The 52,167-nt window shown below is 61.0% G+C and carries 46 protein-coding genes (1 of these 46 cut by a window edge); 27 read left to right on the top strand and 19 right to left on the bottom strand.

Going from position 1 to position 52,167, the window contains the following annotated elements:
* On the top strand, positions 1–831 hold the 3' portion of the coding sequence (locus tag AC3WMV_RS02170) for an NAD(P)-dependent oxidoreductase (protein WP_178085263.1). It extends 66 nt beyond the left edge of the window; only the last 831 of its 897 coding nucleotides appear in the window; its start codon lies off the left edge, out of view; it ends in the stop codon at positions 829–831.
* On the opposite strand, the gene AC3WMV_RS02175 is transcribed toward AC3WMV_RS02170, so the two are convergent.
* A complete protein-coding gene (locus AC3WMV_RS02175) occupies positions 722–3,004 on the bottom strand; it encodes a putative bifunctional diguanylate cyclase/phosphodiesterase (protein ID WP_103369034.1) in 2,283 nt (760 codons plus the stop codon). The two genes, AC3WMV_RS02170 and AC3WMV_RS02175, sit on opposite strands and share 110 nt — an antisense overlap.
* Positions 3,005–3,152: 148 nt before the next feature.
* Complete coding sequence (locus AC3WMV_RS02180; protein WP_027614387.1) at positions 3,153–3,521, bottom strand: YkgJ family cysteine cluster protein; 369 nt, start codon at positions 3,519–3,521, stop codon at positions 3,153–3,155.
* A 301-nt stretch (positions 3,522–3,822) separates the two neighbouring features.
* Here AC3WMV_RS02180 and AC3WMV_RS02185 point away from each other — a divergent pair, with 301 nt between their 5' ends.
* Positions 3,823–5,172, top strand: a complete 1,350-nt coding sequence (locus AC3WMV_RS02185; RefSeq protein WP_103369033.1) for a spinster family MFS transporter — start codon at positions 3,823–3,825, stop codon at positions 5,170–5,172.
* Between the two features lie 171 nt (positions 5,173–5,343).
* On the opposite strand, the gene rapA is transcribed toward AC3WMV_RS02185, so the two are convergent.
* Entirely contained in the window at positions 5,344–8,190 is a 2,847-nt protein-coding gene (gene rapA, locus AC3WMV_RS02190) for an RNA polymerase-associated protein RapA (RefSeq protein WP_103369032.1), read from the bottom strand.
* Between the two features lie 253 nt (positions 8,191–8,443).
* Between rapA and AC3WMV_RS02195 the strand changes: the two genes are divergently transcribed.
* The 3 genes from AC3WMV_RS02195 (at position 8,444) to ccoM (ending at position 9,321) form a co-directional block, all read left to right on the top strand.
* A complete protein-coding gene (locus AC3WMV_RS02195) occupies positions 8,444–8,785 on the top strand; it encodes a hypothetical protein (protein WP_003222394.1) in 342 nt (113 codons plus the stop codon).
* Positions 8,786–8,897: 112 nt separating this feature from the next.
* Positions 8,898–9,059: a hypothetical protein gene (locus AC3WMV_RS02200; RefSeq protein ID WP_096797040.1), complete on the top strand. Its 162-nt coding sequence runs from the start codon at positions 8,898–8,900 to the stop codon at positions 9,057–9,059.
* A 148-nt stretch (positions 9,060–9,207) separates the two neighbouring features.
* Positions 9,208–9,321: a cytochrome c oxidase subunit CcoM gene (gene ccoM / locus AC3WMV_RS02205; protein WP_003222396.1), complete on the top strand. Its 114-nt coding sequence runs from the start codon at positions 9,208–9,210 to the stop codon at positions 9,319–9,321.
* Positions 9,322–10,360: 1,039 nt separating this feature from the next.
* Here ccoM and AC3WMV_RS02210 read toward each other — a convergent pair.
* Both AC3WMV_RS02210 and AC3WMV_RS02215 read right to left on the bottom strand, forming a co-directional pair.
* Complete coding sequence (locus AC3WMV_RS02210) at positions 10,361–11,836, bottom strand: inorganic phosphate transporter (RefSeq protein ID WP_003222397.1); 1,476 nt, start codon at positions 11,834–11,836, stop codon at positions 10,361–10,363.
* Positions 11,837–12,212: 376 nt separating this feature from the next.
* The gene (locus AC3WMV_RS02215) at positions 12,213–12,413 is read right to left on the bottom strand and encodes a hypothetical protein (RefSeq protein ID WP_003222398.1); all 201 of its coding nucleotides are present in this window, start codon (positions 12,411–12,413) and stop codon (positions 12,213–12,215) included.
* A 653-nt stretch (positions 12,414–13,066) separates the two neighbouring features.
* Between AC3WMV_RS02215 and pcaR the strand changes: the two genes are divergently transcribed.
* The 11 genes from pcaR (at position 13,067) to pcaC (ending at position 24,079) form a co-directional block, all read left to right on the top strand.
* Complete coding sequence (pcaR, locus tag AC3WMV_RS02220; protein WP_007963153.1) at positions 13,067–13,909, top strand: pca regulon transcriptional regulator PcaR; 843 nt, start codon at positions 13,067–13,069, stop codon at positions 13,907–13,909.
* A gap of 294 nt (positions 13,910–14,203) precedes the next feature.
* Positions 14,204–15,550: a 4-hydroxybenzoate transporter PcaK gene (gene pcaK, locus AC3WMV_RS02225; protein ID WP_047601129.1), complete on the top strand. Its 1,347-nt coding sequence runs from the start codon at positions 14,204–14,206 to the stop codon at positions 15,548–15,550.
* Positions 15,551–15,823: 273 nt separating this feature from the next.
* On the top strand, positions 15,824–16,681 hold the full coding sequence (locus AC3WMV_RS02230) for a CoA transferase subunit A (protein ID WP_003222404.1): 858 nt from the start codon (positions 15,824–15,826) through the stop codon (positions 16,679–16,681).
* Positions 16,681–17,460 carry a CoA-transferase subunit beta gene (locus AC3WMV_RS02235; protein WP_027614392.1) on the top strand — a complete coding sequence of 260 codons (780 nt, stop codon included), beginning with the start codon at positions 16,681–16,683 and terminating at the stop codon, positions 17,458–17,460. Before AC3WMV_RS02230 ends, AC3WMV_RS02235 begins: the two co-directional genes overlap by 1 nt.
* A complete protein-coding gene (gene pcaF / locus AC3WMV_RS02240; protein ID WP_178085262.1) occupies positions 17,457–18,662 on the top strand; it encodes a 3-oxoadipyl-CoA thiolase in 1,206 nt (401 codons plus the stop codon). Before AC3WMV_RS02235 ends, pcaF begins: the two co-directional genes overlap by 4 nt.
* 37 nt (positions 18,663–18,699) lie before the next feature.
* On the top strand, positions 18,700–19,404 hold the full coding sequence (gene pcaH / locus AC3WMV_RS02245; RefSeq protein ID WP_027614394.1) for a protocatechuate 3,4-dioxygenase subunit beta: 705 nt from the start codon (positions 18,700–18,702) through the stop codon (positions 19,402–19,404).
* Between the two features lies 1 nt (position 19,405).
* Entirely contained in the window at positions 19,406–19,972 is a 567-nt protein-coding gene (pcaG, locus tag AC3WMV_RS02250) for a protocatechuate 3,4-dioxygenase subunit alpha (protein ID WP_003222412.1), read from the top strand.
* Between the two features lie 193 nt (positions 19,973–20,165).
* Positions 20,166–21,461, top strand: a complete 1,296-nt coding sequence (locus AC3WMV_RS02255; protein ID WP_041070509.1) for an MFS family transporter — start codon at positions 20,166–20,168, stop codon at positions 21,459–21,461.
* A 46-nt stretch (positions 21,462–21,507) separates the two neighbouring features.
* Entirely contained in the window at positions 21,508–22,872 is a 1,365-nt protein-coding gene (locus tag AC3WMV_RS02260; RefSeq protein WP_103369030.1) for a 3-carboxy-cis,cis-muconate cycloisomerase, read from the top strand.
* A gap of 12 nt (positions 22,873–22,884) precedes the next feature.
* Entirely contained in the window at positions 22,885–23,676 is a 792-nt protein-coding gene (gene pcaD, locus AC3WMV_RS02265; RefSeq protein WP_103369029.1) for a 3-oxoadipate enol-lactonase, read from the top strand.
* A gap of 10 nt (positions 23,677–23,686) precedes the next feature.
* Entirely contained in the window at positions 23,687–24,079 is a 393-nt protein-coding gene (gene pcaC / locus AC3WMV_RS02270; RefSeq protein WP_103369028.1) for a 4-carboxymuconolactone decarboxylase, read from the top strand.
* Positions 24,080–24,430: 351 nt separating this feature from the next.
* Here pcaC and AC3WMV_RS02275 read toward each other — a convergent pair whose 3' ends face one another.
* From AC3WMV_RS02275 to emhA, 7 genes are all read right to left on the bottom strand, one after another.
* A complete protein-coding gene (locus AC3WMV_RS02275) occupies positions 24,431–25,249 on the bottom strand; it encodes a methyltransferase domain-containing protein (RefSeq protein ID WP_103369027.1) in 819 nt (272 codons plus the stop codon).
* A 22-nt stretch (positions 25,250–25,271) separates the two neighbouring features.
* Complete coding sequence (locus AC3WMV_RS02280; protein WP_103369026.1) at positions 25,272–25,628, bottom strand: DUF1641 domain-containing protein; 357 nt, start codon at positions 25,626–25,628, stop codon at positions 25,272–25,274.
* A gap of 26 nt (positions 25,629–25,654) precedes the next feature.
* On the bottom strand, positions 25,655–26,845 hold the full coding sequence (locus AC3WMV_RS02285; RefSeq protein ID WP_103369025.1) for an NAD(P)/FAD-dependent oxidoreductase: 1,191 nt from the start codon (positions 26,843–26,845) through the stop codon (positions 25,655–25,657).
* A 188-nt stretch (positions 26,846–27,033) separates the two neighbouring features.
* A complete protein-coding gene (locus AC3WMV_RS02290; protein WP_103369024.1) occupies positions 27,034–28,293 on the bottom strand; it encodes an OprD family porin in 1,260 nt (419 codons plus the stop codon).
* A 414-nt stretch (positions 28,294–28,707) separates the two neighbouring features.
* A complete protein-coding gene (gene emhC / locus AC3WMV_RS02295) occupies positions 28,708–30,168 on the bottom strand; it encodes an efflux RND transporter outer membrane subunit EmhC (protein ID WP_027614404.1) in 1,461 nt (486 codons plus the stop codon).
* Positions 30,165–33,314, bottom strand: coding sequence for an efflux RND transporter permease subunit EmhB (gene emhB, locus AC3WMV_RS02300; RefSeq protein WP_103369022.1), 3,150 nt, complete (start codon positions 33,312–33,314; stop codon positions 30,165–30,167). The genes emhC and emhB overlap by 4 nt, the downstream gene beginning before the upstream one ends.
* Positions 33,315–33,317: 3 nt before the next feature.
* Positions 33,318–34,472: an efflux RND transporter periplasmic adaptor subunit EmhA gene (gene emhA, locus AC3WMV_RS02305; protein ID WP_027614406.1), complete on the bottom strand. Its 1,155-nt coding sequence runs from the start codon at positions 34,470–34,472 to the stop codon at positions 33,318–33,320.
* A 267-nt stretch (positions 34,473–34,739) separates the two neighbouring features.
* Here emhA and emhR point away from each other — a divergent pair, with 267 nt between their 5' ends.
* Positions 34,740–35,372 carry an efflux system transcriptional repressor EmhR gene (gene emhR / locus AC3WMV_RS02310; protein WP_027614407.1) on the top strand — a complete coding sequence of 211 codons (633 nt, stop codon included), beginning with the start codon at positions 34,740–34,742 and terminating at the stop codon, positions 35,370–35,372.
* Between the two features lie 365 nt (positions 35,373–35,737).
* Here the strand turns inward: emhR and AC3WMV_RS02315 are convergent, their stop codons facing one another.
* The 4 genes from AC3WMV_RS02315 to AC3WMV_RS02330 all read right to left on the bottom strand — a co-directional run bounded on the left by AC3WMV_RS02315 (position 35,738) and on the right by AC3WMV_RS02330 (position 38,921).
* The gene (locus AC3WMV_RS02315) at positions 35,738–36,187 is read right to left on the bottom strand and encodes a hypothetical protein (protein ID WP_103369021.1); all 450 of its coding nucleotides are present in this window, start codon (positions 36,185–36,187) and stop codon (positions 35,738–35,740) included.
* A gap of 161 nt (positions 36,188–36,348) precedes the next feature.
* Positions 36,349–37,398: an alkene reductase gene (locus tag AC3WMV_RS02320; RefSeq protein ID WP_103369020.1), complete on the bottom strand. Its 1,050-nt coding sequence runs from the start codon at positions 37,396–37,398 to the stop codon at positions 36,349–36,351.
* A gap of 30 nt (positions 37,399–37,428) precedes the next feature.
* Entirely contained in the window at positions 37,429–38,595 is a 1,167-nt protein-coding gene (locus AC3WMV_RS02325) for an MFS transporter (RefSeq protein ID WP_003222434.1), read from the bottom strand.
* A 5-nt stretch (positions 38,596–38,600) separates the two neighbouring features.
* Positions 38,601–38,921 carry an ArsR/SmtB family transcription factor gene (locus AC3WMV_RS02330; protein WP_003222436.1) on the bottom strand — a complete coding sequence of 107 codons (321 nt, stop codon included), beginning with the start codon at positions 38,919–38,921 and terminating at the stop codon, positions 38,601–38,603.
* Positions 38,922–39,090: 169 nt separating this feature from the next.
* On the opposite strand from AC3WMV_RS02330, the gene AC3WMV_RS02335 reads away from it, so the two are divergent.
* The gene (locus AC3WMV_RS02335) at positions 39,091–39,675 is read left to right on the top strand and encodes an acyl carrier protein phosphodiesterase (protein ID WP_103369019.1); all 585 of its coding nucleotides are present in this window, start codon (positions 39,091–39,093) and stop codon (positions 39,673–39,675) included.
* A gap of 110 nt (positions 39,676–39,785) precedes the next feature.
* On the opposite strand, the gene AC3WMV_RS02340 is transcribed toward AC3WMV_RS02335, so the two are convergent.
* Entirely contained in the window at positions 39,786–40,580 is a 795-nt protein-coding gene (locus tag AC3WMV_RS02340) for a lysophospholipid acyltransferase family protein (protein WP_103369018.1), read from the bottom strand.
* Positions 40,580–41,335, bottom strand: coding sequence for an L-ornithine N(alpha)-acyltransferase (gene olsB / locus AC3WMV_RS02345; RefSeq protein WP_007963187.1), 756 nt, complete (start codon positions 41,333–41,335; stop codon positions 40,580–40,582). Before olsB ends, AC3WMV_RS02340 begins: the two co-directional genes overlap by 1 nt.
* Before the next feature lie 153 nt (positions 41,336–41,488).
* Between olsB and AC3WMV_RS02350 the strand changes: the two genes are divergently transcribed.
* From AC3WMV_RS02350 to AC3WMV_RS02370, 5 genes are all read left to right on the top strand, one after another.
* Positions 41,489–42,367 carry an acyl-CoA dehydrogenase family protein gene (locus tag AC3WMV_RS02350; protein WP_027614413.1) on the top strand — a complete coding sequence of 293 codons (879 nt, stop codon included), beginning with the start codon at positions 41,489–41,491 and terminating at the stop codon, positions 42,365–42,367.
* A gap of 149 nt (positions 42,368–42,516) precedes the next feature.
* Entirely contained in the window at positions 42,517–43,596 is a 1,080-nt protein-coding gene (locus AC3WMV_RS02355; RefSeq protein ID WP_103369017.1) for a serine hydrolase domain-containing protein, read from the top strand.
* The gene (locus AC3WMV_RS02360; RefSeq protein WP_103369016.1) at positions 43,593–43,910 is read left to right on the top strand and encodes an amidase; all 318 of its coding nucleotides are present in this window, start codon (positions 43,593–43,595) and stop codon (positions 43,908–43,910) included. The genes AC3WMV_RS02355 and AC3WMV_RS02360 overlap by 4 nt, the downstream gene beginning before the upstream one ends.
* A gap of 190 nt (positions 43,911–44,100) precedes the next feature.
* A complete protein-coding gene (locus AC3WMV_RS02365; protein ID WP_096797056.1) occupies positions 44,101–44,691 on the top strand; it encodes a YceI family protein in 591 nt (196 codons plus the stop codon).
* Between the two features lies 1 nt (position 44,692).
* Positions 44,693–45,850 carry a phospholipase D-like domain-containing protein gene (locus tag AC3WMV_RS02370; protein ID WP_103369828.1) on the top strand — a complete coding sequence of 386 codons (1,158 nt, stop codon included), beginning with the start codon at positions 44,693–44,695 and terminating at the stop codon, positions 45,848–45,850.
* A 134-nt stretch (positions 45,851–45,984) separates the two neighbouring features.
* On the opposite strand, the gene bglX is transcribed toward AC3WMV_RS02370, so the two are convergent.
* Positions 45,985–48,276, bottom strand: coding sequence for a beta-glucosidase BglX (gene bglX / locus AC3WMV_RS02375; RefSeq protein WP_103369829.1), 2,292 nt, complete (start codon positions 48,274–48,276; stop codon positions 45,985–45,987).
* 258 nt (positions 48,277–48,534) lie between these two features.
* Here bglX and AC3WMV_RS02380 point away from each other — a divergent pair, with 258 nt between their 5' ends.
* The 4 genes from AC3WMV_RS02380 (at position 48,535) to AC3WMV_RS02395 (ending at position 52,067) form a co-directional block, all read left to right on the top strand.
* A complete protein-coding gene (locus AC3WMV_RS02380; RefSeq protein WP_007963199.1) occupies positions 48,535–49,143 on the top strand; it encodes a LemA family protein in 609 nt (202 codons plus the stop codon).
* Positions 49,144–49,156: 13 nt separating this feature from the next.
* Positions 49,157–49,909: a TPM domain-containing protein gene (locus AC3WMV_RS02385; protein ID WP_492561383.1), complete on the top strand. Its 753-nt coding sequence runs from the start codon at positions 49,157–49,159 to the stop codon at positions 49,907–49,909.
* Positions 49,910–49,942: 33 nt separating this feature from the next.
* Complete coding sequence (locus tag AC3WMV_RS02390; protein ID WP_095138499.1) at positions 49,943–50,560, top strand: TPM domain-containing protein; 618 nt, start codon at positions 49,943–49,945, stop codon at positions 50,558–50,560.
* Positions 50,561–50,840: 280 nt separating this feature from the next.
* Positions 50,841–52,067 (top strand): class I SAM-dependent methyltransferase, encoded by a 1,227-nt coding sequence (locus AC3WMV_RS02395; protein WP_103369840.1) that lies wholly within the window; start codon positions 50,841–50,843, stop codon positions 52,065–52,067.
* The last annotated feature ends 100 nt before the right edge of the window (positions 52,068–52,167 follow it).

Consider the following 52,167-nt stretch of genomic DNA (forward strand, 5'->3'; position numbering starts at 1 on the left):
CGTTTGCTGGCTGCCGGCTACCCGTTGACCGTGTGGAATCGCAACCCGGCCAAGTGCGCGCCACTGGTCGAAGCCGGCGCCCGGCAGGTGGCAAGCCCCGCTGAACTGTGCGAACACGCGGACGTGGTGATGCTCTGTCTGGCCGACACGGCGGTGGTGCGCGAGGTGGTGTTTGGCGCCGGGGGTGTCGCTGAAGGTGCGAAAAGCGGCCAGTTGCTGGTGGACTTTTCCAGCCTCGAACCGACCGCTACCCGCGAAATGGCCACCGAGTTGGCCGACAAGACCGGGATGAGCTGGCTCGACTCACCGGTGTCCGGCGGCGTGGTGGGTGCCGAGGCCGGCAGTCTGGCGATCATGGTCGGCGGCGCGGTGGCGGATCTGGAGCGGGTGCGCCCGGTGCTGCTCAGCCTTGGTCAACGGGTCACGCACATGGGTGGCATCGGCGCCGGGCAGGTCACCAAGGCTTGCAACCAGATGATCGTCGCCTGTAATGCGCTGGTGATCGCCGAAGTAGTGGCGCTGGCCGAACAGGCCGGGGTCGATGCGAGCCTGATTGCCGAAGCGCTGGCCGGTGGTTTTGCCGATTCGAAACCGTTGCAGATCCTCGCCCCGCAAATGGCCGAGAGCCGTTTTGAACCGGTGAAATGGCACGTGCGCACGCTGCTCAAGGACCTCGATACCGCAGTGAAATTCTCCCGCGAACAAGGCTCGGCCACGCCGATCAGCGGATTGGCCGCACAATTGATGCGCCTGCATGGGGCGCAGGGCTTTTTGCAGAAGGATCCAGCGACACTGGTACAAATGTACCGCGCGCCAGACTCAACGGATTGACTGCATGCGAGTGTTTGCGCTGATTGATTTCTTCCAGCACCGGGCGTAACTCGTCCAGCGGCACCGGGCGGCTGAGCAGGTAGCCCTGAATGAAATCGCAGCCTGAGCGCTCGAGGAATTCGTACTGTTCCAGGCTCTCCACGCCTTCGGTCACCACCTGCAAATGCAGGGTGTGGGCCATGACGATGATCGCCTGGACGATCTCCATGTCGGCGGTCGCCGTGGGAATGTCGAGGATGAACGAGCGGTCGATTTTCAGCGTATTGAGCGGCAGGCGCTTGAGGTAGGCCAGCGACGAATAGCCAGTGCCGAAGTCGTCGATCGACAGCGAGACGCCGAGAGCGCGGATCTGCCGCAGTAGCACCAGGGTGTTGGCGATGTTGCCCATCAGCGCGTTTTCGGTGACTTCCAGTTCCAGCCGTTCCGGCGCAACGCCAGCGCTGCGCAGTGCGCTTTCGATCTCATCGGCCAGCTCTTCCCGGGCAAGGTTGAGCGGCGAGCAGTTCCAGGCGATTTTCAGGTCGTTGCAGCCATGCCGCGTCAGTTCGCCAAGGTCAGTGCAGGCCCGGCGCAACACCCAGTTATCCAGTTCGGCGATCAGGCCATTGGTTTCGGCGATCGCGATGAAGCGATCCGGGGCCAGCAAGCCATGCACCGGATGCTGCCAGCGGATCAGCGCTTCGAGTTTGGTCACTCGACCGGTTTTCAGTTCGAAGATCGGTTGGTAATACAGCGTCAGCCCGTTTTCTTCGCGCAGGGCCTGGCGCAGTTCTTCTTCCAGTTGCAGTTCGAGGCTGGCGCGGGTCTTCATGTTGGCACTGAAAAAATGCAGGCCGTTACGCCCGGCGCCCTTGGATTGATACAGCGCCAGATCCGCGTGCTTGAGCAGTTCTTCGCAGGTGGTGCCGTCGTCGGGGAACAGGCTGATGCCAATGCTGGTGGTCATCACCATACGGCGGCCGGCCAGTTCGATCGGCTCCTTCATTTTCAGCATGATCCGTTGCGCCATGTTGCGCGCTTCCTCACGTTCACGCAGGCTGATCAGGATGCAGAACTCGTCACCGCCGAAGCGGGCGACCACGTCTTCATGGCTGCGCACCGAGCCTTTGATGTGATTGGCGATGACTTTGAGCAGGGCGTCGCCGGCGTCATGGCCGAGGCTGTCGTTGATTCGCTTGAAGTGGTCGATGTCGAGAAACATCACCGCGAGCATGCCGCCTTCGCTGGTTTTCTGGTTGAGTTTCTCGGCGAAAAGCTGGTTGAAACCGCGGCGGTTGATCAGGTTGGTCAGCGCGTCGTAATTGGCCACTTGCTGCAATGACATCCGCGCCTGATCGAGCTGGCCGAGCAGGGCGTTGACCCGGCGCAGATCCTGCTCCTTGTTCTGCAGTTTCTTGTCGGCGAGTGCCGCGCTGATCGCGCTGCCGAGAATCAGCAGGATGATCAATGCGACGGTCAGGCCCAGTTGCAGGTAATTGGTTTCGCCGCTCAGGGTCGGTGCTGCGCCCTCGGGCACCACCAGATGCAACGCGGCCATGCCGGTGAAGTGCATGCTGATGATGCCGGCGCCGAGGATCACTGCGGCGGTGTATTTGAGCAACTGATGAAAACGGCCGCTGCCTTCACGCAGATAACCGGCGACCCACAGCGCGGCGAAGCTGGCGCCGATGGCAATCACGATCGACAGGCAGAACAGCAGCGGCTGGTAATACGCAGTGGCCACCGAGTGCATCGCCGCCATGCCGACGTAATGCATGCCGGCGATGCCCAGGCCAATAACGATGGCGGTTTTCAGGTATTGCATCAGCGAGGGTTGAGGCACGCTCAGGGTGTGCATCGCCAGCCATGAGGCGAGCAGGGCGATCACCAGGGAAAACAGAGTGGTGGCCAGTTCGTAATGGATTTCCAGCGGCGCCTGGAATGCCAGCATGGCGATGAAGTGCATGGCCCAAATGCCGCCAGCCAGGCAGGTGGCGCCGATCCAGCGCCAGACCCGCTGCGAACCCGGATCTTCGGCGTGGCCAACCCGCTCGGCCATGTCGAGGGTGGCAAAACTCGCGGCGCAGGCGACCAGATAGGCCACCAGCACCAGCAAGGGATTGTGTGTGCAATCGAGAATGACCTGCCCGCTCTGCGGCAGCTCGGTAACAAACTGCAAACCAAGCCACTCCATAGCATCCCCGTCTGTGAAGTCGTCCCTGCTGCGTCAGCAACGCAGGCGAATGAGAGGAGTATAGAGGCGGTTTTTGCCATGCAAGCGGTAGTGGCACATTGGCGCCAACCATTTCGGCATGAGCCTTATAGCGATTGGCGCTAAACCATCAGGCGGTTTGGTCGTAAGGGATCTGATTCCATTCCGGTTCGAGCGGCGGCAAGCCGAAGCGGGCGCGCGCCTTGTCGCAATCGACATTCTGTTCGCCGTATTCCCAGGAAGCATCGAATTCGCGGCAGGGACTGGAGCGTTGCTCGTAAATCGAGCACTGCACGTTACTGCCCACTTCACCGATCAACGCCGTACACCGCGGCGATTTGCAGTCGGTGCCGTTCATCGCTACCCGACTGGGACTGATCTGCGTCACCAGTTCATCGGGCACCGTACCGCCGGAGGAGGCGCATTCACCCCAGAAAAAAGACACGCGAAAATGGGAACAGCAGGCACCGCAATTCAGACACGGACTGACTTCGGACATGGGGAGGGTATCAAAGGGGTTGATCGGCGAATCCGGACGGATCCGGCGGCTATTCTAGGCTTCGCCATGAACTTGGGAAGGGGGGCGCGAAAGTATTTTTTTGTAGCCGGGTTTTGCCGCGAAACCCCCGGTTTATGGGGGATTTCAGTGTTATCAAGGGCTTACGTTTCGTTACAGTGCCATGGCCCGTTATCAGGCTGACGAATGATCACAGACAGCCCCGGCAGGCCTGTCTAGATTGCAGGTTCCGGGCTCGGATGCGTCGGCAGTGAAGCCCACATAACAATAAAGAGACGGACCCATGCAGAACTCGACCCAAGCGGCGAATGCCTGGCGCATTCTGTTCCTGTTGTTCCTTGCCAACCTGTTCAATTTCTTCGACCGCACCATTCCGGCGATCATCATCGAGCCGATCCGCATGGAATGGCACCTCAGCGATTTTCAACTGGGAATCGTCGGCACCGCGTTCACCCTGGTTTATGCGATCGCCGGCCTGCCGCTGGGGCGCATGGCCGATACCGGTTCGCGCAGCAAACTGATGGGCTGGGGCCTGGCGACCTGGAGCGCGCTGACGGCGGTCAACGGGCTGGTCGGCAGTTTCTGGAGTTTTCTGCTGGTGCGCATGGGCATCGGCATTGGCGAGGCCAGTTATGCGCCGGCCGCCAACTCGCTGATCGGTGACCTGTTCCCGGCGCACCGTCGGGCGCGGGCCATGGGTATTTTCATGCTCGGCCTGCCGTTGGGCCTGTTGCTGGCATTCTTCACCATCGGCGCGATGGTCAAGGCATTCGACAGCTGGCGCGCGCCGTTCTTTATCGCGGCGGTGCCGGGGCTGATCCTCGCGGTGTTCATGTTCTTCATCAAGGAACCCAAACGCGGCGCGGCGGAAACCGTGCAGGTGTCCCAAGAGAGAGTCGACAAGCCTATCCGCCGGGTGCTGGCGGTGCCGACATTCCTGTGGCTGGTGATGGCCGGTTTGTGCTTCAACTTCGCCACCTATGCCTGCAACTCGTTTCTGGTGCCGATGCTGCAGCGCTACTTCCTGATGCCGTTGCAGGAGGCGGCGGTGGCGACCGGCGTGATCGTCGGCGTCACCGGGTTGATCGGTCTGACCCTCGGCGGCTGGATCGCTGACAAGATTCATCAACGAGTCGCCAACGGCCGGCTGCTGTTTGCCGGCTTCAGCCTGATCATCTCGACCCTGTGCACCGCGTGGGCGCTGCATGCCGGACGGGTCGAGATCGGCGTGTTCGTCGCGGTGTTCAGTGTCGGCTGGCTGTTTGCCTATAACTTCTACACCTGCGTGTACACGGCGATTCAGGACGTGGTCGAACCACGCCTGCGGGCCACGGCGATGGCGCTGTTCTTTGCCGGGCTGTACCTGCTCGGCGGCGGCTTGGGGCCAGTGGTGGTGGGGGCCTTGTCCGACCATTTCGCCAAATCGGCGATGATTTCGGCAGGCGCCGAACAGATGACTGAGGCGTTCAAGGCTGTGGGGCTGCATGACGCGATGTACCTGATTCCGGTGGCGCTGTTCTTGACCATGGTGTTTCTGTTTCTGGCGGCGCGCTGTTTTGTGCGCGATGCGCAGCGGATGAAGGAGGGGTTGGTGGCAGTGGTTGAGCCTGATGTTTCTGTGGCGACTGCATAACCGCCTTCGCGAGCAGGCTCGCTCCCACATTGGATCTCCAGCGTGAACACAATCCCTGTGGGAGCGAGCCTGCTCGCGAAAGGGCCAGTAGCATCACCGGATAAATAACAGACAAACAAAAAGGCCCGCATCGCTGCGGGCCTCTTCATTTATAGCGGTAGAGCAGGGGACTTAACCCGCCACCAGCACCCGGATCGCTTCCAGGCGCAATGCCGCTTTATCCAGCATCGCCAGACCCAGTTCACGCTGCTTGCGCAACGCATCCAGTTCGCTGTCACGTACAGTCGGGTTGACCGCTTGCAACGCGGTCAGGCGCGCCAGTTCTTCCTCGGTGTCCGCCGCCAGACGACGACGGGCCTCGGCCACGCGCTCGGCGTGACGCGGGGTGATCTTGTCTTCACCGGCGTTGATCCGTGGCGTCAGCTGATCGCGCTGGGCCTGGATGAACTTGTTGGCGCTGGCGCGTGGCACGCTTTCCAGTTGATCGTTCAAGGTTTCGAACGAGACGCGGGCCGACAGATCGTTGCCGTTGGCGTCGAGCAGGCAGCGCAGGGCGGCCGGTGGCAGGTAGCGACCCAGTTGCAGCGAACGCGGTGCAACCACTTCGCTGACGTAGAGCAGTTCCAGCAGCACGGTGCCCGGTTTCAGCGCCTTGTTCTTGATCAGCGCGACGGCGGTGTTGCCCATCGAGCCGGACAGCACCAGGTCCATGCCGCCCTGCACCATCGGGTGTTCCCAGGTGATGAACTGCATGTCTTCGCGCGACAGCGCCTGGTTGCGGTCGTAAGTGATGGTCACGCCTTCGTCATCGCCCAGCGGGAAGCTGGCGTCGAGCATCTTCTCGCTCGGCTTGAGGATCAGGGCGTTTTCCGAATGGTCTTCGCTGTCGATGCCGAACGCGTCGAACAGGGTTTCCATATAGATCGGCAGGGCGAACTGATCGTCTTGCTCAAGGATGTCCTCGACCAACTGATCGCCTTCGCCCGAACCGCCGGAGTTGAGCTCCAGCAGACGGTCGCGGCCGGTGTGCAGCTCGGCTTCCAGACGCTCACGCTCGGTGCGCGCCTCGTCGATCAGCGCTTGCCACTCACCGTCGTCGGCTTCTTCAAGCAGCGGCAGCAGGCGCGGGCCGAACTGATGCTGCAAGGCGTTGCCGGTCGGGCAGGTGTTGAGGAACGCGTTCAGCGCTTCGTGGTACCACTGGAACAGGCGCTCTTGCGGGCTGGTTTCCAGGTACGGCACGTGCAGTTCGATGATGTGCTTCTGGCCGATCCGGTCGAGACGACCGATACGCTGTTCAAGCAGATCCGGGTGCGACGGCAGATCGAACAGCACCAGGTGGTGAGCGAACTGGAAGTTGCGACCTTCACTGCCGATTTCCGAGCAGATCAGCACTTGCGCGCCGAACTCTTCGTCGGCGAAGTAGGCGGCTGCGCGGTCACGCTCAAGGATGTTCATGCCTTCGTGGAACACCGTGGCCGGGATGCCGGAGCGCACGCGCAGCGCGTCTTCCAGGTCCATCGCGGTTTCGGCGTGGGCGCAGATCACCAGCACTTTGGTGCGCTTGAGCATTTTCAGCTGATCGATCAGCCACTCGACGCGCGGGTCGAATTTCCACCAGCGCTCTTCTTCGCTGGCGTCCGGCTGGGCCTGGAAGCTGACTTCCGGGTACAGCTCGGCGTGATCACCCAGCGGCAGTTCGAGGTATTCGTCCGGGCATGGCAGCGGGTACGGGTGCAGTTTGCGCTCGGGGAAACCCTGCACCGCGGCGCGGGTGTTACGGAACAGCACGCGGCCGGTGCCGTGGCGGTCGAGCAGCTCGCGCACCAGACGCGCGCTGGCTTCGCTATCGCCATCGTTGACCGCGGTCAGCAGGGCTTCGCCTTCGTTGCCGAGGAAACCGTGGATGGTCTTGTGCGCTTCCGGCGACAGGCGCCCTTTGTCGAGCAGTTCCTGAACGGCTTCGGCCACCGGGCGATAGTTCTCGCTCTCGGCGCGGAACGCGGCCAGGTCATGGAAACGGTTCGGGTCGAGCAGGCGCAGACGGGCGAAGTGGCTGTCCTGACCGAGTTGTTCCGGGGTCGCGGTGAGCAGCAGCACGCCGGGAATCACTTCAGCCAATTGTTCGACCAGCGAGTACTCGGGGCTGGCCTTGTCTTCGTGCCACACCAGGTGGTGGGCTTCGTCGACCACCATCAGATCCCAGCCGGCGGCGAACAAGGCGTCCTGCGCCTTCTCGTCTTCGACCAGCCACTCCAAGGCAACCAATGCCAGCTGGGTGTCTTCGAACGGGTTGGTGGCATCGCTTTCGATGAAGCGTTCTTCGTCGAACAGCGCGACCTGCAGGTTGAAGCGGCGGCGCATTTCCACCAGCCACTGGTGCTGCAGGTTTTCCGGCACCAGGATCAGCACACGGTTGGCGCGGCCCGAGAGCAGTTGGCGATGGATCACCAGACCGGCTTCGATGGTTTTCCCCAGACCCACTTCGTCCGCCAGCAGAACCCGCGGCGCGATACGGTCGGCGACTTCACGGGCGATGTGCAGTTGGTGCGCGATCGGTTGCGCACGCACGCCGCCCAGGCCCCAGAGCGAAGACTGCAACTGGCGGCTGGTGTGTTCCAGGGTGTTGTAGCGCAGGGAGAACCACGACAGCGGGTCGATCTGCCCGGCGAACAGACGGTCGCTGGCCAGACGGAACTGAATGAAGTTCGACAGCTGGGTTTCCGGCAGGGTGACGGCTTCGTTCTGCCCGTTGAGGCCGTGATAGACCATCAGCCCGTCGACGTCGTCGACTTCGCGCACGGTCATCTTCCAGCCTTCGAAGTGAGTAATGGTGTCACCCGGCGAGAACCGCACGCGGGTGAGGGGCGCATTCCGTAGCGCGTACTGGCGGGTTTCGCCAGTGGCCGGGTAAAGCACGGTCAACAAGCGGCCGTCCTGTGCCAGAACGGTGCCTAAACCAAGCTCTGCTTCGCTGTCACTGATCCAGCGTTGCCCCGGTTGATACTGCTGCGCCATGCTGCCTGACTCCCACCTTGAAAAAGCGGGCTATCTTAACGGAATGCAGGCTTCAGGGCCAAAGATTACTGGGCAGAAGCTGCCGCAGACAGCGATCTTCTGATCTTTGGAAACACTTGAGTTTTGTGATGTCCGATTAAAAGATCGCAGCCTGCGGCAGCTCCTACAGGTGCCAAATGCGTCACAGATTTGCGACGGATGGCTCAAGGCGCCTTTGCCGCAGCCGATAGCCTGCTGACAGGAGACCCTTTATATGCTGCCACCGATGCTCCCCCTGAGCGCTGTGCCGATCACTTCCCAGCAGGATCCGATTCGCCAGCGGCCGGACATTCCTCCGGTGGTGCCGGTGCAGGAGAGCTCCAACGAAAGCACGATCGATCTGCAAAAGCGCGATCCGGAAGAGGATCGACTGCTGGCGCGCGAGGAACAGCGCCGTCAGCAGGAGCGTGATCGTCGCCGTCGCGAAGCCGACGAAGACCCGGAAGAGCATCTGGCCGTGCCGGGCACCGAGCTGAATGCCGACAACACCGTGCCGGTGGTGCCGCTGATGGAAGATCAGCCGCGTCAGGGCTTGTGGGTCGATATCGAGATCTGAGTCTGCTTATTTACATCAATTGTTGTCGAGCGCTGGCGTCAGGCTGCATGATTGGCGCAGTCCTGCCTCTGATGCGGCAGTTGTGTTTTCTTCAAGTGATGCGCTGAACGTCATGAGCCAAGATGAAAAACTGATCGACCTCGGCACCGAGCGCGCCAAGCGTGTGCATGATCTCAACGAAAAGCGGCTGAACGAAGTGCGCAAGGCCTTCGAGCAAGCCATGCCGTTGGGAAAAGCCCAGAAAAAGCCGAAAAAGAAACCGAAAAAGCGTTGATCTTCCCCTGCATCCTTTGATGCAGGTCAGTTATTTTCCCGCCTTTACCTTCTGTGTTGACCGGACTTGATCCTGGTCAATTTCTGCGCCTGCGCGATTGGTTAACTTAGCTCCATCGCAGCAAAGCAGGGGCCAGGAGGCCACAGTCATGTTTTTCGATAACGTGGTGTTTGCCGGGGTTCTGACCGTGGGGCTCATGGTTCTGTTTTTTGCCGGGTTTGGATTTTTTATCTGGAAGGATGCGAATAAGCGCAAGAAGTAGGTCTTTCCGGGTTTGATGAGCACGCAAGGCATTTTGGGCGACTTCGGTTGCCCTTTTTTTTGTGTCTTGGCGGCCTTTGGGCCGACCAGACTTTGGGTGTGCTTTGTGAATATCCGTTGCTGCGGTAACGGCGGCTTAGGGTTCCGCCCTTACGGCGGGTCACCTTTTCCAAACGCCGAAAAGGTAACCCAAAAGGCTTTACCCTGACGTTCGGCCCTCGCTTAGGCTCGGGTTCCTTCGCTGCGGGATTCATCCGGGGGGCAGCGCCTACGGTTTGCTTCGCTGCACCTCCTCTCGCTGTGTTTGGCTGCGCCAAACGGTCGCTGCGCTCCCACCCCCGGATAAACCCCTCCACTCAGCCTGCCGACGGGCCCTCAGATCAAAAGCTTTACTCGAGCTAACGCTCATCGTGTTGAGTGGTGGAAAAGCGTGCGCTCGGCTTTTGCTTTTTTGTAGGAGCCAGCCTGCTGGCGATGGCGGCCTACGAGCCGACCGATCTCTGACTGAATGCACTCATCCAACTGTGGGAGCGAGCTTGCTCGCGAAGGCGGCCTGACAGCCGACCAAATCTCAAAACTGAATACACCCAATCCCCTGTAGGAACTGCCGAAGGCTGTGATCTTTTGATCTGCTTTGGCTTTGGCTTTGGCTTTGGCTTTGGCTCTTGCTCTTGATGTGGCTTTTGATCTTCAGCCCCTTCGGCAGGCCGAGCGTAGGTGTCCATCAGGGGGTTAGGCGCGCAGCGCCATGCGGCGAAGCCGCATACATCGAGAGGAGGTGCAGCGAAGCAAACCGGAGGCGATGCCCCCGGATGGACACCGTAGCGAGGGAACACTGAGCCTAAGCGAAGTGCCGTACGCCGGGGCAAGACTTTTTGGTTACTTTTGAGGCGTTTGTCAAAAGTGACTCGCTGTAAGAGCGAAACCGCCAGCGGCAGCACCCGAAGCAACGGATATGCCCCCAATCCAACTCTCAACCAAAACAAAACAAAAAAGGCGCGATCCTCACGAATCACGCCTTTCTCATGTGCTGCGGTCTATCAGCTACCCAACGCTTTGGACGCCAACCAGAACAACCCAGCCGACAGCGCCACAGTCGCCGGCAAGGTCAAAACCCACGCCAGCAGGATAGTGCGAACAGTCCCGCCCTGCAGGCCGCTCTTGTTGGCGACCATGGTGCCGGCCACGCCCGAGGACAGCACGTGAGTGGTCGATACCGGCAGACTGAAGATGTTGGCCATACCGATCAAACTGGCGGTAGTGATCTGCGCCGACATGCCCTGGGAATAGGTCATGCCCTGCTTGCCGATCTTCTCGCCGATGGTCAGTACCACGCGTTTCCAGCCGACCATGGTACCCAGGCCGAGGGCCAGGGCGACCGCGAGAATCACCCAGAACGGGGCGTATTCAGTGGTGGTGGTCAGGTCTTTGCGCAGTTTGTCCAGGTCAGCCTTCTCACGCGCTTCCAAGCCTGGCAGCTTGCCGACTTTCTTCGCGGTGTCGTCCAGGCACAGCAAGTAGCGACGGACTTCGATGCGGCTTTCCGAGGACAGCGAATGGTAGTCCGCTACACCTTTAAGGGTGCCAAGCAGGGCGTTGATGGTCGGTTCGGTCTGCTGCGGGTTGCAGCGGAATTTCTCCGGCAGGTCGCCTTCAACGCTTTTGCCCAGGGCCAGGAATTCGCCCAGGGAATCGGCATTGCGCTTGTAGAACTGGCTCAGGTGCAGGGTCGCGTCGCGGGTGCGCTCGATCTGGTAGGTGGTGCTGCTCAGGTCGAGGACGAACTGCGCAGGCACGATACCGATCAGTACCAGCATGATCAGGCCGATGCCTTTCTGGCCATCGTTGGAACCGTGCACGAAGCTCACGGCCATGGCCGAAATCACCAGAACCAGACGGTTCCAGAACGGCGGGTGCTTCTTGTCGTCGATCTTGCGGCGCTGTTCCGGGGTCTTGTGCATCTTCGACAGCGGGCGCCACCACTTCAGGCCGATCAGGATCAGCGCGGCAATCAGGAAGCCAGCCATTGGCGAAAACACCAGCGAGGCGCCGATGTCGATCGCTTTCTGCCAGTTCACGCCGTCGGCCAACGGGATGTTGTTGATCAGGGCATTGGCCAGGCCGACACCGAGGATCGAGCCGATCAGGGTGTGGGAACTGGAGGCCGGGATACCGAAGTACCAGGTGCCCAGGTTCCAGGTGATCGCCGCGGCGAGCAACGAGAACACCATCGCCAGGCCATGGCCGGTATTCACATTGATCAGCAGTTCTACCGGCAGCAGGTGAACAATGGCATACGCCACGCCAACGCCGCCCAGCAACACGCCGAGGAAGTTGAACACACCGGAGAAGAACACCGCCAGGTGAGGCGGCATGGCTTTGGTGTAGATAACAGTGGCTACCGCGTTAGCGGTGTCATGAAATCCATTGATGAACTCGAAGGCGAGGACAAACGTCAGGGCGAGCAAGAGGCTCACAAGCACCCAAGCATCCAGTCCGCTGAATAAATCGATCATGAAGGTTTTCTGACCCGGTCATAAGGGGGCGCGATTATGCCAGAAAAGACTGGAAATCGATCCCCTACCTGCTCATCGGTAGCAATCAATGTCGAATTAAATTGTTGCAAGGTGCAAAGCCCTAGCGTGACGCAGGGTTTTTTAAGTCATTGATTAGCTTGTAAAAACCTTTGGGCAGCAAGCAATTTGTCGAGCGCGCGCGAGCCTCAAACGCCTGTGTGAAATATCTCTGAAACGAGTCAGACACGCTCCTTTCCCGTGCAGGCCGGGGGAGGTAGGCCGCTGCCCGCGGATAGCGGGCGCGCAAGGCATGGTCGGGTCACCGTGCTTTTAGCCGGTGGCGACGCAGACCCTCGAAAATCTCAGGATCGCCCGTTCAGGGCTCTTCGGTTTTGAGTTCTTCTTCCATCTTTTTCAGTTCTTGCTGGAAAACCTGATCCTGAACGGTGGGGCGTTTGCGCCATGCCTTGCGTTCCGGTTCGGGTTGCGCGGCGTAGGTGGTGACTTCCCCGCCGTAAACTTCCTTGTAACGTTGTTCCTGGCGCTCAAGTTCCGCGCGCAGTTCGTCTTTCGTCACAGTGCTACCTGTTTGAGTTGAGATAAATATCTGGTGAAACGCACGGCAACGAGTCGATTGAACACGTCCACCAAAGGGCCATGCCGGTTCAGGCATTGGCGTTATCGGCAGGGCGATCAAGACTTCCATGTTGCAGGCGGCTACGGCACCAGATTAAAACTGACGCAGCATCAGTTTCCTGTTTCAGCAAGCGCGCTGGCGGTGCATGACTAATGAGCGTCAGGCGCTGGCCGGGCTGACGGCAATAGGCATCGGGTCAGCGGGCGGCACCCTCGGCCAGTGAAAACGTGGCGCCACTGAGGTGCATTATAGCGGTCGATTCGGGAATGACTATCTTTGCCAAGTTAAAAACGGTTCGGGATGTGTGATCGTTTTGTTACTGACAAGTTTTATCGCTAGTTGAAATTCGCCGAAACCTTTTAAGCACTCGCGTTCAGTTTCTGGCGCCATTAAGTCGATCAACTAATGAGGCATGCGAAGTTGGATGAACAGGCAGGTGAACGAATGAAGAAGCCGAGAAGGACAGAGGCTGATGGATTGCGATTATCGGTCGGCGGTTCGATAATCGCCCAATCTTGGCGTCCCGGTGCTTGTGCATTTGCCGGCGAGCCGCTTGTATGGCCATTGATTCGTGCCGCAAAAAAGGACAAGAAATGAACGATCAAATGCGCAACTCCTTCACCTCCGTGGCGCCGCCGATCGTCGCGTCGCCCGCCAAGCGTATCCAGGCGCTGACCGGCGATCCGGATTTCATGACCTCGCTGGCCCGTGGCCTGGCGGTGGTGCAGGCGTTTCAGGAGCGCAAGCGACACCTGACCATCGCGCAGATCAGCCACCGCACGGAAATTCCCCGCGCTGCTGTGCGCCGTTGCCTGCACACTCTGATCAAACTGGGTTACGCCACCACCGATGGCCGCACGTACTCGTTGTTGCCCAAAGTGCTGACCCTCGGCCACGCGTATCTGTCGTCGACGCCGCTGGCGGTGTCGGCCCAGCCGTACCTCGACCGCATGAGCGAGCAACTGCACGAAGCCTGCAACATGGCCACGCTCGAAGGTGACGACATTTTGTACATCGCCCGCTCGGCGACCACGCAACGGCTGATCTCGGTGGACCTGTCGGTGGGCGGGCGTCTGCCGGCCTATTGCACATCGATGGGCCGCATCCTGCTGGCGGCGCTGGACGACACCTCGCTGCGCGAATACCTCGACCATGCCGAACTGGTGGCCAAGACCAGCCGTACGCTGCATACCCCGGAAAGTCTGCTCGAATGCCTGCAGGAAGTACGGCAGCAGGGATGGTGCATCGTCGATCAGGAACTCGAACAAGGCCTGCGTTCGATTGCCGTGCCGGTTTACGATGCGTCGGGCCAGGTGGTGGCGGCGCTTAATGTCAGCACCCACGCCGGCCGCGTCAGCCGTACCGAACTGGAACAACGCTTCCTGCCGGGCCTGCTCAGTGCCAGCCGCGACCTCAGCGCGCAGTTGTTCGCCTGATGAAGCTGTTCGATAAACGCACAGTGTTGCGTTTATCGAATTGACGCTAAAAGCCCCGGATCATTAATGTCGCGGCAGCGTCATCCGGCGCAGATTTGAATGAGCCTGCCGGATTGTCGACTCCCATAATAATGACAAGAGGCAACTCACCATGCGCATGCTCCCCGACTGTCTCAGCTCCATTCCCTGTTGCCGGATTCACCGCAACGCCTGATATCGATCTTCTATTCTTGTGACCGTGCCGCTCTTTGGCCGGCCGCCGTTCGACTGCGTTTTTTGCGTGGAATAAAAATAATGAACCAGCCTCAGTCCGCTGTAGGTAACTGCCTCGACGTGCAGACCTTCATCAATGCCCAACCGATCTCGCGCTATCAGTGGCGGGTGGTGATCCTGTGTTTCCTGATTGTATTTCTCGATGGTCTCGACACCGCGGCGATGGGTTTTATCGCGCCGGCACTGTCCCAGGACTGGGGCATCGACCGCGCCAGCCTTGGCCCGGTAATGAGCGCCGCGTTGATCGGCATGGTCTTCGGCGCACTGGGTTCCGGCCCGCTGGCTGACCGCTTCGGGCGCAAAGTGGTGCTGGTTGGCGCGGTGCTGCTGTTCGGCGCTTTCAGCCTGGCCTCGGCCTACAGCACCAACGTCGAGCAACTGCTGGTGTTGCGCTTCCTCACCGGCCTCGGTCTGGGCGCCGGCATGCCCAACGCCACCACGCTGCTCTCGGAATACACCCCGGAGCGCAAGAAATCCTTGCTGGTGACCAGCATGTTCTGCGGCTTCAACCTCGGCATGGCCGGTGGCGGATTCATTTCGGCGAAGCTGATCCCGGCGTTCGGCTGGCACAGCCTGCTGCTGATCGGCGGGATCCTGCCACTGATCCTCGCGGTGGTGCTGCTGTTCTGGCTGCCGGAGTCGGCGCGTTTTCTGGTGGTGCGCAATCGCGGCACCGACAAAGTACGCAAGACCCTGTCGCCGATCGATCCGGTCGCCGTTGCGCAAGCCTCGAGTTTCAGCGTACCGGAACAGAAAACCGTCAAGGCGCGCAACGTGTTCGCGGTGATTTTCTCCGGCACCTACAGCGTCGGTACCTTGCTGCTGTGGCTGACCTACTTCATGGGCCTGGTCATCGTTTATCTGCTGACCAGTTGGCTGCCGACCCTGATGCGTGACAGCGGCGCGAGCATGGAGCAGGCGGCGTTCATTGGCGCGTTGTTCCAGTTTGGCGGGGTGTTGAGTGCGGTCGCTGTGGGTTGGGCGATGGACCGCTTCAATCCGCACAAGGTCATCGGCACGTTCTACCTGCTGGCCGGGGTGTTTGCCTACGCGGTAGGGCAGAGCCTGGGCAATATCACATTGCTCGCGACCTTGGTGTTGGTGGCGGGTATGTGCGTCAACGGCGCGCAATCGGCGATGCCGTCTCTGGCGGCACGGTTTTATCCGACCCAGGGGCGCGCGACCGGGGTCTCGTGGATGCTCGGGATTGGTCGCTTTGGCGCGATTCTCGGGGCGTGGATGGGCGCGACGTTGCTGGGGTTGGGCTGGAACTTTGAGCAGGTGTTGACGGCGCTGGTGATTCCGGCGGCGTTGGCGACGACTGCGGTGGTGATCAAAGGCATGGTCAGTCATGCGGATGCGACCTGAGTCGAGTCATTTCGATTTGCGTTGAATGTTCCGACGCCTTCGCGAGCAAGCCCGCTCCCACAGGGAAAGCACATTTCAAATGTGGGAGCGGGCTTGCTCGCGAAGCTTTTGCTTGTGATTGATAGGGTGATAACAATCCGTTCGATAAACGAACACTCAGTCGATTATCGGATTGTTTGGCGATTTTCAGCGGCTTAATCTGCAGTGACTCCGGCGCCGAACCTCGCGCCTTTTTATCACTGGCGATCCACTACAAAAACGGGAGCCCGCTCCATGGCTGAGATCCTTTCGCTGCACGACGCGGTGAAGCAATTCGTCAACGACGGCGACACCGTCGCGCTCGAAGGCTTCACTCACCTGATTCCGACAGCCGCAGGTCATGAAATCATTCGGCAGGGCAAGAAAGATCTGACCCTGGTGCGGATGACGCCTGACCTGATCTACGACCAACTGATCGGTGCCGGTTGTGCACGCAAGCTGATCTTTTCCTGGGGCGGCAATCCGGGTGTGGGTTCGCTGCACCGTCTGCGCGATGCGGTCGAGAAGCAGTGGCCGCATGCCCTGGAAATCGAAGAGCACAGCCACGCCGACCTGGCCAATGCCTACGTCGCCGGCGCTTCCGGCCTGCCGTTCGCCGTACTGCGGGCCTACGCCGGTTCCGACCTGCCGAAGGTCAACCCGCTGATCAAGTCCGTGACCTGCCCGTTCACCGGTGAAGTGCTGGCGGCCGTGCCGTCGGTGCGTCCAGACGTCACCGTGATCCACGCGCAGAAAGCCGACCGTCAGGGCAACGTGCTGCTGTGGGGCATTCTCGGGGTGCAGAAAGAAGCGGCACTGGCGGCCAAGCGCTGCATCGTCACCGTCGAGGAAATCGTCGACAACCTCAACGCCCCGATGAACGCTTGCGTGCTGCCGACCTGGGCCTTGAGCGCGGTTTGCCACGTACCCGGCGGCGCGCATCCGTCCTACGCCCACGGTTACACCGAGCGTGACAATCGCTTCTATCAGGCGTGGGATCCGATCGCCCGCGACCGTGAGACGTTTACCGCGTGGATCAACGAATACATCCATGGCTGCGCTGACTTCAGCGAGTTTCAGGCCAAGTTGGCCGCTGCTTCGGAGGCCAAGTAATGACTTACACCACCAATGAAATGATGACCGTCGCTGCGGCCCGTCGCCTGAAGAACGGCTCGGTGTGCTTCGTCGGCATCGGCCTGCCGTCGAAAGCCGCCAACCTTGCGCGCCTGACTTCGTCGCCGGACGTGGTGCTGATCTACGAATCGGGTCCGATTGGCGCCAAGCCGAGCGTGCTGCCCCTGTCGATCGGTGATGGTGAACTGGCGGAAACCGCCGACACCGTCGTGCCGACCGGTGAGATTTTTCGCTATTGGCTGCAGGGTGGGCGCATCGACGTCGGTTTTCTCGGCGCCGCGCAGGTCGACCGTTTCGGCAACATCAACACCACTGTGGTCGGCGACTATCACGCGCCGAAAGTGCGCCTGCCGGGTGCCGGTGGCGCGCCGGAGATCGCCGGTTCGGCGAAGAGCGTGTTGATCATCCTCAAGCAGTCGGCGCGTTCGTTCGTCGACAAGCTCGACTTCATTACCTCGGTCGGTCATGGCGAGGGCGGCGATTCGCGCAAGCGTCTGGGCCTGCCGGGTGCCGGCCCGGTCGGGATCATTACCGACCTGTGCATCATGGAGCCGGAGCAGGGCACCCACGAATTCGTGGTCACCGCCCTGCACCCAGGGGTGACCCGCGAGCAAGTGGTCGCCGCCACCGGTTGGGCCATTCGTTTTGCCGACAACGTTGAAACCACGGCGGCACCGACCGAGGTGGAACTCACTGCACTGCGCGATCTCGAAGCGCGCACCGCCGCCGCCCACGGCCAGGCACCGGGAGAAGCATGATGCGTGACGTGTATATCTGCGACGCAATTCGCACCCCCATCGGCCGTTTTGGCGGCGGTTTGTCCGCCGTGCGCGCCGACGATCTGGCCGCCGTGCCGATCAAGGCGCTGATGGAACGCAATCCCTCAGTGGACTGGAACGCGATCGACGAAGTGTTCCTCGGCTGCGCCAACCAGGCTGGCGAAGACAACCGCAACGTGGCGCGTATGGCGCTGCTGCTGGCGGGCTTGCCGGAGAGCGTGCCGGGCGTGACCCTCAACCGTCTGTGTGCTTCGGGCATGGACGCGATCGGCACTGCTTTCCGTGCGATTGCCAGTGGCGAGATGGAGCTGGCGATTGCCGGCGGCGTCGAGTCGATGTCCCGCGCGCCGTTCGTGATGGGCAAGGCGGACGCAGCGTTCTCGCGCAACATGAAGCTGGAAGACACTACCATCGGCTGGCGTTTCATCAACCCGCTGATGAAAGCCCAGTACGGCGTCGACGCGATGCCGCAGACCGCCGACAACGTCGCCGACGACTATAAAGTGTCGCGCGCCGACCAGGACGCTTTCGCCCTGCGCAGTCAGCAACGCACGGCCGCCGCGCAGGCTGCGGGTTACTTCGCCGAGGAAATCGTCGAAGTGCGGATCACCCACAAGAAGGGCGAAACCGTGGTCAGCCAGGATGAGCATCCACGCGCCGACACCACGCTTGAAGCGCTGACCAAACTCAAACCGGTCAATGGCCCGGACAAGACTGTCACCGCCGGCAACGCGTCCGGGGTCAACGACGGCGCCGCCGCGCTGATTCTCGCGTCGGCGGAAGCGGTGAAAAAACACGGCCTGACAGCACGGGCCAAAGTGCTGGGTATGGCCAGCGCCGGTGTTGCACCTAGGGTGATGGGCATCGGCCCGGTGCCGGCGGTGCGCAAACTGATCGAGCGTCTCGGCGTGGCGGTCAGCGATTTCGATGTGATCGAACTCAACGAAGCCTTCGCCAGCCAAGGCCTGGCAGTGCTGCGTGAATTGGGTCTGGCGGATGATGCGCCGCAGGTCAACCCGAACGGTGGCGCGATTGCCTTGGGCCACCCGTTGGGCATGAGCGGGGCGCGACTGGTGCTGACCGCGTTGCATCAGCTGGAAAAGACCGGCGGCAAGAAAGGTCTGGCGACCATGTGCGTCGGCGTCGGGCAGGGTCTGGCCCTGGCCATCGAACGCGTCTGACGCAGCGCGTCGACTGATAAGAACTGAGGAAAGCGAAATGACTGACAAGCCTGGCTACCGTCGTCCGCAGGAAGGCACCCAGCCTGAATACCTGCACCCGACGTATCAATCCACCAACCTGCGCTCGCCGTCCAAGCCGTTGGTGTTTCTGCCGCATTCGTTGTCGGAGATCACCGGCCCGACCATCGGTGCCGAACGCGTCGCCGAGAAAGACAACGACCTGACCGCGCAGCACGATGGCGAGCCGTTGGGCGAGCGCATCATCATTCACGGCCGTGTGCTCGACGAAAACGGTTTGCCGGTGCCGGGGATTCTGGTGGAGATCTGGCAGGCCAACGCCGCCGGTCGCTACAACCACAAGCGCGACCTGCACGACGCACCGCTGGACCCGAACTTCACCGGCACCGGCCGCACCGTGACCGACGCCGATGGCTGGTATCAGTTCCAGACCATCAAGCCCGGCGCCTATCCGTGGGGTAACCACCACAACGCGTGGCGCCCGGCGCACATCCATTTCTCGCTGTTCGGGCCGAGCATCCTCACCCGTCTGGTGACGCAGATGTATTTCCCCGGCGACCCGCTGCTGGCCTACGACCCAATCTACAACTGCGTGCCGGACACCTCCGCCAAGGAACGTCTGATCGCCGCTTTCGATCTGGAAAAAACCATTCCGTCCTACGCCCTCGGCTATCGCTGGGACATCGTCTTGCGCGGCCGCGACGCCACGCCGATGGAGAAATAAGATGACGCTGACTGCCACCACGTCCCACACCGTCGGGCCGTACTACCACATCGGCCTGACCTGGCTGAACCGCGAAAACCTCGCGGTCGAACAAACCCTCGGCGAGCGCGTGGCGATCACCGGCCAAGTCGTTGACGGCAACGGCGATGTGGTCAACGACGCGATGCTCGAAGTCTGGCAGGCCAACGCCGCCGGCAAGTACGCGCACCCGGAAGACGAGCAGGACAAACCGCTGGATCCGCACTTCGAAGGTTTTGGCCGGGTGCCGGTGGACGCCGAAGGGCGCTTCCGTTTCACCACGATCAAACCGGGCACGGTCGAAGGCCTGAAGGGCTCGACCCAGGCCCCGCATCTGGTGGTGCTGGTGTTTGCCCGTGGTCTGGTCAAGCACTTGCTGACACGCATCTACTTCGAAGGCGATCCGGCGAACGTCAATGATCCGCTGCTGGAATGTGTGCCGGCCGAGCGCCGCGGGACGTTGCTGGCGAAGCCGGATGCGGCGGGTGTTTATCAGTGGAATGTGATTTTGCAGGGCACTGAGGCGGAGACGGTGTTCTTCGATTATTGAAGTACACCCCAAAACCTTGTAGGAGTGAGCCTGCTCGCGATAGCGGTGGATCAGACGAATAAGGGCTGAATGACAAACCGCAATCGCGAGCAGGCTCACTCCTACAAGGGAACTGTGTTGCAGATGGAACTGTGGAACGGGACTGTTGCGAAGTGTGTCTAGACTCTCACCTGTCCCTTCAGAGTAAAAAACAATGACCACTACCACCGCTCATTACACCGGCGAGGAGCGCAGCAAGCGCATCTTCGCCATTGTCGGTGCCTCGTCCGGCAACCTCGTCGAATGGTTCGACTTCTACGTCTACGCCTTCTGCGCGATCTATTTCGCCCCGGCGTTTTTCCCCTCCGACAACCCCACGGTGCAACTGGTCAACACGGCCGGGGTGTTCGCTGCCGGGTTTCTGATGCGCCCGATTGGCGGCTGGATTTTCGGGCGGCTGGCGGACAAGAAGGGCCGCAAGACCTCGATGATGATTTCGGTGCTGATGATGTGCTTCGGCTCCCTGCTCATCGCCTGTCTGCCGACTTACGCCAGCATCGGCGTCTGGGCTCCGCTGCTGTTGCTGTTCGCGCGGCTGTTGCAAGGCCTGTCGGTGGGCGGCGAGTACGGCACCACCGCCACCTACATGAGTGAAGTCGCGCTCAAGGGCCAGCGCGGCTTTTTCGCCTCGTTCCAGTACGTGACGCTGATTGGCGGGCAACTGCTGGCGGTGTCGCTGGTGGTGATCCTGCAACAGTTCCTCAGTGAAGATGAACTGCGTGCTTACGGCTGGCGCATTCCGTTTGTGGTCGGTGCGGTGGCGGCGGTGATTTCGCTGTTCCTGCGTCGCTCCCTGAAAGAAACCACCAGCAAGGAAATGCGCGAGAACAAGGACGCCGGCAGCATCCGCGCGCTGTTCCGTGATCACAAAGCCGCGTTCATCACCGTGCTCGGTTACACCGCCGGTGGCTCGCTGATTTTCTACACCTTCACCACGTACATGCAGAAGTACCTGGTGAACACCGCCGGCATGCACGCCAAGACCGCCAGCTACATCATGACCGGCGCGCTGTTCCTGTACATGTGCATGCAGCCGCTGTTCGGCATGCTCGCCGACAAGATCGGCCGACGTAATTCGATGCTCTGGTTCGGCGCGCTCGGCACGCTGTTCACTGTGCCGATCCTGTTGAGCCTGAAAAGCATCAGCAGCCCGATTCTGGCCTTTGTGCTGATCACCGTGGCGCTGGCGATTGTCAGTTTCTACACCTCGATCAGCGGCCTGGTGAAAGCCGAAATGTTCCCGCCGGAAGTCCGCGCCCTCGGCGTCGGTCTGGCCTATGCGGTGGCCAACGCGATCTTCGGCGGTTCGGCGGAATACGTGGCCCTGAGCCTGAAAGCCGGGGGCATGGAAAACGCCTTCTACTGGTACGTCACGGTGATGATGGCGGTGGCGTTCCTGTTCAGCCTGCGCCTGCCGAAACAGGCGGCGTACTTGCACCACGATCTGTAAACCGATGAGCGCGGGCCGCGATGGCCCGCGCCGGCAAGGACTGTTTATGACTCAGCGACCGGGCAATCAATTGTTCGATGCCTACTTCACGGCCCGCGATATGCGCGAGGTGTTCTGCGATCAGGGCCGGGTGCAGGCCATGCTCGATTTCGAAGCGGCGCTGGCCCGGGCCGAGGCGCGGGTCGGGGTGATTCCGGCGTCTGCCGTGGCGCCGATTGCCGCCGCTTGCAACGCCGGCCTGTATGACTTCGCGGCGCTGGGCGAGGCGATTGCCACGGCCGGCAACTCGGCGATTCCACTGGTCAAGGCATTGGGCAAGCAGATCGCCGCGAGCAGTGCCGAGGCCGAGCGCTATGTGCATCTGGGCGCTACCAGTCAGGACGTGATGGATTCCGGGCTGATTTTGCAATTGCGGCAGGCGCTGGAGCTGATTGAAAACGATCTGGCAGCGCTCGCCGATTCGCTCGCCACCCAAGCCCAACGGCATGCGGCGACACCCTTGGCCGGGCGCACCTGGCTGCAGCACGCCACGCCCGTCACCCTCGGGATGAAGATCGCCGGTTGGCTCGGCGCGGTGAGCCGCAGCCGTCAGCGTCTGCGCGAACTCAAACCACGGCTGCTGGTGCTGCAATTCGGCGGCGCTTCCGGCACCCTCGCGGCGCTCGGCGAGCAAGCGCTGCCGATCGCGCAGGCGTTGGCCGAAGAGCTGCAACTGACTTTGCCTGAGCAACCGTGGCACACCCAGCGGGATCGCATCGTCGAGTTCGGCGCGGTACTCGGTTTGATCGCCGGCAGCCTCGGCAAGCTCGGGCGCGACGTCAGTCTGTTGATGCAGACCGAAGCGGCGGAAGTGTTCGAGCCGTCGGCGCCGGGCAAGGGCGGTTCGTCGACCATGCCACACAAGCGCAATCCGGTCGGCGCGGCGGTGTTGATCGGTGCGGCGACCCGGGTACCGGGGCTGGTCTCGACGCTGTTCAGCGCCATGCCGCAAGAGCACGAGCGCAGCCTCGGTCTGTGGCATGCCGAATGGGAAACCCTGCCGGAAATCTGCTGCCTGGTGTCCGGTGCGCTGCAACAGGCGCGCCTGCTGGCCGATGGTCTGGAAGTCGATGCCGAGCGCATGGCGCGCAATCTGCAATTGACCCAAGGGCTGGTGCTGGCCGAAGCGGTGAGCATCGTTCTCGCGCAGCGGGTCGGCCGCGACAAGGCGCATCACCTGCTCGAACAATGTTGCAAACGCGCGGTGGCCGAACAGCGCCACCTGCGTGCGGTACTCGGCGACGAGCCGCGAGTGACCGCCGAACTGAGCAGCACCGAACTCGATCATCTGCTCGACCCCGCGCATTACCTCGGCCAGGCGCAAGTCTGGGTCGAGCGCGCGGTGGCCGAACATAACGCATTGTCTGTCTGATAGGAGAGAGCTGTGGCTTTCGTTCAACTCGCCGATGGCGAACTGCATTACGTTATTGAAGGCCCGGTCGACGCACCGGTGCTGGTGCTGTCCAACTCGCTGGGCACCGACCTGCACATGTGGGACGCGCAGATGCCAGCATTCACCGAGCATTTCCGGGTGCTGCGTTTCGACACCCGTGGTCACGGCCAGTCGCTGGTGACGCCGGGGCCTTACAGCATCGAGCAACTGGGCCGCGACGTGCTGAGTCTGCTGGATGCGCTGCACATCGAGCGTGCGCATTTCTGCGGACTGTCGATGGGTGGCTTGATCGGCCAGTGGCTGGGGATCAATGCCGGTCATCGTCTGCACAAGTTGATCGTGTGCAACACCGCCGCGAAGATCGGTGATCCATCGGTGTGGAACCCGCGCATCGAAACCGTGTTGCGTGATGGCCCGGCAGCGATGGTCGCATTGCGTGATGCGTCGATTGCCCGTTGGTTCACGCCTGATTTTTCCGCGGCCAATCCGGCCGCGGCGAAGAAGATCACCGACATGCTCGCGGCGACTTCGCCTGAAGGTTATGCGGCCAATTGCGCGGCAGTGCGCGATGCCGATTTCCGTGAGCAACTGGCCTCGATCAACCTGCCGTTGTTGGTGATTGCCGGTACTGAAGATGCGGTGACGCCACCGTCCGGCGGGCATTTCATTCAGGAGCATGTGCGCGGCGCCGAGTACGCCGAGTTCTATGCCGCGCACCTGTCCAACGTGCAGGCCGGTGCCGCTTTCAGTGATCGTGTGTTGGCGTTTCTGAACGCTCAGTGAGGGGAAGTTTGTGGACGAGAAACAACGTTACGACGAAGGCCTGCAAGTACGCCGTGCGGTATTGGGTGATGCCCACGTTGATCGCAGCCTGAATGCGCTGACCGAGTTCAACTCGGAATTCCAGGAGATGATCACGCGTCACGCCTGGGGCGACGTCTGGACCCGTCCGGGCCTGCCACGGCACACGCGCAGCCTGATCACCATCGCCATGCTGATCGGGATGAACCGCGAGGCCGAGCTGAAATTGCATCTGCGTGCGGCGGCCAACAACGGTGTGAGCCGGAGCGAGATCAAGGAAGTGATCATGCAGAGCGCGATTTATTGCGGGATCCCGGCGGCGAATGCGACGTTCCATCTGGCGGAGTCGGTGTGGGATGAACTGGGAGTCGAATCCCGGGAGTGATGATGCCTGAACTGACGCCTTCGCGAGCAAGCCCGCTCCCACATTTAGAATGCATTTCCCCTGTGGGAGCGGGCTTGCTCGCGAAAGCGGCAGACGCCGTGATGCATCAATCAGCACAGGCACTCAAACCCTGGCAACAATGAAAATCCACTCCCACATTGGGAATGCATTTCCCTGTGGGAGCGGGCTTGCTCGCGAAAGCGGCAGACCTCGTGATGCATCAATCAGCACAGGCACTCAGACCCTGGCAACAATGAAAGTCCACTCCCACATTTGGCATGCATTTCCCTGTGGGAGCGGGCTTGCTCGCGAAAGCGGCAGACGCCGTGATGCATCAATCAGCACAGGCACTCAAACCTTGGCGACAATGAAAATCCGCTTGAATGGAAACAGCGTCTGCCCGTTTTCCTCCGGCGGGTAATGCTTATGCACCCGCATCAGGTAGTGGTAGATAAACCGCGCCTGTTCCTGAGACGTCAGTGCCTGCATCACCGGCCGCAGCGCCGAGACCTTCACCCAGTCGTACACCGGTGACTTGCCGTCAACCACTTGCAGTTGCTCGGTTTCCCAGATCTCCAGCGACGTGGTCAGCGGCGCCAGCACGCGGTAATAGTCCTCCAGTGTCAACAATGACCGCGCGGCCATGCACTGGCGCAGTTGCGGTGTGCCGATGGGGGTGTGTCCCGGTCCGGCATGGTCGAGGGTGTCGAGCATCAATCGATACCACAAGGCATCGCGCCAGTCCGGCATGTGCACCGCCAGACAGCCGCCCGGGCGCAGATACCCCAGCAGGCGCGGCAGCAGGTATTGATGATCGCCAATGAAATGCAGCACCGCCGCCGCGAGCAGCAGATCGGCCGGTTGTTCAGGTTGCCAGTCGAGCAGGTCGCACTCTTGCCATTGGGCGTTGATCGGCAGGCACCGGGCCTGATCAAGCATCTGCCGCGAGCTGTCGACACCCAGCAACTGCGCACGCGGCCAGCGCTCGGCCAGCCGTTGAGTGGCGATGCCGGTGCCGCAGCCCAGGTCATAAATTCGTCTGGGGTCGTGCAGATCGATACGGTCGAGCAATTCGTTGACCGGGCGTTGCCTGAGACGGGAAAACTGCTGGTACGCCTTGGCGTCCCAGTGGGTGCAGGCGTTCCCTGCCGTTTCGAGTTTGGCGCTCATGAGGAGGTCCTCTCTGGCGGATTTACAGTTGTCGTCCAATGACGTTGAGGGTTTTCAGGACAACGGCCACGCCTTTGCGTGTGTCCTCTTCATTCAGCAGTTTGAGCAACGCCAGAGTCCCCGGCGCCGCTGACTGTGCCGATACTTCGGCTTTGGCTACGCGCACTGCATTACTGACTGTCCAGATGGCGGCTGTGCTGCTCTCGAACAATTGCGCGAGTTTTTCCACCATGGCCGGGTCGAGCAGATCGGCGATATCGGAAACCAGGGAAAGCAGGTCGACAATATTCTCCAGGCGTCCGCCATCGATTAACGGTTGCAGTTTTGCCATCAAGGCAGTGAACCCGGGCGTGGCTGACATTTCCTCGGGCATGTTCATGAGCAATCACTCCTCCCTGTGCAGGGTCAAAGCATTCCCCGGGCCACCGCCCAGTAAAGACCGCGATTGAAACCGTTTCTGAGCAGACCGCCCAATTTGGTCGGGGGTGTCGGCAACACATCGTGGGCGTAGTCGTACCACAGTGGCATCCCGGCATTCAGGCCCATTTGGGCTACCGCCTGTACCCGACCGTCGTATACCGAGTTGGGTGCGCCAAGACGGATCTGGGCCGTGATGTTGTTGGCGATCACCGGCGCCTGGTTATGACAGGCGCCGCCGGCCTTGCTGACCGGCAGGTCGACGGTGTCGCCGATCACGTAGACATTCTCCAGACCGTAGACCTGCAGCGTTTCGTGATTGGTCGGCAGCCATCCTTCATCATTGGCGGCTTGTGAGATGCCGCACTCACGCACTACCTCGACGGCCTGGATTGGCGGGGTAGCCATCAAGATGTCGAAGGGTTGCGCATCGCCCTCGATTGAGTAGGCGATTTTTGCATCAGGATCCACATGGCTCAGGGTGAAGCCGCGCTGAAATTGAATGTTTTTCCGGGCAAAAATGCTCGGCAGGATTTCACCGGTGGGACGCTGCAAGAACAGACAATTGCGCAATAGCTGGGCAACCGTCGGGTAGGTGTAGATGATTTCCACTTGCTCGCGAACACCCCGGCGACGCAATAAATCATCCAGCATCAATGTCGTTTCCACGGGCGCGATTCCGCATTGGTGCGGTACGTTCGGTGTCTGCGGGAAGGACACGGTAATGAAAATCCGGCCTTTTTCGATGGTGTTCAGGCGTTGCGCCAGCTGCCGGGCAGGAAGGTATTGATAAAAGTGGTCGCCGGCTTCTTGCAGACCCTCGATGCGTTCCGGCGCCGGCACGCAGCCGGTGGCGATCACCAGAAAATCATAGTCGAAGCGCTTGCCGGTTCGGGTGCGCAATTGCTGCCCGGAAAAGTCGAAACGGGTGACTTCTTCAACGTGGAAACTGATTTCCGGGCGCAGCAATGAGCGTTCCGGACGTTTGAGTTCCTCTTCGAAGAACTGACTGAACGCCACGTACATGAACGCAGGTTTGTAGTAATGATCGGGGGAACTGGACAGCAATGTGATCGAGACGTCGCCGCGTAGAACTTCGGGATACAGCTTGCCGACCAGTTGATTGGCCAGCATGGTTCCACCTACACCGCCACCGACGATAACTATTCGCTTGCTCATACCTGACCTCCGTGGCCAAGGCAGCTTCGCGTACAGCATCCGGAGATAACGGAAGAAAACTAAGGGCTCCTACAGCAGGCTGGAGAATTTACACACTCTGTTGACTGTATCTGCGCTTCGACAAATCGCCAGTCCGGGCTGACCAGTGGTTGATGCCGGCGCCACTCATGCAGCGCCGGCGTGCGGGTTCAGAGCAGGCTGATCGGATAGCTGATGATCAGACGGTTTTCGTCGAACTCGTTGTTGCTGAAATCGCGGCGCATGGTCGAGTTGCGCCAGCGCACGTTGAGGTCGCGCAGGGCGCCGCTCTGTACGGTGTAGCCCAGTTCCGATTCGCGGCCCCATTCCTTGCCATCGGTGATGGTTCCGGTGTGCACGTTGTCGCCGCTGATGTAGCGGTTCATCAGGGTCAGGCCGGGGATGCCCAGGGCGGCGAAGTTGTAGTCGTGGCGCACCTGCCAGGAGCGTTCCTGAGCGTTGTCGTAGCTTGCGTTGTAACTGTCGTTGGCCAGGGTGCCGCCGCTGGTGCCGTTGACCCGCATCCAGGCGCTGTCGCCGGTGAGTTTTTGCAGGCCGACGTAGAAGGTGTTGCCGCCGTAGCGGGCCGAGAACATCCCCGACCAGGTCTTGTTGTCGAGTTCGCCGGCGCGGGCGCTGCCGTCGTCCTTGCCGTAAAAGAAACCGAGGTTGGCGCCCAGCGTCCAGTCGCCGAGTGGCTGGCTGTGAGTCAGGTTGAGGTATTGCTGGCTGTAGATGTCCTTGAGCTCGGCGTTCCACAGGCCGATCTGCGTGCGTTTTTCGTTGAAAACGTACTCGCCGCCCTGAAAGTTGAAGCGATCAGAGGTGAACGCCGCTTTGCCGAACATCGACATGTCGCTCATGCTGCTGTCGTCGCGCGGGCTGTTGGCGCGGAACTGCCCGCCGTACAGGGTCAGGCCATCGATTTCCTTCGAGGTGATCTGCCCGCCACGAAAGGTTTGCGGCAGCGAACGGCCGTCGTCCGAACGCAGGATCGGCAGCACCGGCATCCATTCGCCAACCTTGATTTCGGTCTGAGAGAGCTTGGCCTTGAACGCGACGTTGGTGCGACCGAAGTTGTCCGCCGGCCGTCCGTCGTGATCCAGCGGCAGCAGTTGCGTGCCACCGGTGCCTTTGCCGCCATCGAGTTTCACCGAGTACAGGCCGAGCACGTCCATGCCGAAGCCAACGGTGCCTTGGGTGAAGCCGGATTTGGCGTCGAGGATGAAGTTCTGCGTCCACTCTTCAGCCTTGCCCTGAGCCTTGGTCGGGTTGGTGAAGTTGCGGTTGATGTAGAAGTTGCGCAGGTTGAGGTTGACCTTGGCACCTTCGACGAAACCGGCTTCTTCGGCTGCGGCGGGGAGGGCGACGCCGGTCAGGGCCAGGGCGATCAGGCCGGGGAGTGCGTACGGCGCAGTGGGATGAGTCATCGCAGGGTCTCTTGTTATTTTTTTAGGTCGAACGGAGCCGTTGCCGCCATTTTCGGGGCGGGCACGAGCTTGCAGAATCAGGGATGAAGCGGCGGCGATCAGCCGGACGGGACAGGGCGCGGGAGCATGGTGTCGAACCTGTTGTTATTGGTTTTGTGGAGCGAATGGTGCGGGGGGCGGTGTGCGGGATTCAATCGGGGAAAGCGGGTTTTGGGCGATTATCGAACGCAAGATACAGCTGGATTTTATAGTGTCTGTCAGGGCCTCTTCGCGAGCAGGCTCGCTCCCACATTTTGGAATGCGATCCCCTGTGGGAGCGAGCCTGCTCGCGAAGGGGCCAGCCCAAACCACACACTTTTCTGACAGGCAACAAAAAGCCCGCCAAATGGCGGGCTCCTTGTGTTCACCGGATGATCAGAACAGCTTCATCTTCGGTGCTTCTTCTTTCAGCGGTTCGTTCTGCGCGGTCTGCGCATTCCAGCCACCACCCAGGGCCTTGTACAGGTTGACCGCACTGGTCAGCTGCGCGAGGCGGTCGGTGATCAGTGCCTGTTGCGCGCTGAACAACTGACGCTGAGCGTCGAGGAAGGTCAGGTTGCTGTCGACACCGATGCGGTAACGACGCTCGGCCAGGCGGTAGTAATCCTGGTTGGCCGCGACGAAGTCACGCTGCGCCTGCAACTGCTCGGTGTAGGTCTGGCGGGCAGCCAGGCCGTCGGCGACTTCCTGGAAGGCGGTTTGAATCGACTTCTCGTAGTTCGCCACGCCAATGTCCTTCTGGATCTTGGCATAGTCGAGGCTGGCGCGCAGGCTGCCGGCGTTGAAGATCGGCAGGTTGATCTGCGGCTGGAACAGCCAGGTTCCCGAACCACCCTTGAACAGACCGGACAGGTCCGGGCTCAGGCTGCCCGCGTTGGCGGTCAGGCTGATGCTCGGGAAGAACGCTGCACGGGCGGCGCCGATGTTGGCGTTGGCCGCTTTCAGGTTGTACTCGGCTTGCAGGATGTCCGGACGACGCTGCAGCAGGTCCGAAGGCAGACCGGCCGGTACGTCGCTGAGCAGATCATCCGACAGCGGTTTGGCCGCTTGCAGATTGGCCGGGATGCCGGTGCCGAGCAGCAGCGTCAGGCTGTTTTCATCCTGAGCCACCTGACGGGTGTACTTGGCCAGTTGCGCCCGGGCGTTTTCCACCGAGGTGCGCGACTGCGCCAGGTCCAGCGCCGAGGCCACACCGACTTCATTGCTGCGGCTGGTCAGCTTGTAGCTTTCTTCAAAGGCACCGAGGGTGTCTTGCGTCAGCTTGAGCAGTTCCTTGTCGGCCTGCCAGGTCATGTAGGCGTTGGCCACACTGGCCACCAGACTGATCTGCGTGCTGCGGCGCGCTTCTTCGGTGGCGAAATATTGTTGCAGCGCTTGTTCGCTCAGGCTGCGCACCCGACCGAACAGGTCGAGTTCGTAGGCGCTGATGCCGACGGTCGCGGTGTAGGAACTGCTGATGTTCGCTTCACCGGTCTGCGAGGCACGGGCCGGAACCCGCTGACGGCTGCCGCTGGCATTGGCCGAAACCGCCGGGAACAGGTCAGCACGCTGGATGCGGTACTGCGCAGCGTAGGCATCGATGTTCAGCGCCGCGACGCGCAGGTCGCGGTTGTTTTCCAGCGACACCTGGATCAGCTGTTGCAGGGCCGGGTCATGGAAAAACTGCTTCCAGCCCTGCTCTGCAGCGGCTTGCGCCGGAGCCTGGGCCGGCGAGTACGCCGGGCCCTGCGGGTACTGGCCCGCGACCGGTGCTTCAGGCTGCTGATAATCGGGGATCAGCGAGCAACCGCTCAGCACGAAGGCGGCGACTGCGATGGAGAGTAGCGACTTGCTCATTGGCCAGCCTCTTTAGGAGTTTCAGTCGTCTCGTCCGGGTCGGCGATTTTACGCTGGCCGATGGACGAAACCGTGACGAAGAACAGTGGGACCCAGAAGATCGCCAGGATCGTGGCCGTGAGCATACCGCCAATCACGCCAGTACCGATCGCGTGCTGGCTACCCGAACCGGCACCGGTGGAGATCGCCAACGGTACTACACCGAGGACGAACGCCAGCGAGGTCATGATGATCGGTCGCAGACGCATGCGGCACGCTTCTATCGCCGCATCGCGCAGACTGCGCCCTTGTTCATGCAGCTCCTTGGCGAACTCGACGATCAGAATGGCGTTTTTAGCCGCAAGACCGATGGTCGTCAACAGGCCCACCTGGAAGTACACGTCGTTGGACAGCCCGCGCAGGCTGGTGGCCATCAGCGCACCGATGATCCCCAGCGGTACCACGAGCATGACCGCGATCGGAATCGACCAGCTTTCATACAGCGCCGCCAGACACAGGAACACCATCAGCAGCGACAGGGCGTACAGCGCTGGCGCTTGCGAGCCCGACAGACGTTCCTCGTAGGACAGACCGGTCCAGGAGATACCGACACCGGCCGGCAGTTTCTTGGCAATCGCTTCGACTTCGGCCATCGCTTCACCGGTGGAGTAACCCGGCGCCGGAGAACCGAGCACTTCCATCGCTTCGACGCCGTTGTAACGGGCCAGTTTCGGCGAACCGTAGATCCACTCGCCCTTGGCGAACGCGGAGAACGGCACCATGGTCCCGGCGCTGTTGCGCACGTACCACTTTTTCAGGTCTTCAGGGCTCATGCGCGCACCGGCCTGACCTTGCACATACACCTTCTTCACCCGACCACGGTCGATGAAGTCGTTGACGTAGCTACTACCGAAGGAGATCGACAGGGTGCTGTTGATGTCGGAGAGGCTCAGACCCAGGGCCTGGGCTTTCTCATCGTCGATTTCCAGGTGGTATTGCGGCTCGTCGTTCAGACCGTTCGGACGCACCTGGTAGAGCACCTTGCTCTGCGCGGCCATGCCGAGGAACTGGTTGCGGGCTTCCATCAGTTTTTCGTGACCGATACCGGCGCGGTCCTGCAGGAACACGTCGAAACCGGTGGCGTTACCCAATTCCAGTACCGCAGGCGGGGCGAACGCAAACACCATCGCATCGCGGAAACTGAAAAAGTGTTGCTGCGCCCGCTGTGCCAGGGCAAACACGCTGTTGCCCGCATCACGCTCGTGCCATGGCTTGAGCATGATGAACGCCAGACCCGAGCTCTGCCCACGACCGGCGAAGTTGAAGCCGTTCACGGTAAACACCGAGGACACCGCACCCGCTTCTTTATCCAGCAGGTAGGTACGCATCTCGTCGATCACGACTTGAGTACGTTCCGCACTGGAACCGGCCGGGGTTTGCACCTGGGCGAACAATACGCCCTGGTCTTCTTCCGGCAGGAACGCGGTTGGAATGCGGGTGAACAGCCAGATCATGCCGACGACGATCAGCAGGTACGCCAGCAGGTAAGGGGCTTTGCGCGACAGCATGTTGCCGACACCGCGCTCGTAACTCCTGACACCGCGATCGAAATTGCGGTTGAACCAGCCGAAGAAACCTTTTTTCGGCGTGCCGTGGTCACCCTTGGCAATCGGCTTGAGCATGGTTGCGCAGAGCGCCGGGGTGAAGATCAGTGCAACCATTACCGACAGGGCCATGGCCGAGACGATGGTGATCGAGAACTGCTTGTAGATCACACCGGTGGAGCCGCTGAAGAACGCCATCGGCAACAGTACCGCCGACAGCACCAGGGCGATACCGACCAGGGCGCCCTGTATCTGGCCCATGGATTTCTTGGTCGCTTCCTTCGGTGACAGGCCTTCTTCGGCCATCACCCGCTCGACGTTTTCCACCACGACGATGGCGTCGTCCACCAGCAAGCCGATGGCCAGCACCATACCGAACATGGTCAGGGTGTTGATGCTGAAACCGGCGGCGGCGAGGATGCCGAACGTACCAAGCAATACCACCGGCACGGTCATCGTGGTGATGACGGTGGCGCGGAAGTTCTGCAGGAACAGGAACATCACCAGGAACACCAGCACGATCGCTTCGACCAGGGTTTCAACCACACCCTTGATCGACTCGGTCACGACCGGAGTGGTGTCATACGGGAACACCACTTCCATGCCTTGCGGGAAGAACGGCTTGAGGTCGTCAATCGTCTTGCGCAGCGCTTTGGCCGTGTCGAGGGCGTTGGCACCGTTGGCCAGTTTTACCGCCAGACCGGACGCCGGGCTACCGTTGAACTGGGCGGAAATACTCGAGTTTTCACCGCCCAGACCGACATCGGCCACATCGCCGACACGGACCTGGGAGCCGTCCTGATTGACCTTCAGCAGGATCGCCTTGAATTGCTCGGCAGTCTGCAGACGGGTCTTGCCGATGATCGTGGCGTTCAGTTGCTGGCCAGGCAGCGCCGGCAAACCGCCGAGCTGACCGGAAGACACCTGGACGTTCTGCGCCGAGATCGCGGCGCTGACATCCGACGGCGTCAGGTTGTACTTGTTCAGCTTGGCCGGATCGAGCCAGATGCGCATCGCGTACTGGGCACCGAAGACCTGGAAGTCGCCGACACCGGCAGTCCGCGAGATCGGGTCCTGCATGTTCGACACGATGTAGTTGGACAGGTCGTCCTTGGTCATGCTGCCGTCACGCGACACCACGCCGATCACCAGCAGGAAGTTCTTCACTGCCTTGGTCACGCGGATACCCTGTTGCTGCACTTCCTGCGGCAGCAGCGGGGTGGCCAGGTTCAGCTTGTTCTGGACCTGAACCTGCGCGGTGTCGGAGTTGGTGCCTTGCTCGAAGGTCGCGGTGATGGTCATGCTGCCGTCGGAGTTACTTTCCGAGGACACATAACGCAGGTTGTCGATACCGTTGAGCTGCTGCTCGATCACCTGGACCACAGTGTCCTGCACGGTTTGCGCCGAAGCGCCCGGGTAGGTCACGGAGATCGCGATGGCTGGCGGTGCAATGCTCGGGTACTGGTTGATTGGCAATTTCAGGATCGATAGTGCCCCGACCAACATGATCACCAGGGCAATTACCCAGGCGAAAATCGGACGGTCGATAAAAAATTTCGACATGAGTTACTCCCCTTTGCCGCCAGCGGCTTTGTCAGCTGCTTGAGCGGGGGCCGGGTTCTTGGCTACGTTGGTCGCTTCGGTCGGGTTGACCTGAGCACCTGGGCGAACGTATTGCAGGCCTTCGGTGATCAGACGATCGCCGGCTTTCAGGCCATCTTCGATCAGCCACTGGCTGCCTACGGTACGGCTGGCCTTGAGCTGACGCAGTTCAACCTTGTTGTCCGGGCCGACAACCAGTGCGGTCGGGGTACCCTTGAGGTCACGGGTCACGCCTTGTTGCGGCGCCAGAATGGCCGCGGCGTTGACCCCGGCCTGCAACTGGGCGCGGACGAACATGCCTGGCAACAGGGTGTGATCCGGGTTCGGGAACACGGCGCGCAGGGTCACGGAACCGGTAGTCGGATCAACCGATACTTCGGAGAATTCCAGCTTACCGTCGAGCTTGTATTGGCTGCCGTCCTCAAGGGTCAACTTGACCGCTGCCGAGTTGTCGCCGGCCTTCTGCAGGCGACCGCTTTCCAGCTCGCGGCGCAGTTCCAGCAGCTCAACCGAGGACTGGGTAACGTCGACGTAGATCGGGTCCAGTTGCTGGATCGTCGCCATCGCGTCGGCCTGACCATTGCTGACCAGTGCGCCTTCGGTCACCGAAGAACGGCCGATACGGCCGGAGATCGGCGCGTAGACCTTGGTGTATTTCACGTTGATCTGCGCACTCTGCAACGACGCTTCCGATTCCATGCGATTGGCCACGGCGGTGTCGTATTCCTGGCGGCTCACGGCCTGCTCGTCGACCAGTTGCTTGTAGCGGTCGGAGATCGACTTGGTCGAACGCAGGTTGGCTTCGGCGCTTTTCAGGGTCGCTTCATAGACTGCCGGATCGATCTGATACAGCTGCTGGCCGGCTTTGACGTCGCCGCCTTCCTTGAACAGACGTTTGAGAATGATGCCGTTGACCTGTGGTCGAACTTCAGCGATGCGGTACGCACTGGTGCGCCCCGGCAGTTCCGACGTGAGGGTGAACGCTTGTGGTTGCAGGGTGACGACGCCGACCTGAGGAGGCGGAGCGGCTGGGGCCGCTTCTTCCTTTTTACATCCGCTGAGCAGCGATGCCAGGGCGACGGCAGTGACCAGAGCGGTAACAGCTGGCTTGAATTGCATGAAGATCCTCGGGTCAGGCGCGCACATTGCGCACAAGAAGTGTGAAAGGGTAAAAAAATCGGGTCGAGTGGATAAGTAGCTTGCTAAGTAATATACTTACGTTCATGGTTGTTTGTAAATAGCTTGGCGTCGTACCCACCCTGTTACAAAATGCGTCGCAAGGTTTGAAATTGTAGGCCGGGGAGCCGATTCGTGAGAGATCAGCCCCCTCTTTATTCAGCGGATATTCAGCCATCCCTGAAACATCCTGTTTGAGGTTTTACTGCCATGGTCCGTCGTACCAAAGAGGAAGCTCAGGAAACGCGCAGCCAGATTCTCGAAGCGGCCGAGAAAGCGTTTTATGAAAGGGGTGTGGCCCGCACGACCCTGGCGGATATCGCGACGATGGCCGGCGTGACGCGCGGTGCCATCTATTGGCATTTCAGCAACAAGGCCGATCTGGTGCAGGCGATGCTCGACAGCCTGCATGAACCGCTGGATGAATTGGCCAAGGCCAGCGAGAGCGAGGACGAACTCGACCCGTTGGGGTGCATGCGCAAGCTGTTGATCCATCTGTTTCATCAGGTAGCCCTGGATCCGAAGACCCGTCGCATCAACGAGATTCTGTTTCATAAGTGCGAATTCACCGATGAAATGTGCGATCTGCGCCAGCAGCGCCGCACGGCCAGTCTTGATTGCAACCTGCGCATCGGTCTGACCCTGCGTAATGCGGTCAATCGCGGCCAGTTGCCGGAAGATCTCGACACTGCCCGGGCGGCCATCAGCATTCATGCGTATATCGATGGCCTCCTGTATGGATGGCTGTTGGCGCCGGACAGCTTTCAATTGCATGCCGAAGCCGAGCGCTGGGTCGATACAGGGCTTGATATGCTGCGCCTGAGCCCCAGCCTGCGCAAATGAAACAAAATGCGTAATTGAATCTATCCGTGTCAAGACTTGAAGCGGGGAAATGTCCCTGCTTCAAGTCTTTTTGTAATGGGGTGCTTTTATATACGTACGTTGGCCGGGTTGATAGGTAGCGAGCTACGTATTTTGTAGGGGTTTTGTGTCGACTGTGTGAATGAATGTTAACGACTCGGGCTAAAAGGGCGCCGAGCAGCCGATACGCACCAACCGATCCGTTTCGTTTCTGAGTTCCCTTTGCCCGATCCTCACCACCAGGCTGCGTTACTTCCGATGGGCTTGAGCCACGGACTTTAGTTTGCTCGCGCCTCTATAATGTCAGCGTTGTCCGTACCGTTACTGCATGAGCAGGTAACTCTCTATCAGGCCGATGGCGTCATGAATGCGATCATCTTATAGCTGTAAGGGTAAACCGGGTTTTCATTTTCCAATGCCGCGCCGCAGGTGATGGGTTCGGCGCCAATAGAGAAAGCATTGGTATCCCAGAAGAGTTCGACCTTTGGAGGCCGGTGCCCCGCCATTTGTCTGTAGCAATAACTGAGCGTGGTGTCGAATTGTACTTTCTGTTTGTAGTTGGTGTAGCAGACGTAAGTGCTGAATACCTCCTTTTTGATATCGTAATCAATAACGATGTCCTGCTTCAGATGAGGATCTCCTTCAAACATCATAAAGACGGTCTGGTAGGGGAGGATCTTGTCGATACGCGTCAAGGGTGGGTGCTTTGCAGAGGAATCCTCAAGCCAGAAAGTAGAGTCCGTGGCATTGGTGATTTGCAGAAGGAATGTAAGTTTGTTTGGATCTATATCATTCATTTTTATATAACCTTGCTTGATTAAGTTGGTGGGTTGTAATTGATGAGTTGCTGGGCGGAGCTTAGGTTTATATTGTTCTGAATGCGAATCTTTAAATGTATGAAAATAAAAAAGCCCCGCCTCTTTCGAGGCGGGGCTTACTTGTTAGTTGTTGTTGTTGTTTACAGCGTTGGATAATCGATATAACCGACCGGGCCTTTCGCGTAGAACAACTCAGGACGTGCGTCATTCAGCGGTGCGTCGGCCTTCAGGCGTGCCGGCAGATCCGGGTTGGCAATGAACGGTACGCCGAACGCTACCGCGTCAGCCTTGCCTTCAGCCAGCCACGCATTGGCGCTGTCCTTGGTGAAGCGTTCGTTGGCGATGTACGCGCCGCCGAAAGCTTCTTTCAGCTGTGGGCCGAGGCTGTCGGCGCCTTCTTTCTCGCGGGAGCAGATGAAGGCGATGCCGCGCTTGCCCAGCTCGCGAGCCACATAAGTGAAGGTCTCGGCCAGATTGTCGTCGCCCATGTCATGGGAATCGGCGCGGGGTGCCAAGTGCACGCCGACACGGCCGGCGCCCCAGACGTCGATCGCTGCGTCAGTCACTTCCAGCAGGAGACGCGCACGGTTTTCCAGGGAGCCACCGTAGTTGTCGGTGCGCTGGTTGGTGCTGCTTTGCAGGAACTGGTCGAGCAGGTAGCCGTTGGCGCCGTGGATTTCCACGCCGTCGAAACCGGCGGCTTTGGCGTTTTCGGCACCGGTGCGGTAGGCCTCGACGATCTCGGCGATTTCAGCGGTTTCCAGAGCTCGCGGGGTCGGATAGTCGGCCAATGGACGCACCAGGCTGACGTGACCTTTAGGCTGGATGGCGCTCGGCGCGACCGGGGTTTCGCCCTTGAGGTACGACGGATGCGAGATGCGGCCGACGTGCCACAGTTGCAGGACGATCTTGCCGCCGGCAGCGTGCACGGCTTTGGTCACGTTGGTCCAGCCGCGCACCTGGTCGTTGGACCAGATGCCTGGGGTGTCCGGGTAGCCGACGCCCATCGGCGTCACCGAAGTGGCTTCGGAGAGGATCAGACCGGCGGAGGCGCGTTGCACGTAGTACTCGGCCATCAGCGCGTTCGGCACGCGGCCTTCGTCGGCGCGGCAGCGGGTCAGCGGAGCCATGATGATGCGGTTGGACAGCTCGAGGTCGCCCAGTTTGATCGGATCGAAAATAGTTGCCATGTGTACAACCCTCGTCAGTGAAGTGGTTAATCAGTGGGTAGCGGGGGCCAGACCGGCGTCGCCGTTCTGACGGAAAGTGATCAGGGTCACCAGCAGCGCGAGCACGGCCAGCGCGGCGGCGGCCAGGGGCACGCTGGTCAGGCCGAAACCGTGGGCGATGACGCTGCCGCCGACCCAGGCGCCCAGGGCGTTGCCGATGTTGAAAGCGCCGATGTTCAGGGTCGACACCAGGTTCGGTGCGGCCTTGCCGAAGGTCACCACGTTGACTTGCAGCGCCGGGACGGCGGCAAACGAAGCGGTGGCCCAGAGGAACAGGGTGATCTCCGTCGGGATCAGCGCAACGCTGGTCCAGCTCAGCACGGTGGAAACCACCGCCATCGCCACGAACACGCCGATCAGGGTGGCGCCGAGACGCTTGTCCGCCAGTTTGCCGCCGATGATGTTGCCCACCGTCAGACCGAGGCCGATCAGCAGCAGGGTCCAGGTCACGCCTTTTGGCGAGACACCGGTGACATCACCGAGCAGCGGCGCGACGTAGGTGAAGAGGGTGAACATCGACGCGGCGAACAGCGCGGTCATGCTCAGCGAGAGCCAGATGCCGGCGCCTTTGAGGGCGGCGAGTTCGGCGCGCATGTCGAGTTTTTCCTCGTCACGCTTGGCCGGCAGGAAGCGGATCAGACCGATCAGCGCCACTACACCAATCACGGTCACCGCCCAGAAGGTCGAGCGCCAGCCGGCTTCCTGGCCCAGCGCCGTGCCCAGCGGTACACCGAGCACGTTGGCCAGGGTCAGCCCGGTGAACATCAGCGCCACGGCCGACGCCCGTTTGTTCGGCGCCACCAGCCCGGCGGCTACTACAGAACCGATACCGAAGAACGCACCGTGGCACAGCGCCGTGACGACACGGGCAAACATCAGCACGTTGTAGTCACTGGCGATGGCACACAGCAGGTTACCGACGATGAAAATGCCCATCAGCGCTACCAGTGCGGCCTTGCGCGGCAGTCTGGCAGTGGCCAGTGCCATGAACGGCGCACCGATGGCCACGCCCAGGGCGTAACCGGTCACCAGCCAGCCGGCGCCGGGAATCGACACACCGAGGTCGGCCGCCACATCGGGCAGCAGGCCCATGATGACGAACTCGGTGGTGCCGATGGCGAAGGCGCTCAAGGCCAGGATGAGTAGCGAGAGGGGCATTTGAATCAATTCCTTGTGGGAGCGCTGAGCTCTTTGACGATGGCGTCGAGGAACGCCTGGATCACGTCCTCGTTGCGTTTGAAGAAGTGCCACTGGCCGGCTTTCTGGCTGCTGATCAGACCTGCGCGTTGCAGGGTCGCCAGGTGGGCGGAGACGGTCGACTGCGACAGGCCGCAGCGTTGATCGATCTGCCCGGCGCAGATGCCGTACTCGTGGTTGTGAATCTGCTCAGGAAACTGGGCTTTGGGGTCTTTCAGCCAGATGAGAATGTCTCGCCGTACTGGGTGTGCCAGGGCTTTTATTATTTCGTCGAGGTCGAGGTTCATGGCTTTATGCTCGTGATGTGTAGCGCTATATCGCGATGAGGCGAACTTTAAATCGGTATTTCGCGATATACCAATATGAATTTGATCTGACGACCGCATAAATCGGTATATCGGGTTATAACGATACGTGTGCTGTAACGATGAAAGCGCGCAGTGCTAAGCTGCGCCCATGAACTATCTCGCACATTTACACCTCGGAGGCCAGCACCCCGAGCAATTACTCGGCAGTCTGTATGGCGATTTCGTCAAAGGACGCCTGCAGGGGCAGTTTGCGCCGCAGATTGAAGCGGCGATTCAGTTGCATCGGCGGATTGATGTGTTCACCGATCGCCACCCGTTGGTGGACATCGCCCTCGGGCGTTTCACCGAGACCCGGCGGCGATATGCCGGGATTGTCCTCGATGTGTTTTTCGACCATTGCCTGGCCCGCGACTGGACGCTGTACGCCGATCAGCCGCTGGAACATTTCACCCGCGACGTTTACCGGGTGTTGTCGAATGAACGGCAATTGCCAGAACGCCTGGCGAAAATCGCCCCGCACATGGTTGCCAATGACTGGTTGGGTTCGTATCAAGAGTTTGAAGTGCTGGAGCAGGTGCTGCGCGGGATCTCCCGCCGCCTGACCCGGCCTAAGGAGCTGGCGGGGGCGATGCAGGAGTTGCGGCGTTTGTATGAGCCGTTGAGTGAGGACTTCGCGTTGTTCTACCCGCAATTGCAAGACTTCGCCCAAAAAGCTGAGCCACTGAAGATCTAAATGTGGGAGCGAGCCTGCTCGCGAAAGCGCAGTGTCATTCAACATTCATGTTGTTGATCCACCGCTTTCGCGAGCAGGCTCGCTCCCACAGGGGGGGGGGAACCTGTATTTCAGGCTGCGATCAGTTCGCCGGCGCGACGCGGTTCGGCCGCTTTGGCGATATCACCAAACAACGCCTTCTGCACCGCCTGCTGCGCTTCGAACGCCAGCGCCGCACGTTCGCGGCCCTGACAGGCGATCGGCTTGAGCAGATGCACTTCGACATCGCCGCAGTTATGGCTGAACAGACGCATCAGGTGCGACAGCAGATCATCGTCACCAATGAACGGCGCCAGCGCGTCGATCTCGCCATCTCGCAGATAACGGATTGCCACCGGTTGCAGCATCACCTCCGAATCAATCGCCGCCGACAGCAGGCGACCATGAAAGGTGCGCAGCGAGCGGCCATCGGTGGTGGTGCCTTCCGGGAACATCAGCAACGGATGTTGCGTTTGCAAGTGACGGGTCATCTGTTTGCGGATCAACTGGCTGTCGCCCGAGCCGCGACGGATGAACAGACTGCCGGCCTTCGCCGCCAGCCAGCCGGCCACCGGCCAGGTGCGTACTTCGGCCTTGGACAGAAACGACAGCGGCGTGAGCATGCCCAGCAGCGGAATGTCAGTCCATGACACGTGGTTGCTGACCCACAGCATCGGCTGCTGCGGCAGCTCGCCGTGCACGGTCACGCGAAAGGGCAGGGCATTGCTCAGGCGCGCCATGAAAAACCGCGACCAGCGCTGCCGACGTTGCATCGAGTGCGCCAGGCCCAGACGTTCGAACACGCCGAAGACGCTGGCCATGGTCAAGCCCAGCGCCACCACCAGCAGCACTCGCGCGATTCGCGCGTACACGCGCAACCGGCTCATCACACGGCCGCCTTGAAGTGCTTGGCGTAGCGTGGGCAGAGTTCGTCGCGCTTGAGCAGGATGAACACGTCGGCGACCTGGAAATCTTCGTCCCAGCACGGCTCGCCGCAGATCTTCGCACCCAGGCGCATATAGGCCTTGAGCAGCGGCGGCATTTCCGCGATTACGTTCGATGGAATATCCAGCGACGGCAGGGGATTCTTCGGTTCGGCGCGCAAGTGTTCGGTGCACAGATAACGCTCGCGCAGACGCTGCATGATCGCGTGGGCCTGCACGCCGCCATCCTGCATCGGAATGCTCGCGCAACCCATCAGATAGCTGTAGCCGCCCTGATTCAACACTTCGGCCAGTTCACCCCAGAGCACGGCGATGGTGCCGCCGTTGCGGTAGGCCGGGTCGACGCAGGTGCGGCCGATTTCGAGGATCGGGCCTTGCAGATGGGCGAGGCCATGCAGACTGAATTCTTCTTCGCTGTAGAACTTGCCCAGGCTGCTGGCGGCGGTGTGATCGAGCAAACGGGTGGTGGCGACCAGACGCCCGGTGTTCAGGTCACGCACGCCGATGTGGCTGCAGTGAACATCATAGTCATCCATGTCCAGACCCAGTTCCGCGCCTTTCAGCTTGGCGTTGAACTCGCCGCTGAATACGCTGAAGCGCAAGGCCTGGGCTTGCTGCAAGGCCTCGGCGCCGATCAGGCGTTCGGCTTGCAGGCGGCGTTCATTGCCGGTGTCGCTGATGCGGGCGATCTGAGTCATTTGAATCTCCGTACGGGCCTTGAACCCGTCGTGGGTTGCAGCCGATCGACTTTCTTTATGCAGCCATGTTGTGCAAAGTCAGGCTATGTAGCCCCGGTGTCATCACCGTGAACGTTTGGTGATGCTTGTATGACAGCCCTCAAGGAGCCTCTTATGCCCTGGCCCAGCCTGCTCGAAAGCCATGAACGCCTGCCCGCCGTGACTGATCTGGCGGAAGGTTTCGCTACCTTGCTGCATCAATTGGGCAACGTGACGCCGTTCGAACTGGCGGTGGCCGGAGGGCGGCGGATGGCGACGCCGGGGCTGGCGTTTCTGGTGGGGTATCAGGCGGCGTTGCGCATGCTCTGGCCGAGCGCGCCGCCAAGTCTTGGCGCGTTGTGTGCGACCGAACAGCGCAGCCTGCGCCCGGCGGACATGCAGACGCGCCTGACGGATTTGCGCCTCAATGGGCGAAAGGATTTCGTCACCGCCGGGGACGCGGCGGACTGGCTGCTCGTCGCCGCGCGCAGTGAAGAACCCGGCGAAACGCCGCGCCTGAGCCTGGCGGTGGTCTATCCCGGCGAGCCCGGCGTGCGCGTGGAAAAACTCCCGGCGCTGCCGCTGATGCCGGACATCAGTCACGGTCGGCTGCATCTGGACGGCGCGTTGTGCGAGTTGCTCGCGGGCGATGGCTGGGACGCTTATGTGAAGCCGTTTCGTAGCCTGGAAGATGTCTATGTGCTGAGCGCGATGACCGCGTGGCTGTACGGTGTCGGTCAGGACAGCGGCTGGTCGCAGCCGCTGCTGTTGCGCTTGCTGGCGCTGTTGGCCGGGTGCGCGGAAGCGAGTCGCCAGCCACCGAACAACCCGGCCGGGCATGTGCTGTTGGGCGGTTTGTTTGCGCAGTTTGATGCGCTGAAGGGCGAGATCGATCAGGCGTTGGCCGAGGGTAGTCCGGAGTGGGCGCAGATGTGGCAGCGTGATCAGGGAGTGATGCAGTTGGCGGCCGGCGCGCGGGCCAAACGCTTGGCCAAGGCTTTGGCGGTGGGCTGACTGGCCTCTTCGCGAGCAAGCCCGCTCCCACCCTTGGAATGCGTTTCAAATGTGGGAGCGGGCTTGCTCGCGAAGGCGGCGGCAAAAACACCACACATCTGTCATGTGGCAAGACTACCCTCAGCAGGTTCTCCCCAAGAGCCCTCACCATGCGCAAAAGCCTGTCCCTGTTTCTGCTGCTGATCAGCTTCACGGTCCAGGCCGAACAATGGCCCGGTGAGCAATGGCCGACTGACGCAAAAATCAGCGGCGCAGCGGTCGAGGCATTGGAGACCTACGCCTTCCCGCCCCGCGACGACACTACCCGCCAGGGCATCCGCACGGACGCGCTGCTGATCATCCGCGACAGCCAGTTGATCTACGAACGCTACGCCGGCCCGACCCGTGCCGAGACCCCGCACCTGACCTGGTCGATCAGCAAAAGCCTGATGGCCACGGTACTCGGTGTGGCGTATGGCGAAGACCTGTTCAAACTGGATGATCCGGTTTCGAAGTTTTATCCGGCGCTGGAAAAACATCCGGCGATCACCGTGGCGGATCTGCTGCACTGGGCTTCCGGGCTGGACTGGCAGGAAGACTACGAATACGCGCCGCTGAAATCCTCGGTGGTGGCGATGCTCTACACCCGTGGGCACCGCGATATGCCTGCGTTCACCGCCGATCACGACGCCTACGCGCCACCGGGGCAGACGTTCCGTTACTCCAGTGGCGACAGCAATCTGCTGGCGGCGGCGCTGAAGAACATGGTGGGCCCGCAGCGTTATCCCGACTATCCATGGACAGCGCTGTTCGAGCCGCTGGGCATCCGCCACGCCGTGTGGGAAACCGATGCCGGCGGTACGTTTGTCGCGTCCTCTTATGCCTATCTCACGGCGCGGGATCTGGCGCGGGTCGGTCTGCTGATGGCTCGCGACGGACGTTGGCACGACCGGCAATTGCTGCCCAAGGATTGGGTCGCTTTCAACCGCACTGCCTTTGCCGGCTACAAGGCGCATCAGGACGAAGCGGTGCCCGGTGGTCAGTGGTGGCTCAATCGCCCGGCGGATGGCGCCGCCGCGCCGTGGCCCGACGCGCCGCCCGACACCTTCGCCGCCCTCGGCCACTGGGGCCAGGCGCTGTATGTGATCCCCAGCGAGAAACTGGTGATCGTGCGTTACGCCGATGACCGCGACGGCAGCTATCGCCACAACGAGCTGCTCAAACGCGTGCTCAAGGCGGTGCAGCCATGAAGCTGTTGAAGCGGGTGTTGCTGTTGGCGCTGATCGTGCTGCTCGGCTGGATCTGGCTCGAACGGGAAAACCTCTGGGCGTTCCCCGACATCATCAGCGCCTACACGGCCAAGGAATATTGTTCGTGTCGTTACGTGATGAACAACGATGCCGAATACTGCCGGGGTTATGTGAAACAGTGGCTGCCAACCAGCCGCTTTAGCGATGACAGCGCGAGCAAAACCGTCACCGTCAGCGGCATGGGCCGTAGCAATCGTGCCCAGTGGCTGGGCGAACGCCAGGGCTGCCGCCTCAATCCTCAAGTCAATAGATAACCCTGTGGGAGCGGGCTTGCTCGCGAATGCGGTGTGCCATTCAGCATTTGTGTTGACTGATTCACCGCCTTCGCGAGCAAGCCCGCTCCCACAGGAGGTTTCACCAATCGATAGATTTGCGGCGATCAGTTTGCAATAACGGCGTGGGCGGTTAAGGTTCGTGCAGGTTTATCGCCCCCACGAGTATTCAATGTTCAACCGCTCCCTCTATACAGCCTTCGCCAGTCTGCTGCTGACTGCCGCCGCGCTGCCGGCGCAGGCCAACTGGTATCTGGATGGCGAGTCGTCGCGGCTGTCGTTCGTCAGCACGAAAAACGCCCACATTTCTGAAGTGCAGCGCTTTCTGGTGCTGCACGGCAAGGTCGATCCGGATGGCCGCGCTGAAGTCGAAGTCGAGCTGGATTCGATCAACAGCGGCATCCCGCTGCGCGACGAGCGCATGCGCAAGGAGCTGTTCCAGATCGAGCAATTCCCCGAAGCGACCATCAGCACCCGGATCGACCTGCGCCCGATCAACGATCTGGCCCCCGGTGCGCAGCTGGAATTGCGTCTGCCGCTGACCGTCAACCTGCACGGCAAGCAACATGAATACCCGGCAGAGTTGCTGGCCACCCGTCTCGACGACCGGCGTTTTCAAGTGGTGACCCTGGAGCCGTTGGTGATCAACGCCGAGGATTTCGATCTGGCGCCGGGGCTGGAAACCCTGCGCAACCTGGCCGGCCTGTCGGCCATCAGTCTGTCGGTGCCGGTGGGTGCGGTGCTGATTTTCACGGCGCGCTGACATGCGCGGCGCGGTGTTTCCGTGGCGTGACGGCAACCGGTTCGAACTGTTGATCGACGGCCCGCAATTCTTCCCGCGCATGCTGGTGGAAATTGCCCGCGCCGAGGAGCAGGTCGAACTGGAGTTGTATCTGGTGGAGGCGGGCGCTTGTGCCGAGGCCGTGGTTCAGGCGCTGGTCCAGGCCGCCGAGCGCGGCGTGCGGGTACGCTGCCTGTTCGATGACTACGGCAGCCTCGCGTTTACCCTGCACCTGCGTCAGCGCCTGACCAAAGCCGGGGTCGAACTGCGTTTCTACAATCGCCTGAACTGGCGGCGCTGGGTCGGCAACTTCTATCGTGATCACCGCAAATTGCTGCTGGTCGATCAGCGTCTGGCGGTGGTCGGCGGCACCGGTGTTACCGATGAATTCTGGACACCGGGGCAGGGCAGCAGCGAGTGGCACGAAGTGATGGTGGAAATCAACGGCCCGCTGGTGCTCGACTGGCAAGTGCTGTTCGACCGCCAATGGATCGCCAACCGCCATCGCCGGGCCTGGAAACCGTCGGCGCATGTCGGCCTGCCACGCTTGCCCAAGGTCCCGGACATGGGCGAGGGCATGGGCCGCGTGGCCTATGCCGATGCCCGTCAGCATCGCGACATTCTGCAGTCGCTGTTTCGTGCACTGAACAGCGGGCAGAAGCGCATCTGGATGGCCACCCCGTATTTCCTGCCGACCTGGAAAATCCGTCGCTCGCTGCGTAAGGCAGCTGCCCGTGGTGTCGACGTCCGGTTACTGCTCACCGGGCCGCGCACCGATCACCCGTCGGTGCGTTACGCCGGCCATCGTTACTACCCACGCCTGCTCAAGGCCGGGGTGCAGATCTTTGAATATCAGCCGTGCTTCCTGCACCTGAAAATGGTCTTGGTGGACGAGTGGGTGAGCATCGGTTCGTGCAACTTCGATCACTGGAACTTGCGTTTCAATCTGGAGGCGAACCTGGAAGCACTGGACCCGTCGTTGACGGCAGCGGTGGTGCAGAGTTTCGAGAAGGATTTCTGTCTGAGCCAGCAGGTCAGTCTGGAGGAGTGGCAGCGCCGGCCGTTGTGGCGGCGGGTGAAGCAGCGGGTTTGGGGCTGGGTGGATCGGCTGGTGGTCAATATTCTCGATCGACGCGGCTAGCAGCCACACCCCAAAACCAAATGTAGGAGTGAGCCTGCTCGCGATGGCGTCGTGTCATTCAGCATTGATCTGGCTGATAGACCGCTATCGCGAGCAGGCTCACTCCTACAGGGGTTTATGTGTTGCCTGAATAATTACAGCAACTCAAAGCTCTGCTGCGTCACATCCTGCGAATCCAGGCCGATCTGCACGTTGAACTTGCCAGGCTCGGCCGCGTACTTGAGCTGGGCGTTGTAGAACTTCAGGTCATCCTCGGTGATGGTGAAGTGCACGACTTTCTGTTCGCCGGCCTTGAGCATGACTTTCTGGAAGTTCTTCAGTTCTTTCACCGGGCGAATCATCGAACCGGCGACGTCCTGGATGTACAGCTGCACCACGGTTTCGCCGTCACGTTTGCCGGTATTTTTCAGGGTGACACTGGCATCGAGCTTGCCGGTCTTGTTCAGCGTGGTCGAGGACAGCGCCATGTCGCTCAGGGCGAACTGGGTGTAGCTCAAGCCGTAACCGAACGGGAACAGGGGACCGGTGGTGTCATCGAAATACTGCGAGGTGTAGTTGCCCGGTTTGCCCGGCGTGAACGGCCGGCCAATGCTCAGGTGGTTGTAGTAGGTCGGGATCTGGCCCACGGAGCGCGGGAAGGTCACCGGCAGTTTGCCCGACGGGTTGTAGTCGCCGAACAGCACGTCGGCGATGGCGTTACCGCCCTCGGTGCCGCTGAACCAGGTTTCCAGAATTGCGTCAGCCGACTGGTTCTCTTCGAGAATGGTCAGCGGACGGCCGTTCATCAGCACCAGTACCAGTGGTTTGCCGGTGGCTTTCAGGGCGCGGATCAGCTCGCGCTGATTTTCCGGGATGTTCAGGTCGGTGCGGCTGGAGGATTCGTGGGACATGCCACGGGATTCGCCCACAGCGGCGACGATCACGTCGGCGTCCTTGGCCGCTTTCACCGCTTCGTCGATCAACACGTTGGCCGGGCGCGGATCATCGACCACTTCCGGGGCGTCGAAGTTGAGGAAGTTCAGGTAATCCAGCACCTTCTTGTCGCTGGTGATATTCGCGCCACGGGCGTAGATCAGGTTGGCCTTGTCGCCAATCACCGAGCTCATGCCGTCGAACAGGGTCACCGATTGCGCCGGCTTACCGGCCGCCGCCCAACTGCCCATCATGTCGATCGGCGCCTTGGCCAATGGACCGACCAGCATGACTTTCGCGTCTTTTTTCAGCGGCAGGGTGTCGTTCTGGTTCTTCAGCAACACCATGCTGCGGCGTGCCACGTCACGGGCCTCGGCGCGGTGCAGGCGGCTTTCGGCGTAAGTGTCGGCCGGATCATCCTCGGCCTTGCCGATGCGCAGGTATGGGTCCTTGAACAGGCCCATGTCGTACTTGGCGGCGAGCACTTCGCGCACGGCGTTGTCGATGTCTTTCTGCTCGATCTCGCCGGACTTGAGCAGCCCCGGCAGCTCTTTGCCGTACAGGGTGTCGTTCATGCTCATGTCGATGCCGGCCTTGATCGCCAGCTTCGCCGCTTCACGACCGTCGGCGGCCACGCCGTGCTTGATCAGCTCGAAGATCGCCCCGTGGTCGCTGACGGCCAGGCCCTTGAAGCCCCAGTCCTTGCGCAGCAGGTCGTTCATCAGCCAGGTGTTGGCGGTGGCCGGAATGCCGTTGATCGAGTTCAACGCCACCATTACCCCGCCGGCACCGGCGTCGATCGCCGCGCGGTACGGTGGCAGGTAGTCCTGGTACATCTTCACCGGGCTCATGTCGACGGTGTTGTAGTCACGACCGCCCTCGACCGCGCCATACAGGGCGAAGTGCTTGACGCTGGCCATGATGCTGTCGGCTGCGCTCGGCGTGTCGCCCTGATAGGCCTTGACCATCACTTTGGCAATGCGCGAGGTCAGGTAGGTGTCTTCACCGAACCCTTCGGAGCTGCGGCCCCAGCGCGGATCGCGGGAGATGTCGACCATCGGCGCGAAGGTGATGTCGAGGCTGTCGGCCGCGGCTTCCTTGGCGGCAACGCGCCCGGACTGACCGATGGCGTCCATGTCCCAGCTCGATGCCAGGGCCAGCGGAATCGGGAAAATCGTACGGTGACCGTGGATCACGTCGTACGCAAAAAACATCGGAATCTTCAGGCGACTGCGCATCGCCGCGTCCTGCATCGGACGGTTTTCCGGGCGGGTGATCGAGTTGAACGTACCGCCGATGTTGCCGGCGGCGATCTCTTTGCGGATCAACTCACGGGGCATTTCCGGGCCGATGCTGATCAGGCGCAACTGGCCGATCTTTTCATCGAGGGTCATTTGTTTCATCAGATTGCTGATGAACGCGTCCTTGTTTTCCAGGGGTACCGGGGTCGTGGCGGCCAATACTTGATGACTGGCCAAGCTGACGAACAGGCCCAGCAAACACAGCTTCTTCATGAATATTTTTCTCAAGGGCCCAAGCGGCAATGCAATGCCGGCCAGCCAAAAGTTAGGGAGCGACTATTGTTGTTCGGGTGCAGGCTCAAAATGACCGAGCCAAAAACGCCCGCCGACACTCGGCTGCGTTTGCGCAGGGCCTCTTTTTAGCCCATCGGCCCGTTGCAATCCAGTGGCGCGGCCGATTATGCCCCAACCGCTGATGCAGAAGGTTTCACGGTCGGTTTTTTATGAAATATGCCAGGGAGCATCACTTTGATGAATGTCAGTCCAACCTACCGCTCGCGTCTGCAGGTCGCCACGCTGCTGGTGCTTGCCACTTTGTTGACCGCATGCGGCATCAACAATATCCCGACCCTCGATGAACAGGCCAAGGCGGCCTGGGGCCAGGTCCAGAACCAGTACCAGCGCCGTGCCGACCTGATCCCCAACCTGGTGGAGACCGTCAGAGGCTACGCCAAGCATGAGGAGGCGACCCTGACCGCCGTGGTCGAGGCGCGGGCCAAGGCGACGTCGATCCAGGTCGATGCCAGCACCCTCGACAATCCGGAAAAACTCAAGCAGTTCCAGCAGGCTCAGGATCAGTTGAGTGGCGCGCTCAGCCGTTTGATGGTGGTCTCCGAGCGTTATCCGGACCTGAAGGCCAACCAGAACTTCCTTGCCCTGCAATCGCAGCTCGAAGGCACGGAAAACCGGATTGCCGTGGCGCGGCGCGATTTCATTCTGGCGGTGCAGAAATACAACACCGAGATCCGCACGTTTCCCGGGCGCCTCTGGCACAGCGTGATGTACAGCGACCTGCCGATTCGCGAAACCTTCGAAGCCACCACCCCCGGTGCGGAAAAGGCCCCGGAAGTGAAGTTCTGATTCGAGGTTGCCCATGCGTGTGTTGAAGATAGGCCTGGTGCTGATGCTGTGGCTGTTCGCCCTCAGCGCCCAGGCCGAGTTGACGTTCCCGGCGCTGAGCGGGCGGGTGGTGGACGAGGCGCAGATGATCGAGCCGTCGGTGCGCGCCCAGTTGAGCCAGCAATTGCAGGCTCACGAGCAAGCTACCGGCGAGCAACTGGTGGTGGTCACGGTGCCTGATCTGCAGGGCACCACCATCGAGGATTACGGCGTACAACTGGGCCGGCACTGGGGCATCGGCCAGAAGGACAAGAACAACGGCGCGCTGCTGATCGTTGCCCGGGACGAGCGCAAACTGCGCATCGAAGTCGGTTACGGGCTGGAAGATCGGCTGACCGATGCGCAGAGTTCGGTGATCATTCATCAAGTGATCACCCCGGCGTTCAAGGCCGGCAATTTCAGCAAGGGCATCAGCGACGGCGTGGCGGCGATGCTGGTGGTGCTCGGCGGCAATCCGCTGGACGAACCGTCGACGGTGTACGAGTCGAGCGGTGATCCGCAGAGCGATTTTGTCTCGCGCCATCCGCTGTTGTTCGTTTTTCTGGTGGTGTTGTTCATCCTGACCGTGTTTGTCTGCCAGATGCTCGGTATCCTTCCCGCCGGCCGTGGCGGCTCCGGAGGCGGGGGCGGTTTCGGCGGTGGTGGATTTGGCGGTGGCGGTGGAGGCGGGGGCTTCAGCGGCGGCGGGGGCAGTTTCGGCGGCGGCGGTTCGTCCGGCGGCTGGTGAACACACAACAATAATGATCAGGCACTTTTCGACATGGCATTACTGACTGAACACGAACAACGCAAAGTCGCCGAAGCGATCGCCCGGGTCGAGCGCGATACCGACGCCGAACTGGTCACCGTGCTGGCGGCCCGCGCCGATGACTACGCGTACATTCCGCTGCTGTGGGCCAGCCTGCTGGCGCTGCTGGTGCCGGGCATCGTCCATTACCTGACTGGCTGGCTGACCATGCACAGCCTGTTGCTGGTGCAATGGGGGCTGTTCATCGTCCTGTGCCTGCTGTTTCGCCTGCCGAAGATCACTACCCATCTGATCCCGCGCCGCGTGCGCCACTGGCGCGCATCGAACCTGGCGCGGCGGCAGTTCCTCGAACAGAACCTGCACCACACCGTCGGCAGCACCGGGATGCTGATCTTTGTCTGCGAGGCCGAGCGCTACGTGGAGATTCTGGTGGACGAGGGGATTTCCCGGCGGCTGGACAACAAGAGCTGGGACGCGATCGTCGCCGCGTTCACCGAGCAGGTGCGGCAGGGGCGCACGCTCGAGGGCTTTGTCACCTGCATCGAGGCCTGTGGGGAACTGCTCAAGGTGCACGTGCCGGTGACGCAGGTGAGGAATGAATTACCCAATCGGTTGGTGGTGCTGGCCTAGAAGCCCCTCACCCCAGCCCTCTCCCGGAGGGAGAGGGAGCCGACCGAGATGTCTTGCGCTCGACATCGGCCTGAGCAACCGAGTCGATTATGGATTCAAAGGCACTCTTTCAAGTCGGTGAACCTCTTCAGTATCCCCCAATCAGTCCCCTCTCCCTCCGGGAGAGGGTTAGGGTGAGGGCGCTTTTAAAGCCGTTGGGTAAATAAGAACGTGTCCCCAACTCCCATCCCCCCTAAAATACCCGCCATTCCCGTTTCGCCCCGCCCGAGGCCGCTTGTTCATGTCCGTTACCGCCCCATCCGCGCCGTCTGCCAAACCCGCGCCCGATCATCACGCCCAGTTCATCGAGCTGCTGCAAACCAGCCTCGAACACAACGGCTTCATCAAACTGGTGCTGGCCAAGTACGTGGGTGAAGAGGCGGATCTGCAGCGGATCATCATCAAAGCGGTGACGGTCAAGGCGCAGCCAAACCTGTCGTTTGTCTATCGCTACAAGACCCGCGACATCACCAAGAATCTGCCGCTGAGCGAAGGCGTGGCGGTGATTGCCGAGCTGTTGCCGGCCGCGTTCAAGAATGCGCATTTGCTGACCGTGACCGACGAAGCCCAGCTCGAATACAGCAAAAAGGGCAAGAGTTCACTGTTCAAGAGCAAACCTCAGCAATTGCGTGAAGCGCCGTCCGCCGAGCACAACCGTGAGAAGAACCGTTTTCTGGACTTGAGCCGGCCGTTCCTCAAGGACCTGGGCGTGACCAACGCGCAACACGAGCTGATCCCGGCGATGTCGCGCAAGTGGAAGCAGATCAACAAATTCATCGAAGTCTTCAGCCATGCGTTGACCTCGTCACCGCTGGCGCTGGATAAACCGGTGCGGGTGGCGGACTTCGGCTCGGGCAAGGGTTACCTGACGTTCGCCATCCACGATTACCTGCGCAACACGCTCAAGGCCGAAGGCGAAGTCACCGGCGTCGAGCTGCGCGAAGAGATGGTCAACCTGTGCAACGCCGCCGCGGCGAAACTGGAGCACCCGGGGCTTGTGTTCAAGTGCGGTGACGTGCGCAGCGTGGCGCCGAGCGAACTGGACGTGATGATCGCCCTGCATGCCTGCGACATCGCCACCGACTACGCGATTCACACCGGCATCCGCTCGGGCGCGTCGATCATCATGTGCTCGCCGTGCTGCCACAAACAGATCCGCCTGCAGATCCAGAGCCCGGCGCTGCTCAAGCCGATGCTGCAATACGGTCTGCACCTGGGCCAACAGGCGGAAATGGTCACCGACAGCCTGCGTGCACTGTTCCTCGAAGCCTGCGGTTACGAGACCAAAGTGTTCGAATTCATCTCGCTGGAACACACCAACAAGAACAAGATGATTCTCGCGGTGAAACGCGCCGAGCCGGTGGACCCGGCTCAGTTGCTGGTGAAGATTCAGGAGCTCAAGGATTTCTACAACATCAGCGAGCACTGTCTGGAAACCCTGCTGCGCGCCGACGGCTTTCTCGCCTGACCTTGACCTTGTGGGAGCGAGCCTGAACTGGCCTAATGATTTTGGACACCTCAATCGGGCGCTATGATGGCGCCCAAATCTGAGGTGTTTGGATATGCGT

This window comes from Pseudomonas sp. FW305-3-2-15-E-TSA4 (assembly GCF_058787295.1).

Excerpts from the sequence above, each read along its gene's own strand:
- pcaK (WP_047601129.1), top strand. The coding sequence starts at position 14,204 with ATGAACCAGCCTCAGTCCGCTGTAGGTAACTGCCTCGACGTGCAGACC.
- AC3WMV_RS02335 (WP_103369019.1), top strand. The coding sequence starts at position 39,091 with ATGAACTATCTCGCACATTTACACCTCGGAGGCCAGCACCCCGAGCAA.
- AC3WMV_RS02195 (WP_003222394.1), top strand. The coding sequence starts at position 8,444 with ATGCTGCCACCGATGCTCCCCCTGAGCGCTGTGCCGATCACTTCCCAG.
- AC3WMV_RS02275 (WP_103369027.1), bottom strand. The coding sequence starts at position 25,249 with ATGAGCGCCAAACTCGAAACGGCAGGGAACGCCTGCACCCACTGGGAC.
- pcaR (WP_007963153.1), top strand. The coding sequence starts at position 13,067 with ATGAACGATCAAATGCGCAACTCCTTCACCTCCGTGGCGCCGCCGATC.
- AC3WMV_RS02175 (WP_103369034.1), bottom strand. The coding sequence starts at position 3,004 with ATGGAGTGGCTTGGTTTGCAGTTTGTTACCGAGCTGCCGCAGAGCGGG.
- emhB (WP_103369022.1), bottom strand. The coding sequence starts at position 33,314 with ATGTCGAAATTTTTTATCGACCGTCCGATTTTCGCCTGGGTAATTGCC.
- AC3WMV_RS02185 (WP_103369033.1), top strand. The coding sequence starts at position 3,823 with ATGCAGAACTCGACCCAAGCGGCGAATGCCTGGCGCATTCTGTTCCTG.
- olsB (WP_007963187.1), bottom strand. The coding sequence starts at position 41,335 with ATGACTCAGATCGCCCGCATCAGCGACACCGGCAATGAACGCCGCCTG.
- AC3WMV_RS02210 (WP_003222397.1), bottom strand. The coding sequence starts at position 11,836 with ATGATCGATTTATTCAGCGGACTGGATGCTTGGGTGCTTGTGAGCCTC.
- ccoM (WP_003222396.1), top strand. The coding sequence starts at position 9,208 with ATGTTTTTCGATAACGTGGTGTTTGCCGGGGTTCTGACCGTGGGGCTC.
- rapA (WP_103369032.1), bottom strand. The coding sequence starts at position 8,190 with ATGGCGCAGCAGTATCAACCGGGGCAACGCTGGATCAGTGACAGCGAA.
- AC3WMV_RS02280 (WP_103369026.1), bottom strand. The coding sequence starts at position 25,628 with ATGAACATGCCCGAGGAAATGTCAGCCACGCCCGGGTTCACTGCCTTG.
- AC3WMV_RS02320 (WP_103369020.1), bottom strand. The coding sequence starts at position 37,398 with ATGGCAACTATTTTCGATCCGATCAAACTGGGCGACCTCGAGCTGTCC.
- AC3WMV_RS02255 (WP_041070509.1), top strand. The coding sequence starts at position 20,166 with ATGACCACTACCACCGCTCATTACACCGGCGAGGAGCGCAGCAAGCGC.
- AC3WMV_RS02340 (WP_103369018.1), bottom strand. The coding sequence starts at position 40,580 with ATGAGCCGGTTGCGCGTGTACGCGCGAATCGCGCGAGTGCTGCTGGTG.
- AC3WMV_RS02365 (WP_096797056.1), top strand. The coding sequence starts at position 44,101 with ATGTTCAACCGCTCCCTCTATACAGCCTTCGCCAGTCTGCTGCTGACT.
- pcaF (WP_178085262.1), top strand. The coding sequence starts at position 17,457 with ATGATGCGTGACGTGTATATCTGCGACGCAATTCGCACCCCCATCGGC.
- AC3WMV_RS02200 (WP_096797040.1), top strand. The coding sequence starts at position 8,898 with ATGAGCCAAGATGAAAAACTGATCGACCTCGGCACCGAGCGCGCCAAG.
- AC3WMV_RS02390 (WP_095138499.1), top strand. The coding sequence starts at position 49,943 with ATGGCATTACTGACTGAACACGAACAACGCAAAGTCGCCGAAGCGATC.
- emhA (WP_027614406.1), bottom strand. The coding sequence starts at position 34,472 with ATGCAATTCAAGCCAGCTGTTACCGCTCTGGTCACTGCCGTCGCCCTG.
- AC3WMV_RS02360 (WP_103369016.1), top strand. The coding sequence starts at position 43,593 with ATGAAGCTGTTGAAGCGGGTGTTGCTGTTGGCGCTGATCGTGCTGCTC.
- AC3WMV_RS02260 (WP_103369030.1), top strand. The coding sequence starts at position 21,508 with ATGACTCAGCGACCGGGCAATCAATTGTTCGATGCCTACTTCACGGCC.
- emhC (WP_027614404.1), bottom strand. The coding sequence starts at position 30,168 with ATGAGCAAGTCGCTACTCTCCATCGCAGTCGCCGCCTTCGTGCTGAGC.
- AC3WMV_RS02230 (WP_003222404.1), top strand. The coding sequence starts at position 15,824 with ATGGCTGAGATCCTTTCGCTGCACGACGCGGTGAAGCAATTCGTCAAC.
- AC3WMV_RS02285 (WP_103369025.1), bottom strand. The coding sequence starts at position 26,845 with ATGAGCAAGCGAATAGTTATCGTCGGTGGCGGTGTAGGTGGAACCATG.
- AC3WMV_RS02330 (WP_003222436.1), bottom strand. The coding sequence starts at position 38,921 with ATGAACCTCGACCTCGACGAAATAATAAAAGCCCTGGCACACCCAGTA.
- AC3WMV_RS02385 (WP_492561383.1), top strand. The coding sequence starts at position 49,157 with ATGCGTGTGTTGAAGATAGGCCTGGTGCTGATGCTGTGGCTGTTCGCC.
- AC3WMV_RS02235 (WP_027614392.1), top strand. The coding sequence starts at position 16,681 with ATGACTTACACCACCAATGAAATGATGACCGTCGCTGCGGCCCGTCGC.
- AC3WMV_RS02350 (WP_027614413.1), top strand. The coding sequence starts at position 41,489 with ATGCCCTGGCCCAGCCTGCTCGAAAGCCATGAACGCCTGCCCGCCGTG.
- AC3WMV_RS02395 (WP_103369840.1), top strand. The coding sequence starts at position 50,841 with ATGTCCGTTACCGCCCCATCCGCGCCGTCTGCCAAACCCGCGCCCGAT.
- AC3WMV_RS02380 (WP_007963199.1), top strand. The coding sequence starts at position 48,535 with ATGAATGTCAGTCCAACCTACCGCTCGCGTCTGCAGGTCGCCACGCTG.
- AC3WMV_RS02290 (WP_103369024.1), bottom strand. The coding sequence starts at position 28,293 with ATGACTCATCCCACTGCGCCGTACGCACTCCCCGGCCTGATCGCCCTG.
- AC3WMV_RS02370 (WP_103369828.1), top strand. The coding sequence starts at position 44,693 with ATGCGCGGCGCGGTGTTTCCGTGGCGTGACGGCAACCGGTTCGAACTG.
- AC3WMV_RS02355 (WP_103369017.1), top strand. The coding sequence starts at position 42,517 with ATGCGCAAAAGCCTGTCCCTGTTTCTGCTGCTGATCAGCTTCACGGTC.
- AC3WMV_RS02325 (WP_003222434.1), bottom strand. The coding sequence starts at position 38,595 with ATGCCCCTCTCGCTACTCATCCTGGCCTTGAGCGCCTTCGCCATCGGC.
- AC3WMV_RS02180 (WP_027614387.1), bottom strand. The coding sequence starts at position 3,521 with ATGTCCGAAGTCAGTCCGTGTCTGAATTGCGGTGCCTGCTGTTCCCAT.
- pcaG (WP_003222412.1), top strand. The coding sequence starts at position 19,406 with ATGACGCTGACTGCCACCACGTCCCACACCGTCGGGCCGTACTACCAC.
- emhR (WP_027614407.1), top strand. The coding sequence starts at position 34,740 with ATGGTCCGTCGTACCAAAGAGGAAGCTCAGGAAACGCGCAGCCAGATT.
- AC3WMV_RS02315 (WP_103369021.1), bottom strand. The coding sequence starts at position 36,187 with ATGAATGATATAGATCCAAACAAACTTACATTCCTTCTGCAAATCACC.
- bglX (WP_103369829.1), bottom strand. The coding sequence starts at position 48,276 with ATGAAGAAGCTGTGTTTGCTGGGCCTGTTCGTCAGCTTGGCCAGTCAT.
- pcaH (WP_027614394.1), top strand. The coding sequence starts at position 18,700 with ATGACTGACAAGCCTGGCTACCGTCGTCCGCAGGAAGGCACCCAGCCT.